This is a genomic window from Polyangiaceae bacterium (assembly GCA_016715885.1).
Taxonomy (GTDB): domain Bacteria; phylum Myxococcota_A; class Polyangia; order Polyangiales; family Polyangiaceae; genus Polyangium.
The window spans coordinates 1-57,671 of the sequence record JADJXL010000010.1; the positions used below are offsets into that span (position 1 = coordinate 1).

General features: G+C 60.2%; 39 protein-coding genes, 3 pseudogenes and 1 CRISPR repeat array (1 of these 43 running past the window's edge). Of the genes and pseudogenes, 14 read left to right on the top strand and 28 right to left on the bottom strand.

What is annotated here, in order from left to right:
- Positions 1 to 626: 626 nt before the first annotated feature.
- From IPM54_12300 to IPM54_12325, 6 genes and pseudogenes are all read left to right on the top strand, one after another.
- Complete coding sequence (locus IPM54_12300; GenBank protein ID MBK9260591.1) at positions 627 to 770, top strand: hypothetical protein; 144 nt, start codon at positions 627 to 629, stop codon at positions 768 to 770.
- Positions 771 to 941: 171 nt separating this feature from the next.
- Complete coding sequence (locus tag IPM54_12305; GenBank protein ID MBK9260592.1) at positions 942 to 2,312, top strand: hypothetical protein; 1,371 nt, start codon at positions 942 to 944, stop codon at positions 2,310 to 2,312.
- A 39-nt stretch (positions 2,313 to 2,351) separates the two neighbouring features.
- Positions 2,352 to 3,844, top strand: a pseudogene (locus tag IPM54_12310) (N-6 DNA methylase).
- A complete protein-coding gene (locus tag IPM54_12315; protein MBK9260593.1) occupies positions 3,844 to 5,109 on the top strand; it encodes a restriction endonuclease subunit S in 1,266 nt (421 codons plus the stop codon). The pseudogene IPM54_12310 and the gene IPM54_12315 overlap by 1 nt, the downstream one beginning before the upstream one ends.
- Before the next feature lie 237 nt (positions 5,110 to 5,346).
- Positions 5,347 to 6,501, top strand: coding sequence for a hypothetical protein (locus tag IPM54_12320; protein ID MBK9260594.1), 1,155 nt, complete (start codon positions 5,347 to 5,349; stop codon positions 6,499 to 6,501).
- A gap of 11 nt (positions 6,502 to 6,512) precedes the next feature.
- A complete protein-coding gene (locus IPM54_12325; GenBank protein MBK9260595.1) occupies positions 6,513 to 6,740 on the top strand; it encodes a hypothetical protein in 228 nt (75 codons plus the stop codon).
- Here the strand turns inward: IPM54_12325 and IPM54_12330 are convergent.
- From IPM54_12330 to IPM54_12405, 16 genes are all read right to left on the bottom strand, one after another.
- The gene (locus IPM54_12330; protein MBK9260596.1) at positions 6,719 to 7,084 is read right to left on the bottom strand and encodes a hypothetical protein; all 366 of its coding nucleotides are present in this window, start codon (positions 7,082 to 7,084) and stop codon (positions 6,719 to 6,721) included. The genes IPM54_12325 and IPM54_12330 overlap by 22 nt on opposite strands.
- 76 nt (positions 7,085 to 7,160) lie before the next feature.
- Positions 7,161 to 7,499 (bottom strand): hypothetical protein, encoded by a 339-nt coding sequence (locus tag IPM54_12335; protein ID MBK9260597.1) that lies wholly within the window; start codon positions 7,497 to 7,499, stop codon positions 7,161 to 7,163.
- A 279-nt stretch (positions 7,500 to 7,778) separates the two neighbouring features.
- Positions 7,779 to 8,264, bottom strand: a complete 486-nt coding sequence (locus tag IPM54_12340) for a hypothetical protein (GenBank protein MBK9260598.1) — start codon at positions 8,262 to 8,264, stop codon at positions 7,779 to 7,781.
- Positions 8,257 to 8,673 (bottom strand): hypothetical protein, encoded by a 417-nt coding sequence (locus IPM54_12345; GenBank protein ID MBK9260599.1) that lies wholly within the window; start codon positions 8,671 to 8,673, stop codon positions 8,257 to 8,259. Before IPM54_12345 ends, IPM54_12340 begins: the two co-directional genes overlap by 8 nt.
- A gap of 33 nt (positions 8,674 to 8,706) precedes the next feature.
- Positions 8,707 to 9,885, bottom strand: coding sequence for a hypothetical protein (locus IPM54_12350; protein ID MBK9260600.1), 1,179 nt, complete (start codon positions 9,883 to 9,885; stop codon positions 8,707 to 8,709).
- A gap of 178 nt (positions 9,886 to 10,063) precedes the next feature.
- Positions 10,064 to 10,378, bottom strand: a complete 315-nt coding sequence (locus IPM54_12355) for a hypothetical protein (GenBank protein ID MBK9260601.1) — start codon at positions 10,376 to 10,378, stop codon at positions 10,064 to 10,066.
- A 70-nt stretch (positions 10,379 to 10,448) separates the two neighbouring features.
- Positions 10,449 to 11,345 (bottom strand): hypothetical protein, encoded by an 897-nt coding sequence (locus IPM54_12360; protein ID MBK9260602.1) that lies wholly within the window; start codon positions 11,343 to 11,345, stop codon positions 10,449 to 10,451.
- A gap of 28 nt (positions 11,346 to 11,373) precedes the next feature.
- The gene (locus tag IPM54_12365; protein ID MBK9260603.1) at positions 11,374 to 12,420 is read right to left on the bottom strand and encodes a hypothetical protein; all 1,047 of its coding nucleotides are present in this window, start codon (positions 12,418 to 12,420) and stop codon (positions 11,374 to 11,376) included.
- Between the two features lie 76 nt (positions 12,421 to 12,496).
- Complete coding sequence (locus tag IPM54_12370) at positions 12,497 to 13,054, bottom strand: hypothetical protein (GenBank protein MBK9260604.1); 558 nt, start codon at positions 13,052 to 13,054, stop codon at positions 12,497 to 12,499.
- A gap of 70 nt (positions 13,055 to 13,124) precedes the next feature.
- Positions 13,125 to 13,736 (bottom strand): hypothetical protein, encoded by a 612-nt coding sequence (locus tag IPM54_12375; protein ID MBK9260605.1) that lies wholly within the window; start codon positions 13,734 to 13,736, stop codon positions 13,125 to 13,127.
- A 2-nt stretch (positions 13,737 to 13,738) separates the two neighbouring features.
- Positions 13,739 to 14,044 carry a hypothetical protein gene (locus IPM54_12380; protein MBK9260606.1) on the bottom strand — a complete coding sequence of 102 codons (306 nt, stop codon included), beginning with the start codon at positions 14,042 to 14,044 and terminating at the stop codon, positions 13,739 to 13,741.
- On the bottom strand, positions 14,041 to 14,979 hold the full coding sequence (locus IPM54_12385) for a hypothetical protein (protein MBK9260607.1): 939 nt from the start codon (positions 14,977 to 14,979) through the stop codon (positions 14,041 to 14,043). Before IPM54_12385 ends, IPM54_12380 begins: the two co-directional genes overlap by 4 nt.
- A gap of 19 nt (positions 14,980 to 14,998) precedes the next feature.
- A complete protein-coding gene (locus tag IPM54_12390) occupies positions 14,999 to 16,645 on the bottom strand; it encodes a hypothetical protein (protein ID MBK9260608.1) in 1,647 nt (548 codons plus the stop codon).
- Positions 16,646 to 16,723: 78 nt separating this feature from the next.
- Positions 16,724 to 17,675: a CRISPR direct-repeat array (repeat unit 37 nt; unit sequence GTTTCAATGCCCTTTGAGCGGGCGACCCCGTTGCGGG).
- A gap of 667 nt (positions 17,676 to 18,342) precedes the next feature.
- The gene (locus IPM54_12395) at positions 18,343 to 18,732 is read right to left on the bottom strand and encodes a hypothetical protein (protein ID MBK9260609.1); all 390 of its coding nucleotides are present in this window, start codon (positions 18,730 to 18,732) and stop codon (positions 18,343 to 18,345) included.
- A gap of 337 nt (positions 18,733 to 19,069) precedes the next feature.
- A complete protein-coding gene (locus tag IPM54_12400) occupies positions 19,070 to 20,395 on the bottom strand; it encodes a hypothetical protein (protein ID MBK9260610.1) in 1,326 nt (441 codons plus the stop codon).
- Positions 20,392 to 20,823, bottom strand: coding sequence for a sigma-70 family RNA polymerase sigma factor (locus IPM54_12405; GenBank protein ID MBK9260611.1), 432 nt, complete (start codon positions 20,821 to 20,823; stop codon positions 20,392 to 20,394). Before IPM54_12405 ends, IPM54_12400 begins: the two co-directional genes overlap by 4 nt.
- Before the next feature lie 636 nt (positions 20,824 to 21,459).
- On the opposite strand from IPM54_12405, the gene IPM54_12410 reads away from it, so the two are divergent.
- The gene (locus IPM54_12410) at positions 21,460 to 21,618 is read left to right on the top strand and encodes a hypothetical protein (protein ID MBK9260612.1); all 159 of its coding nucleotides are present in this window, start codon (positions 21,460 to 21,462) and stop codon (positions 21,616 to 21,618) included.
- Positions 21,619 to 21,834: 216 nt separating this feature from the next.
- On the opposite strand, the gene IPM54_12415 is transcribed toward IPM54_12410, so the two are convergent.
- The 3 genes and pseudogenes from IPM54_12415 to IPM54_12425 all read right to left on the bottom strand — a co-directional run bounded on the left by IPM54_12415 (position 21,835) and on the right by IPM54_12425 (position 25,022).
- Positions 21,835 to 22,563, bottom strand: coding sequence for an alpha/beta hydrolase (locus tag IPM54_12415; protein ID MBK9260613.1), 729 nt, complete (start codon positions 22,561 to 22,563; stop codon positions 21,835 to 21,837).
- A 196-nt stretch (positions 22,564 to 22,759) separates the two neighbouring features.
- Positions 22,760 to 22,897: pseudogene (locus IPM54_12420) on the bottom strand (response regulator transcription factor).
- A gap of 670 nt (positions 22,898 to 23,567) precedes the next feature.
- Positions 23,568 to 25,022, bottom strand: a complete 1,455-nt coding sequence (locus tag IPM54_12425) for a hypothetical protein (protein ID MBK9260614.1) — start codon at positions 25,020 to 25,022, stop codon at positions 23,568 to 23,570.
- A 195-nt stretch (positions 25,023 to 25,217) separates the two neighbouring features.
- Here IPM54_12425 and IPM54_12430 point away from each other — a divergent pair, with 195 nt between their 5' ends.
- A complete protein-coding gene (locus IPM54_12430; GenBank protein ID MBK9260615.1) occupies positions 25,218 to 25,736 on the top strand; it encodes an N-acetyltransferase in 519 nt (172 codons plus the stop codon).
- A 131-nt stretch (positions 25,737 to 25,867) separates the two neighbouring features.
- Here the strand turns inward: IPM54_12430 and IPM54_12435 are convergent, their stop codons facing one another.
- From IPM54_12435 to IPM54_12450, 4 genes are all read right to left on the bottom strand, one after another.
- Complete coding sequence (locus tag IPM54_12435; GenBank protein MBK9260616.1) at positions 25,868 to 27,196, bottom strand: restriction endonuclease; 1,329 nt, start codon at positions 27,194 to 27,196, stop codon at positions 25,868 to 25,870.
- Positions 27,193 to 29,469: an AAA family ATPase gene (locus IPM54_12440; protein ID MBK9260617.1), complete on the bottom strand. Its 2,277-nt coding sequence runs from the start codon at positions 29,467 to 29,469 to the stop codon at positions 27,193 to 27,195. The genes IPM54_12435 and IPM54_12440 overlap by 4 nt, the downstream gene beginning before the upstream one ends.
- A 103-nt stretch (positions 29,470 to 29,572) precedes the next feature.
- Positions 29,573 to 30,541, bottom strand: a complete 969-nt coding sequence (locus IPM54_12445) for a nucleotidyltransferase (protein MBK9260618.1) — start codon at positions 30,539 to 30,541, stop codon at positions 29,573 to 29,575.
- Positions 30,542 to 30,566: 25 nt separating this feature from the next.
- Entirely contained in the window at positions 30,567 to 32,369 is a 1,803-nt protein-coding gene (locus tag IPM54_12450) for an SAVED domain-containing protein (GenBank protein ID MBK9260619.1), read from the bottom strand.
- A 511-nt stretch (positions 32,370 to 32,880) separates the two neighbouring features.
- On the opposite strand from IPM54_12450, the gene IPM54_12455 reads away from it, so the two are divergent.
- Together IPM54_12455 and IPM54_12460 are read left to right on the top strand one after the other, a co-directional pair.
- Positions 32,881 to 33,138 carry a hypothetical protein gene (locus IPM54_12455; GenBank protein ID MBK9260620.1) on the top strand — a complete coding sequence of 86 codons (258 nt, stop codon included), beginning with the start codon at positions 32,881 to 32,883 and terminating at the stop codon, positions 33,136 to 33,138.
- A 210-nt stretch (positions 33,139 to 33,348) separates the two neighbouring features.
- Positions 33,349 to 37,246: pseudogene (locus IPM54_12460) on the top strand (protein kinase).
- A gap of 15 nt (positions 37,247 to 37,261) precedes the next feature.
- Here the strand turns inward: IPM54_12460 and IPM54_12465 are convergent.
- The gene (locus tag IPM54_12465) at positions 37,262 to 43,012 is read right to left on the bottom strand and encodes a hypothetical protein (GenBank protein MBK9260621.1); all 5,751 of its coding nucleotides are present in this window, start codon (positions 43,010 to 43,012) and stop codon (positions 37,262 to 37,264) included.
- Between the two features lie 156 nt (positions 43,013 to 43,168).
- Between IPM54_12465 and IPM54_12470 the strand changes: the two genes are divergently transcribed.
- The gene (locus tag IPM54_12470) at positions 43,169 to 45,157 is read left to right on the top strand and encodes a protein kinase (GenBank protein ID MBK9260622.1); all 1,989 of its coding nucleotides are present in this window, start codon (positions 43,169 to 43,171) and stop codon (positions 45,155 to 45,157) included.
- A 14-nt stretch (positions 45,158 to 45,171) separates the two neighbouring features.
- On the opposite strand, the gene IPM54_12475 is transcribed toward IPM54_12470, so the two are convergent.
- Positions 45,172 to 46,842: a sigma-54-dependent Fis family transcriptional regulator gene (locus tag IPM54_12475; protein ID MBK9260623.1), complete on the bottom strand. Its 1,671-nt coding sequence runs from the start codon at positions 46,840 to 46,842 to the stop codon at positions 45,172 to 45,174.
- 191 nt (positions 46,843 to 47,033) lie between these two features.
- On the opposite strand from IPM54_12475, the gene IPM54_12480 reads away from it, so the two are divergent.
- Complete coding sequence (locus tag IPM54_12480) at positions 47,034 to 51,671, top strand: PD40 domain-containing protein (GenBank protein MBK9260624.1); 4,638 nt, start codon at positions 47,034 to 47,036, stop codon at positions 51,669 to 51,671.
- A gap of 1 nt (position 51,672) precedes the next feature.
- On the opposite strand, the gene IPM54_12485 is transcribed toward IPM54_12480, so the two are convergent.
- The 3 genes from IPM54_12485 to IPM54_12495 form a co-directional block, all read right to left on the bottom strand.
- Positions 51,673 to 52,800 carry a hypothetical protein gene (locus IPM54_12485; protein MBK9260625.1) on the bottom strand — a complete coding sequence of 376 codons (1,128 nt, stop codon included), beginning with the start codon at positions 52,798 to 52,800 and terminating at the stop codon, positions 51,673 to 51,675.
- A gap of 17 nt (positions 52,801 to 52,817) precedes the next feature.
- Entirely contained in the window at positions 52,818 to 53,672 is an 855-nt protein-coding gene (locus IPM54_12490) for a hypothetical protein (GenBank protein ID MBK9260626.1), read from the bottom strand.
- Positions 53,673 to 54,182: 510 nt separating this feature from the next.
- Positions 54,183 to 54,830 (bottom strand): hypothetical protein, encoded by a 648-nt coding sequence (locus IPM54_12495; GenBank protein MBK9260627.1) that lies wholly within the window; start codon positions 54,828 to 54,830, stop codon positions 54,183 to 54,185.
- A gap of 118 nt (positions 54,831 to 54,948) precedes the next feature.
- On the opposite strand from IPM54_12495, the gene IPM54_12500 reads away from it, so the two are divergent.
- Both IPM54_12500 and IPM54_12505 read left to right on the top strand, forming a co-directional pair.
- Entirely contained in the window at positions 54,949 to 55,881 is a 933-nt protein-coding gene (locus IPM54_12500; GenBank protein MBK9260628.1) for an ADP-ribosylglycohydrolase family protein, read from the top strand.
- Between the two features lie 113 nt (positions 55,882 to 55,994).
- A protein-coding gene (locus IPM54_12505) for an AHH domain-containing protein (protein MBK9260629.1) crosses the window boundary here: on the top strand, positions 55,995 to 57,671 show its 5' portion. Its footprint extends 96 nt past the window's final position; 1,677 of the gene's 1,773 nt are visible here — the first part of the coding sequence; the start codon lies at positions 55,995 to 55,997; the stop codon falls past the right edge of the window.

Below are 57,671 nucleotides of genomic sequence, written 5' to 3' on the forward strand. Positions count from 1 at the left end.
TCCCGCCCAAGTTGACCATCGCCGGACGAATGTACCGACTCGAAGCCATCCGACGCGTCCGGCGGGCACTTGAAAACGGCTTCCGCCGCGCCCTCTTGGTGCAAGCCACCGGCTACCAAGGAAAACCCGCGTCACCAACTTTCTTGTGCGGGCTACTCTGCGCGGCAGGGCCAAACGCATTCTCTTCTTGTGCGATCGCCGCGGGTGCGCAAACAAGCCGACAACACCTTCAAGCGCTTCCACCCGGCGAACCCCGCGTCGTCATCGACGGCGAAGCGTCCCTCCGCCCGCGACAAGCGCATCACTTGGCCACCTATCCCGCCGTGGTGAAATGCTTACGCAGCTTCGATATCGGCTCCTCCGACCTGATCATCGCCGACGGATCCCACCGCAACATTTGCCCGCGATCTCCGCGGGCTCTTCCTCTGTTTCGACGCCCTCAAGTAGGCCCCCACCGCGACGCCAGTCAAGTTCATCAATCAACGACACCTACAAGCTCTTCCAATGCGAGCACAACGTTCCGACGGCCGAACTACGGCTACACAAAAAGGCATCGAATCGACGCCCCCCTACTTGGTGCCCTTCCGCGTGCGCGAGTTTCAATCAAAGGATTCCGCAAAGAAGGCTTGAAGTATTCGCAAAAGACCGCCGATCAGCGCGAACAGCTCGAAGACCAAGACGAAAACGCCGCCGCCGTCGATTACGATCCCAACGACCTCGATCGCGACGTCTTCAACAAGACACGACCCGCAACGTTTGGCGCAGCTTGATGAACGGAGGCATCCGCGACGCCACCGGATCGCCGCATCGGCCAAAACCTTAGTCTTCGCGAAGTCACCTGCACGCCTTGCACGTTTGTTCAAGATCTTCAGAAAATTTACCCCAAGCTCGGCAGGACGTTCTGCCGCGTCATCGACAACCAAGTCGCCTATGCCGATCAATTGATCGACGACTTCAAGCAAAAAGACCGCGAGCCCGTCATCGCCATTTCCGTCGACATGCTCGATACCGGCATCAACGTCCCCGAAGTCATCAACCTCGTCTTTACCAAGGCCGTCAAGTCATTCGTCAAGTTCTGGCAAATAGTTGGTCGAGGCACACGCTTGTGCCGGGATATCTTCCCGGTCCCGACAAGGATAAAACCGAATTTTGATATTAGATCACGAGGGCGCAATTTTTGGTTCTTCGAGGAGGTCTACAAGGAAAAGCAAGAAAGCGCGCAAAAGTCGCTCCTGCAGCGCCTCTTCGAAGCTCGAGTGGCCGTCGCGGAGGCCGCGATCGAGAAAATGAACGATCCCGTCTTTCAAGCGACCGTCGATTTGCTCGCGGCGGACATTCGCGACGTCATTGCCTCGAAAGCCATCGACGTGCGCGACAACCTCAAAGCCCTCGAGCTGCTCTCGGATCGTGATCGCCTTGCGCCATTCGATGCGGCCGTGAAGGCCGATTTGCGCTCGATCGCCGGGCCGCTCATGATGTGGCGCGACATTCGCGGCGAAGAAGACGCCTACCGATTCGATGTACTCGTCCGCACCTCGAAAAGCCGTCCTGAAGCAATCGCCGGGAAGATCGATTTGAAGGCGGCCGTGGAAGCCGAAGTCGCGCGGCTCATGAAAAACCAAATCCCGTCAAAGCCAAAGCCGCTTCCATTTTGGCCGTCGAGAGCAAAGAATTTTGGAAGCACGTCACGGTCCCCGAGCTCGGAGATTCGCCTGGATCCGCGCGGCATCATGAAGTTTCAGGCGCCCACGCGCACGACGCGCGTCGCGCCGCGCGTGTACGACGTCACCGATGGCGATACCGCCGGCGTCGATTACACGACGAAGCTCGAAGGTTTGGATTTGATCGAATATCGCCAGCGCGTCGAAAAGGTCATTCGCGAGCATTTCGCGACCGATCCCGTTCTCCAGCGCATTCGCGCGGGAAAACGCGTCCCCGACGACGAGCTCGAGACGCTCGCCGCGCTCGTTTTGCGCGTGGACGACAAAGCCAACGTGAAACGATTGGTGCAGCCCGATCAAAAGCAATCGCTGCTCGATGTCCTGCGGGGCCTCGTGGGGCTCGATGCCGACGCCGTGGACGCGGCGTTCACGGATTTCGTGCACAAGTATCCGCACATGTCGGCGCAGCAGCTTCGTTTCTCTTTGCAGGTCCTGAAAAACCACATCGCTCCAAATTGCGGCATCGACATCGGACGACTCGAACAGCCGCCCTTCACCAGCATTCACGCCGAGAGCATCTACGGCGTCTTCACGGAAGCACAGCAAGTCGACGGAAGTACTTGGCATCTTGGCGGCGTTCGAGGTACGTAGGGCGCCACCGAGCAACCCGCCGCCGGCGCTACAGGCATCATGATCACCGGAAAACTCCGCAGCGACATCGACACTTTGGGAAGAATTCTGGACCGGTGGGATCACGAACCCGCTCACCGTCATCGAACAGATTTCTTTTTGATGTTCTCCCGGCTGCTCGATGTGGCCGAAACCCGCAAGAAAAGCAAGCCGAGCGCACGAAAAAACCGTTCAAGCGCACGTTCGACGGCCCAGGACGACCCTCGGCGCTGGAAAAACTTCGCCAGAAAAAGCCGAAGACATGTTGTCCACCGTCAACGAGAAGGTGTTCAAACACTTTCGCGAGCTCAATGGCGGCACCACGTTCGGCGAATACATGGCCGATGCGCAGCTCTTGATTCAAAAGCCGAATCTTTTGGTATCGGCCGTGAACAAGATCGACGCGCTGCCCATTACCGAGGGCGATTCGAAGGGCGATCTTTACGAATACCTCTTGAGCAAGCTGACGACGGCGGGCATCAATGGGCAATTTCGCACGCCGCGGCACATCATTCGCTTCATGGTGGACATGCTCGAACCGAAGCCCACGGAGACGATAGGCGATCCTGCGTGCGGCACGGCGGGGTTTCTCGTGGGTGTGATGCAATATTTGCTGGAAACGTATTCGTCACCGGCGGGGATATTGAAGGGTGAGGGCGGCGAGAAGGTGTACACGGGCGACAAGCTCGAGCCGTATCGGCAGCACATTCAGAACGACATGTTCCACGGATTCGATTTCGACAGCACGATGTTGCGCATCGCATCGATGAACTTGATGCTGCACGGGGTGGACAATCCGGACATTCATTATCAGGACACGCTGTCCAATTCATTTCCGGAGAAGTTCGCGAAGCAAGCGCGGGACCATTTCGATGTGATTCTGGCGAATCCTCCGTTCAAGGGAGCCTGGATGCGGAGGACGTGCATCCGACGCTCACGCAGAAGGTGAAGACGAAGAAGACGGAGCTTTTGTTCGTGGCGCTGATCCGCGCATGTTGAAGAAGGCGGTCGGAGCGCGACGATCGTGCCGGATGGTGTTTTGTTTGGTTCGTCGAAGGGGCACGTGGCCTTGCGGCAATTGCTGGTGGAAGACAATCAGCTCGAGGCGGTGATATCGTTGCCGTCGGGTGTGTTCAAGCCGTACGCGGGGGTATCGACGGCGATCTTGGTGTTTACGAAGGGTGGGAAAACGGATCACGTCTTCTTTTACGACGTGGAGGCGGATGGGTATTCGCTGGACGACAAGCGTGACCCGGTGAAAGACAATGATTTGCCTGCGGCGCTCGAGGCGGTGGAGGAAGCGATGCGAGCAGGACAAGGATCGCACGGCGAAGCATTTCATGGTGCCGGTTGGGGAGATACGGGAGAAGAATTTTGATTTGTCGATCAATCGGTACAAGGAGGCGGTGCACGAGGAGGTGAAGTACGATCCGCCGAAAGAGATATTGAAGCGGTTGCGTGCGCTGGAGAAGGAGATCGCGAAGGATTTGGGGGAATTGGAGGGGATGCTTTAATGAAGCGTTGGCCTTCGCGACCGCTTGCACAATGCGGTCGTTTGCTTTCCGGCGGCACGCCGAGCAAGAGTAATCCCGACTTTTGGGGTGGATCGCTTCCGTGGTTCAGCTCAAAGGAAATCAGGAGTTTCGAGTTATCTGAAGCGGAACTCAACGTGACGGAGCTGGGCGCGCAAAACGGGACGAATTTGATTCCGCCTGGCACTGTGCTCTTCGTTGTTCGCGGCATGAGTCTCGCGAAGGAATTTCGCGTAGGCGTTACGACCGTGCCTGCCACATTCAATCAAGATGTCAAGGCAATCGTCCCTTCAGCAGATGTCGATTCGCGTTATCTCACACGGTGCCTGATGTGGCTCGAGCCGATGGTCTTATCGCAAGCCGAAGAGTCCTCACACGGCACGAAACGGCTGCCATCGCATATCTTCGAGGAATTACCCATTCCCCTCCCTCCCCTCCCCGAACAACGCCGCATTGCCGACATCCTCGACAAGGCCGACGCCATTCGTCGCAAGCGCAAGGAGGCGATCACGCTGACCGAGGATCTGCTGCGCTCGGCGTTTTTGGAGATGGTTGGGCCACGAGCGCCAGGCTACAACGAGTGGCCGGAGTATCGGCTCGAGCAACTCGCAGCGTCCATTCCGAACGCGATGAGAACCGGACCTTTCGGGAGCGATCTTCGACATTCTGAATTCGTGGATAGCGGTATTGCTGTACTCGGGATTGACAACGCGGTCAAAAATCGGTTTACTTGGGGTGAACGTCGTTATATTACGCCCCAAAAGTACGAATCGCTAAAACGGTACACGGTGCGACCAAACGACGTAATCGTGACCATTATGGGAACGACAGGCCGGTCTGCGGTCGTACCCGAAGATATTCCGACGGCCATTACGTCGAAGCACCTCGCGACGCTGTCACTTAATCGTGACTTGGTAGAGCCAGAATTCATTGCGCAAGCTTTGCATGAACATCCCGGCGTCGTTGCGCAAATCGAACAGGCAAACAGAGGTGCGATAATGAGCGGCTTGAACCTCGGAATCATCAGAGCGCTTACGGTACGACTTCCCCCGCTCGACGTGCAGCGTCGCTTTGCAATGTTTACTGCGAAGACTCGCAAGCTAGCTCAAGACAATGACTGTGGGCTCGTCGTATCAGACCACCTCTTCTCCTCCCTCGTCGACCGAGCCTTTCGTGGCGAGCTCACCGCGCCCAGCGCTTCCAAGAAGAAGCAGCTCGACATGTTCGATGCCCTCGGCGGCGAGTGAAAACGCCACCTCGGCCGCCCAGACGCCCTTCGTACGCCTGCTCGAGGCCACCTGGCCCGCCAGACGCCCTTCGTACGCCTGCTCGAGGCCTCCTCGGCCGCCCAGACGCCCTTCGTACGACTGCTCGAGGCCACCTCGGCCCCCAAGTCCAGCTTCAGCGGAACTGCGAAGCGCTCCTGGGCTGCCGAGTGCAGCTTCAGCGGAACTGCGAAGCCCTCCTGGGCGGCCAAGATGGTCATGCGCAACGCGGCGGAGGGCTCCTCGGCGACGTGGAGGCTCAACGCGAGCTGCGGAGGCGGCATCGAGGGTGCCGCCGAGGTTCGCGCATCTCCTGACTTGCCTGCGGTCGTCCGAGCCGTCAGCCCCGCACGCCGGAACGAGTTCACCGACGCCCGAGCCGCGACTCCGGCATTGCAAATGCCGACCGAGCTTTGGGCGTGGGGTGCAGTCGTCGCATCTCAGCCCTTGACGATCTGGCCCATGCAATGTTGGAATGGCTTGGTGAACCCTTTCCTCTATCGGCTCATCGCTCGTGCTGGCTTGCTCCGCATGCCCTGCGCGACCGCGGTCTGCATGCTCGTCGCCGCGGTGATCTTTAGCTGCGGCGCTGGTCCTGCTGATGACCCGACCACCTGCTATACAGAGGTCCTCGTAAGGCCCGATTGGAAACCCATCGACGGCGACAAGCCGACCATGGCCAAGCTTGGCCATGAGGCGATGGAGGCGATTGGATACGAGGAAATCATCAATCGCGCGGAGGACGCGGGCTGGGTAAAAACGGTACGTATTGATCAAGCTCAAACGCCAGCCCGCAAAGTGCTCATTGCCGACGGCACCGCGGTAGCTGCAGACCAGTTGATCAAGGTATTCACGAGATATGCGTTCGCCGCGGGCGTGACGTCGCAAGCGGACTCCCCCGTCCCCGGCCCAGCGGATGCGGTGGCAGTGGGAATTTTGGTAATCGGGCTCATCCATGTGGGTATTCTGAAAACCGAGGAGATCCTTGCCGCCCAGCAAGCTCAGGCCACCACCGCGGCCGGCGCCACTGTGGGCGCCGCTGCTGCTGCTGCCACTCCGACCGCCAAACCCACCACGACGACGACGGCCCCGCCGTTGCCACTTGGCCAGACGCGAGAAAGTTGTCCGCCATGCAAAACTGTCAGCGGTCGAATCGTGCCGGTTGGCACGATGAGCTATCGGCCTTTGGATACACCGGCCAAGCCCCAACATGGCGTCATAGGACCACATTACAACATCTACAGAGCGAACCAAGCGCCGAGTACCTCACCGCTGCCATGCAGATGCTTCTGGCAGCCGATAGGCGCTGTATCGCCTGCGGACTTGTCAATCGATGCTATCCCGATAGAACCGTTCGCGAACCCTGGGGGTTGAGTGAGGACTGAATGAAATACCCCGACGGACAAGAAGTCAAGTTAGGTGATAGAGTCAAACTCGGTCAGGATGACGGAGGTGTCGTCCTCTGTTCAATCGATACTGGCGAATACAGCGACGAACATTCGGAAGCTCAATGGGGCTATCTAAAAAAAGGCGTGATGATTGATTTTCCGAAATACGGACTGATCCATTTCGAAGAACCAGATCCGGATCTTCAACTGATTGCGCGCAAGTAGTAACGCCGCGCCCGAGCGTCATCGAGAGCCGTGGCTTCCCACCCCGCTGTGAAGATTTGCGCCCGCGAGTACGGCAGGATCGTTCCAGCGTCCCGAAGCGACATCGCCATGGCCATGCCGTACGACTCGACAATCTCCCCCTGCAGTGCCTTGTCCAGTTGGGCTTTTGTAGGATCTTTTGGCAGCTCTTCCGCGATTTCCCTTGACAAGACCTTCGGATCCAAGATGCCGGCTACTTTCTTCTGGCTGAGCGCCCTCGTGACCGTCTCGATGAACTCCTTACCCGACTTGAACGGGATCCCGATGATCGCGAACGTACCCGCGGCCGCCTGAAGGAGTAACAAATCCGGCCCACCAGCGTTTTTCCCTGGCGGTATCCCGAAGCGCGAGCCGTTCGGATCCTCGAGCGAACCCGACGTGTCACCCGGTCTCGACGCCTCGAGTGTATTCAGATTTGCTGGGTGTCCACTGCTTTTTTCTTTTGTCGTCCAAAATGTACGCCCATTCGGTGACCTGTACGAGACGCCCCTGGGCGTCGATATAAGGCTTGGGAACCTGTGGAGGGCGCACGCACACGTGCACGCGTACCGGCTCCTTCTTTTTGCCTTGCGCCGGTGCCGCGAAGAACCGCGGATCGCCACGACCAACCGATTGCTCGGCAACCGTGACGTCACGTAGCTCGATCCCGTGAAAAAACTCCGCTGCATCCGCCAAGAACCGCACGGGTTTCGCGCAGGTCAAACCGTACTCCGGCGGCATTCTCGATATGCTCGATCGGGGTGCGTCGGGGTCGTATTACGCCCATAGATTCACGCCCTCGGGACATCGAGCGGTTTGTCGCAAATATGCACGACGTCCGCGCGGGGATTGCTCCATTGGAGGTCGCCCATTGTGAGGGCAACCGGCGCTGCATAGCAGCAGCAATGCGCACATGAATTGCAAGAACGGTGGCAGGTGGTGCTTCGGCATACGGCGAGGACAACAGCATGCGTCTGGCGGGTCAAGGCATTCGTTGCGAGGTGCTGGTCCAGGCCGTCGTCACCGCTCGATGGTCACCGGCGTCCATTCGAACGTTTTCACGCCGGCTTCGCGGAAAATGTTCATCACTTTGGGCGTGACGAGGACGTAGGGCGACGGACGCTTCTCGCCAAATCCTTTTTCCTTGTTTTCGGGCCAAAACTCGCCAAACCATTCCCACGTCAGGTTGAAGTCTTGCATGCCGACCAGATCCTCTTCGCGGTAGGCCTGCTTGGGGAAAATCATGCGCCCTCCCCGCCGACAAACCTTGCAAAGATACTGCTCGTCTTCCGCCGTGAGCTCCCCGCGCGTGGGTGGCATCGTGTGTTCGATGAGGATTTGGTCGCGGGCCACGCTGGTCCATTTGTCGTTTTTCAATCGTGCCCGAACGTCGCCAAACGAGATTCCCGTGATGCGGGCGTCTTTCAGCTTCTTGACCATGCCGCCGTCGACGAGGATGTGGCCCTGCCAGCTACCGATCGCCCGATGCTTCCGGATCCTACTCAAATAGTCGCCATCGACGTACAGTACCGATGGTTTGTACCGCTCCCGCGCCGCAGTTGGCGCACGCTGCGCTCATATCATACTTGGTACCGCCTCGCAGGGACACGTGAAAGCTATTCTTGATATCCGCCGACATCAACAATAGTCGCGCACTTTGGCGGTCTTCCTCGGAGTATTCGATGAACGAGCACATGTCGAACTGCTCGCCGTAATGCTGGAGCAGCGCGATCACCTTGGCGATACGAGGGTCTCTGTCATCCAGTTCAAGCCGTACGGTAACGCGCCGATAATTCAGGACCGTGTAGTCATGTATGTTCGCAACTTCCGCGCCGCAACCTGCAGGACCAAGGATCGCCGAGGCATCGCCCGGAAGGCGTTCGGCATCGAAACTGATCTGGATTTTCTTCTTCATGGCTTTTCCGTGTTCTGCAACGTACCGTCCGAGTCATGGGAAGTAAGACTCAATCGCCTTGAGCCATGAGGGGTATGGAGCGTACACCTTTTGGTAGATCGCCCACAACTGTTGCTGGTCCGGGTACTTTTTGCCGGTTCCTGCCAGGACCGTTGCTCGAGCTTCCTCCAGCGCCTTCGTAACCGCCTTGTGCTCCGCTTCCGAGAGGACGATGGCCGGGACATCGTCGATCGCTTTCCCCAGTTTGAAGACCTTGTCCCCCATGTCAACTTCCAGGATATGATGCGCCTGGAACTTCCCTTCCCATCCCCTCGTGAAGATCTTGGCCCGCGAATACGGCAGAATCACAGCCGCATCCCGAAGCGATGGCGCCATGGCTTTGCCAAATGACTCGAGGGCTTCGAAGGGCTTCGTGTTGCCCTGCTTCAGCGCCGCGATGGCTTTGTCTATTACGGCTTGCTCGGGCTCGTGCGCCAACTGCTCCGCGATTTCCCTTGACAAGACCTTCGGATCCAAGATGCCGGCTACTTTCTTCTGGCTGAGCGCCCTCGTGACCGTGTCGATGAACTCCTTACCCGACTTGAACGGGATCCCGATGACCGCGAACGTACCCGCGGCCGCCTGAAGGAGCAACAAATCCGGCCCGCCAGCGTTTTTCCCGGACGGTATCCCGTACCGCGAGCCGTTCGGATCCTTCAGCGAACCCGATGTGTCGCCCGAGGCCAACGCGCCGGCGATGGCCAAGTTGCGCGAGAGCACTTGCAAGAAGTTCAGTGGCGGCCCGTTGCCGTCCGGGCCCGATGTCGACGTGGTTTGCCCGTCGCCTTTCTTGGGACTTGCCGGGTTTGCCGCAGTCGTCGACGTCGTTTGGCCGTTGCCCGTGCCCGTCGACGTCGTTTGGCCGTTGCCTTGCTTGGAGTCGCCCTGCGCCGCTTCCCTGGCCGCAGTGACCTCGGCCAGGTTTCCCGTACCCGCGACCCGGTCGTACGGCTTGGGGGCCGGTTTCTTCGGACAGCGCAATCTTGTGTTTTTGCCGAAATAGTACACAGACTCTGGAGGCGCACTTGCATCGAAGACGAAGATGATGTCAGCGTTTGCGGCTTCTTGCGCGAAAGCCGATTCTTGTTCGCGCGGGAATAATGTCTTTTTATCCTTGTCTCCCCAGAAATTTGCCCACTGACCGACCTTGTTCGAAACCCCCGGCTGACGCACGCATACGTGCACGCGCGGGGGCGCCGTCTTCTTGCGGGGCTTGCTGCCTTGCGCCGGTGCCGCGAAGAACCGCGGATCGCCACGACCACCCGACTCCTCGGCGACCGTGACCTCAGGTGGCTCGATCCCGTGAAAAACTCCGCTGGATCCGCCAAGAACCGCACCGGTTTCGCGCAGGTCAAACCGTACTCCGGCGGCATTCTCGATATGCTCGATCGGGGTGCGTCGGGGTCGTATTCAAAAACACATCCGCACGGTGCGCAAACCACCTCAATTCAGCGGGATCCTCGCCCGTGACGAGCTGTCCCGTCTCCGAATTGAATGCCCACAGATTCACGTCCTCGGGGACATCGAGCGGTTTGTCGCAAATATGCACGACGTCCGCGCGGGGATTGCTCCATTGGAGGTCGCCCATTGTGAGGCAACCGGCGCCGCATAGCAGCAGCAATGCGCACACGAATTGCAAGAACGGTGGCAGGTGGTGCTTCGGCATACGGCGAGCACAACAACATGCGTCAGGCGGGTCAAGGCATTCGTTGGCGAGGTGCTGGTCCAGGCCGTCGTCACCGCTCGATGGTCACCGGCGTCCATTCGAACGTTTTCACGCGGGCTTCGCGGAAGATGTTCATGACTTTGGGCGTGACGAGGACGTAGGGCGACGGACGCTTCTCGCCAAATCCTTTTTCCTTGTTTTCGGGCCAAAACTCGCCAAACCATTCCCACGTCAGGTTGAAGTCCTGCATCCCGACCAGATCCTCTTCGCGGTAGGGCTGCTTGGGGAAATTCATGCGACCTCCCCGCCGACAAACCTTGCAAAGATACTCCTCATCCTTTGCTGTAAGCTCCCCGCGCATAGGGGGCATCGTATGTTCGATGAGGATTTGGTCGCGGGCCACGCTGGTCCATTTGTCGTTTCTCAATCGCGCTCGAACGTCGCCAAACGAGATTCCGGTGACGCCGGCGTCTTTGAGCTTCTTGACCATGCCGCCGTCGACGATGATCACCCCATCGAAGCTACCGATGGCGCGATGTTTTCGGATCCGACTCAGCTTGTCGCCGTCGACGTAGAGCACCGAGGCTTGTCGTGCACCTGTGCCGCAGTTCGCGCATGCTTCGGACATGTCGTACTTGGTACCGTATAGTAAGGCCGGGCCAAGGCTGTCCTTGAAATTATCTGGACGCATCAGGAGCAACCGCGCATTTTGGCGGTCTTCGTTGGAGTATTCGATGTACGTGTACGTATCGACTTCGACGCCGTGTTGTTGCAGTAACGCGAATACCTTGGGAACGCGTTCGTCACTTTCGTCGAGGTCGATGTACACGGAGACGTTGCGTATGTTCATGATGGAGCCAGCCAATACTTCCGCAACGTCCGGCCCGCAGGCCGTGGGGATCAGAATCGCGTCTGCTTCGCCGGGAATGTTTTCTGCCCGAAATTTAATAGATATTTTCGTTTTCATTGATCTCCGCCCTCGTCACGAGAAGCCGTCATTTCTTGAAGTATCCCTCGATGGCCGTAAGCCAAGAGGGATAATCCTTGTAGACCTTTTGGTACATTTGCCACACGTCAGCGGGCTCTAATTTTTTCTCCGTCTTCTTGAGGGTATCCAGCAGCTCGTTATGCGCCTTCGTCAAGCGCCCCGTAATCAACTCATGCTGCTCCTTGGATAGAATGATCGCAGGGATATCATCGATCGCTTGCTTCCCCATGCCGAAGACATCTTCCGCCACGTCCACCTCCAGAACATGATGCGCCTGGAACTTCCCTTCCCATCCCCTCGTGAAGATCTTGGCCCGCGAATACGGCAGAATCACAGCCGCATCCCGAAGCGATGGCGCCATGGCTTTGCCAAATGACTCGAGGGCTTCGAAGGGCTTCGTGTTGCCCTGCTTCAGCGCCGCGATGGCTTTGTCTATTACGGCTTGCTCGGGCTCGTGCGCCAACTGCTCCGCGATTTCCCTTGACAAGACCTTCGGATCCAAGATGCCGGCTACTTTCTTTTGGCTGAGCGCCCTCGTGACCGTCTCGATGAACTCCTTACCCGACTTGAACGGGATCCCGATGACCGCGAACGTACCCGCGGCCGCTTGAAGGAGCAACAAATCCGGCCCGCCAGCGTTTTTCCCGGACGGGATCCCGTACCGCGAGCCGTTCGGATCCTCGAGCGAACCCGATGTGTCGCCCGAGGCCAACGCGCCGGCGATTGCCAAGTTGCGCGAGAGCACTTGCAAGAAGTTCAGTGGCGGCCCGTTGCCGTCCGGGCCCGATGTCGACGTGGTTTGCCCGTCGCCTTTCTTGGGACTTGCCGGGTTTGCCGCAGTCGTCGACGTCGTTTGGCCGTTGCCCGTGCCCGTCGACGTCGTTTGGCCGTTGCCTTGCTTGGAGTCGCCCTGCGCCGCTTCCCTGGCCGCAGTGACCTCGGCCAGGTTTCCCGTACCCGCGACCCGGTCGTACGGCAGGGGCCGGTTTCTTCGGACAGCGCAATCTTGTGTTTTTGCCGAAATAGTACACAGACTCTGGAGGCGCACTTGCATCGAAGACGAAGATGATGTCAGCGTTTGCGGCTTCTTGCGCGAAAGCCGATTCTTGTTCGCGCGGGAATAATGTCTTTTATCCTTGTCTCCCCAGAAGTGCCCACTGACCGACCTTGTTCGAAACCCCCGGCTGACGCACGCATACGTGCACGCGCGGGGGCGCCGTCTTCTTGCGGGGCTTGCTGCCTTGCGCCGGTGCCGCGAAGAACCGCGGATCGCCACGACCACCCGACTCCTCGGCGACCGTGACCTCAGGTGGCTCGATCCCGTGAAAAAACTCCGCTGGATCCGCCAAGAACCGCACCGGTTTCGCGCAGGTCAAACCGTACTCCGGCGGCATTCTCGATATGCTCGATCGGGGTGCGTCGGGGTCGTATTCGAAAAACACATCCGCACGGTGCGCAAACCACCTCAATTCAGCGGGATCCTCGCCCGTGACGAGCTGTCCCGTCTCCGAATTGAATGCCCACAGATTCACGTCCTCGGGGACATCGAGCGGTTTGTCGCAAATATGCACGACGTCCGCGCGGGGATTGCTCCATTGGAGGTCGCCCATTGTGAGGCAACCGGCGCTGCATAGCAGCAGCAATGCGCACATGAATTGCAAGAACGGTGGCAGGTGGTGCTTCGGCATACGGCGAGCACAACAGCATGCGTCAGGCGGGTCAAGGCATTCGTTGGCGAGGTGCTGGTCCAGGCCGTCGTCAGCCCTCGATGCTCACCGGCGTCCATTCGAACGTTTTCACGCGGGCTTCGCGGAAAAGGTTCATGACTTTGGGTGTGACGAGGATGTGCGGACTCGAAAATTTGGATCTGCGCGCGTTGCCGTCGAAGCTGTAGTAACCAAACCATTCCCAGGTCAAATTAAAATCCTTCATGCCGATCAGGTCTTCTTCATGATGGCGCTTGCTCGAGCAGAAGGGATGACCGCCGCGCCGACAAACTTTGCAGAGGCCCTGTGCCTCGTCCGCTGTAAGTTCCCCTCGCATCGGGGGCAGTGTGGATTCGATGAGGATTTGGTCTCGGTCGATGGGGTTCCAGTCCCCGATGTCGTCACGCGCGTGCACTTCGGCGAATGAAATGCCGGTGATCCCTGCGCTTTCCAGCATTTTGCGCATGGCTTCATCGACGAGGATGTGGTCATTGCGCGTCATGATGGCGCGATGTTTCCGCAGTCTTGGTAAGTCCTTGCGTTTTACGCGTTCATACCAGACTTGCTTGGCGCCCGTTCCGCAATGCGGACAGGCATGTTTCAGGTCGTATTTCGTGCCGAGCTCCGAATCGATGGATTGCAGGTAATCGCTACCGGCCGACATCTTCAACAGGCGGGCCGTTTGGAGGTCTTCTTCGAGTATTCGACGGATTTCTTCGTCGAGACATCGGCAAGGATCCCATGCGTCGCGAGCAGCTCGCACAATTTCGGGATTCGCTCGTCGCCTTCGTTGAACGTGACGTCGACGAAGAGACCCGGATACATTTCGTTCGTGGTCGTGTCGAAAAGGTGGATGCCCGCGATGGCATGGACTTCCTCTTGCGTACAGCCTATCGAACCTAGGATTTCTTCTGCCTTTTCGTGAGCTTTCCCGACCTCGAACGATATGGTTACCGTGACCGTTGTTTTCATCTGATTGCCCTGGTTGATTGCAGGTTGTGCTGGCGTGGTTTCATTGCTCGATGGCCACCGGCGTCCAGTCGAGTGATTTCACGCCAGCGTCGCGGAATATGTTCATGACTTTGGGCGTGACGAGGACGCTTGGATTCGGGCGCTTTTTCTGAGCGTCGCTTTTCCTTGTCTTCGGCCCAAAACTCGCCGAACCATTCCCAGGTCAGGTTGAAGTCTTTCATACCAACCAGATCCTCTTCACGGTAGGGCTTGTCCGGGGACGACATGCGACCTCCCCGCCGACAAACTTTGCAGAGATACTCCTCATCCTTTGCCGAAAGCTCCCCGCGCATGGGAGGCATCGAGTGTTCGATGAGGATTTGGTCGCGCGCCACCATGCTCCATTTCCCGTTTTCGTGGCGCGCTCGAACATCGCCAAAGCTGATTCCGGTGATGCCTGCGTCGACCAGCTTCTTGCGCATGCCCCCATCGACGAGAACCTCGCGGGTCCACGCCTGAACGGCACGGTGCTTTCGAATCGTCGCGATCTCGTCGTTGTCCACGTAGAGCACCGATGTTTGCTTCGCGCCCGCATGACAATTTGGGCATGCGTTCGTGAGGTCGTATTCGGTACCATAATTGAAGCCGGCGCAAATTTCGACGTCGTTGGCCGGTCTCATCCACAAAAGCCGCGCGTTTTGACGGTCTTCGTCGGAGTATTCGGTGTACTCACCGCCCCATGGTTCGACTCCGTGTTTTTTCAGGTATTCGCGAACTTTCATGACTAACGGGTCTTCGGCATCGAATTTGAGCCAAACAATCACCTGGTGCACGTTCAGAACCGTAAAATCCTCGATATCCGTCACGCGCAGTTTGCACCCTGTGGCTTCAAATAACCCAGTCGCTCCTTCGGGGAGATCATGGGCGCGGATCCTCATGCTGATGACCTGCTTCATCGCTATCCTCCGTCGCTCGTCATTTTTTGAAATATCCCTCGATGGCCTTGAGCCAGTTGGGATAATCTTTGTAGACTTCTTGGTACATCGCCCACACCTCGGCTTTGTGTGGCATTTCCTCTTTGCCCCTTTTCTTGACTGTATCCATGAGCGCGTTTTTTGCCCTCCGTAGGTTGTTCGTGATCACCTCATGCTCCGTCTTCGAGAGGATGACAGCCGGAGCATCAGCGATGGCCTGCTTGTCAAATATCTCCATCCACTTGACTTCGTAGATGTGATGTGCCTGGTACTTGGCTTCCCACCCCGCCGTGAAGATCTGCGCCCGCGAGTACGGCAGGATCGTTCCAGCGTCCCGAAGCGACATCGCCATGGCCATGCCGTACGACTCGACAATCTCCCCTTTCAGGGCCTTGTCCAGTTGGGCTTTTGTAGGTTCTTTTGCCAGCTCTTCCGCGATCTCCTTTGACAAAACCTTCGGGTCCAAGATGACCGCCACCTTCTTTTCGCTGCGCGCCGTGATGAGCCTTTCGATGAACGCCTTGCCCGACTTGAACGGGATCCCGATGATCGCGAACGTACCCGCGGCCGCTTGAAGGAGCAACAAATCCGGCCCGCCAGCGTTTTTCCCGGACGGGATCCCGTAGCGCGAACCGTTCGGATCCTTCAGCGAGCCCGACGTGTCGCCCGAGGCCAACGCGCCGGCGATCGCCAGGTTGCGCGCGAGCACCTCCAAAAAATTCAGCGGCCGCCCGTTGCCATCCGCGCTCGATGTCGACGTGGTTTGACCGTCGCCTTTCTTGGGATTTGCCGCGTTCGTCGACGTTGATGTCGTTTGCCCGTTGTTCGTCGATGCCGTTTGCCCGTTGCCAATCTTGGGAGCCGCTGTCGTTGGCGCCATCGTCGAGGTCGCATGGGCCATCATCTTCAGCGTTTGCGAACGCACGGCCTGGTCGTATGTCATCCGCGGTTTATTCGGACAACTCAGCTTCTTCGGGTCCGTGACGAACCAGTACACGGACTCTGGAGGTGCAGTCGCATCGTAAACGAAAACGGCGTCCGCGTTGGCAGCCGCCTCGGCAAATTCCCTTGCGTTGCCCGTCAGCCGATTTTCTTTGACATCACCGACCATGGCCCATTCGTCGACATCGGCCTTGACCCACGACGGACGTACGCACACGTGCACGCGTGGAGGATCCTTCCTCTTGCCAGGCTTTTTCCCTTGCGCCGGTGCAGCGAAAAAACGCGGATCGCCACGACCAACCGACTCCTCGGCGACCGTGACCTCAGGTGGCTCGATCCCGCGAAAAAATTCCGCAGGATCCGCCAAGAACCGCACCGGTTTCGCGCAGGTCAAACCGTACTCCGGCGGCATTCTCGAGGCGCTCGATCGGGGCGCATCGGGGTCGTATTCAAAGAACACATCCGCACGGTGCGCAAAAAACCTCAATTCAGCGGGATCGTCGCCCGTGACGAGCTGTCCCGTCGCGCTGTTCCACGCCCATAGATTCACGTTATGAGGGACATCGAGCGGTTTGTCGCAGATATGCACGACCTCCGCGCGGGGATTGCTCCATTGGAGGTCCGCCATTGTGAGGCAACCGGCGCTGCATAGCAGCAGCAATGCGCACACGAATTGCAAGAACGGTGGCAAGTAGTGCTTCGGCATACCGCGAGCACAACAGCATGCGTCAAGCGAGTCAAGGCATTCATCGCGCAGTCGTCGAGGCGTTGCCGGCCGGGAAACGTTTCAATGCCCTTTGAGCGGGCGACCCCGTTGCGGGGAATTTCAAGGGGTCTCGGTACGAGGCCTCGATCGCATTGTTTCAATGCCCTTTGAGCGGGCGACCCCGTTGCGGGACCATGAAATTCGCCATCGCCGCCATCGCCGCCATCGCCGCGTTTCAATGCCCTTTGAGCGGGCGACCCCGTTGCGGGAAGGTGGTGGTTCCGCGAAAGCCGGGGCACTATCTCTATTTGTTTCAATGCCCTTTGAGCGGGCGACCCCGTTGCGGGCACAAAATAAACTACCACCCGTACAACGGGTGTTACTGTTTCAATGCCCTTTGAGCGGGCGACCCCGTTGCGGGAAAGTGGTGTGATGAGGAGCCGTTGGCCGCGGATTGTCCTTGTTTCAATGCCCTTTGAGCGGGCGACCCCGTTGCGGGACGATCAATGCGCCGCTCTCGCCCTCGTTCTCGTCAGCGTTTCAATGCCCTTTGAGCGGGCGACCCCGTTGCGGGGCGTCGAACTGCAGTGCGACAGCACTGCATGCGTTTTTGTTTCAATGCCCTTTGAGCGGGCGACCCCGTTGCGGGCTGAATTACCTTCAAGCAGAAGGTGGTAACGTTTTTGTTTCAATGCCCTTTGAGCGGGCGACCCCGTTGCGGGACGCAATCGTTCGACACGATTCCAAGTCCTGCAAAACCTGTTTCAATGCCCTTTGAGCGGGCGACCCCGTTGCGGGGTGCTTCATGCGACCTCATTTCGCTTGGATCACTACACAACTGTTTCAATGCCCTTTGAGCGGGCGACCCCGTTGCGGGCCTTGGGATTTGCCGTCGCGCCCGTCGAGGCCAACGTCGCGTTTCAATGCCCTTTGAGCGGGCGACCCCGTTGCGGGGTTCCCCCTTTCTATTGTATAGTTTTTATTATTATAGCTGTTTCAATGCCCTTTGAGCGGGCGACCCCGTTGCGGGTGACCCCCCTCGGGACCCCTCGCAACTGCCTTGTTTGTAAGCTCCCCAAATCTGGAATCGCTGACCTCACCCCTACAGCGAGCTCAACAACTCCGATCACCACCCCGCAACAGGTGACCTTTCGTGCCTTTCCCCTGCAATCTCGCAAGGTTGACACCAAGCGCTAACCCCCCCGGGTTTTGTGGCCCGGACGCGGTTAGCCTTTCCAGCTTTTCACAGACCAACTCGGACGGCTCCCTACCGCCCACTCCCACTCTCGCCCACAACTTCCTCCCTGTAAAGAAAATTCATCACCCGCCTCCACCCACACGCCAACCGGCACCCCCAAACGCGTCTACCCGGTGTCGATTCGCGCATCAGGCCCCCGGATGCACCGCTCGAACATCTCGAAACCCTGCACCCCACCCCCTGATGCGCCTTCTCGAAACGTCGAACCCGTGCACCCCACCCCCTGATGCGCCTTCCCGAAATGTCGAACCCCTGCACCCCACCCCCGAGTGCACCCTCTCGAAACGTCGAAAGCGCGTACCCCACCCCCCATGCACCGAATCGACGCGGACGCGTTTCCGTTGGCGAGGTGCTGGTCCTGGTGCATTCTTCACGCGCGGACGGCGCACCGCCATCGACGTCGTCAAAGCGATTCTTACTCAATCCATATGGGACGCAATCACGGCGTCGCGCCCATTGCGACGAGCCGCCCCTCGCACCGCTTCCCTTCCGCGGCCAAGACCCCGTGCTTCTTCGCGTTGTCGCGGCATGATCTATACGCCGCCACGGCCTGCTTCCGCTGCGGTTCGGTCGCCTCGATGAGCTTTTTCCTGAACTCCGTCCGAAGCTCCTCATACGAGAGATCCGTGCCCGGCACCGTCCCCGTCCCGTTCCATTCCGAAGGTATTGGCGCCAAGCTTTGGAACTCGTAAACGAACGCCGACCAGATGTCGCCAGCCCGCCCCGCTGCGAGGACAGCCCATGCAGGCGGCGGCGCCGGCTGCAGCTCGAGGATCTCGGCATAAGCTTGGTCCGACGCTTCCACCATGGGCCGCTTCTTTTGATCCATTCCATGACCTCGGTCTGGATATGCTCGAGCACATCGTCTTTATCGCCAGTTCCGCGATAGATGGGATACTGAATGGCGTCGGCCGCCTTCCGTGTTTGCTCGGCCTTGTAAAAAAGCGCTTCGCCTTGGGCGGGCAGCAAGCGCGCCTTCAGCTTCGTCTCGGTATCCCCGCCCAACGCAACGATTGCGTCTATTTTCGCGGCCGCGCTCTTTGCGATTTCCAGGACTTTTGTATATGCAGTCCCGGCGCACGTATCGTCACCCTTGCGGTCGCAGGCCCGGCCAAGAAGCGCATGGCCTATCATGCGCGCCTCGAAATCGCCATTGGGGAGCGCCTTCACGGCAATCGACAAGAATTGAGCTGCACCAGCCCAATCGCCCTTTTGAATGCGCCGCGCTCCTTCTTCGAGCGACGCGTGAACGGGCACCGCGGCAAGATCCCAGTTCTTCTCAATCGATAGCGGAAGGATAGGTGCAGGAGGGGCATTGGCGCGGAAGGCACTGACGCATTTTCTTTTGGCGGATCCGCGGATTCGGGCTCTCCCGGCTCGACGCCCTCCGCGAGCTGAACCGCTCCCATTAGATCGGCCTCGCGCGCAAAGAATGAAGTGCCATCCGGCGCATCGACGCCCCCGCCGATTTGAATCACGCGATAGCCTGGAGGTCCTGGAGCAATGAAAATCTCGGCGCCCGTTGCCGCATTCGCGATCACCGGCGCGGCATCGGTCGCCTCGATACGAAGGGGAATGGGCCGGGTCACCTGATGCGTGACGTCCGGGCCCGAGAGGAGGCCAATGAAACCCCATTCCGGGGGCGGGAAAAATGCGCCCTTCGCGCGGATCCATCCCCTGAAATGAAATTCACCATAACCCTCGACATGGAGCCACCCTGGCTTCTTTTCGACGAGCCACACAGTGCGGTCGAGCGTGGGCCCCTGGATCGCAGCGATTTCACGTCCGCCTGCCGATTCGTGGATCGAAATGCGCTCAGCTCGGAGATCGACGGTATCGCCCATAGGAGTTGGTCCGTTGAAATAAGTCCCTTGCCGGAAGGAGAGATCAGCGCACGAAAACCACGTAACAAGGGACGGCGGCATCGTTCCGTCGAGGAACCTCAATGAGATCCTCGCAGTGTCGCCGAATAGGAAAGAGGCGTGCACGACCCTCCCCGGGTCGAGCCAAACGTGCCCCGGGACGACATCGACACGCTCGTCGATCTGCACGACGTGTTCGTTTTCGTCAATGTACGCCTCCATGTGGATCGGGTAGCCCACAACCACTCTTGCCCGCCCGTCGGGGGTGCTCGGTAGCTCGAGACGATCGATCTGCACCGCCCCACGCTCGTCGAGCTGCGCAATGGCCTGCCCTCCGGCAGCTTGCGCATAAAGCAGCGCCACGGTGCGCAGGCTACCGCTGAAGATGCAGGGTTCTAATTGTGTCGTCGCCATGAGCGCACGCTCGCGCGCCTTGACAGGCCGCCGCGCGCTCGGGATTTCGTCGGAAGCGGTCGGCGCGAGCGTCGTCACCTTCGTCTCCGCTGCGGCCTTTGGAGGTTGCGCTGGCGCCATCGGCGCATCCATCGTTTTGGTCGCGCATCCGCTCAGCGCGAGGAGCGCGGATAACGCGGGCGACAGGGCCACGCGCGCATGGCTGAGCTTCGTCATGGGGCGATGCTAGCCTCGGCCGCGCGAGTCGAAAAGGAAATTTTGAGCATGCACGCCGCTTGTGTCGCATGCGGAAGTAGATGCGACACGTGCCGTGCCAAACGAGCACCTTGAGCACGAGCGTTTTTCGTGACGAGCGCGGCGATGGCGACGACGATCGATTGCATGGCGACGCGAAGCAGGCGCAGCACGCGGTCGAGGCGCGATTTGGCCGTCGACCAGGGCAGGTTCCGTTCGTTGGCGATCTGCTGGATGGTCTTCTCATCGACGTAGTGCGCCTCGAGCAGCGCTTCGTCTTCCGGATCGAGCTGCAAACGCGCCTTTTGCAACAGTTCGAGGGCCAGAAAGTCCTTCATTGGTTCCGACGTGCCGAGTCCTTCAGCACACGTGTCGTCGGAAGGCTCGTCGCACTCGCGTCGGCGCTGCATCGATTCGTGTCGACGGGTTTGTGCTCGTGCCTTTGGGGGAACGCACGTTTGGTTCGGAATTGGCGACGCGCGATGCGCAAGACGCGTTGATGGCGGGCACTTCGCGCATGCTTTTTCGACTCCGAACCCGCTCGGAGCGCCCACCCCCATTGCGCTTGCAGCCCGCGCGCCTGCACGGAAGTCCCTCCCCCAATGGGATCCCGCACTTCAAGCACGACCACCGATGCCCAACCCCGATGGGCTCCCGCAACTTGGTCGTGCACGAACGCTCCAGCCCCAATGGGATCCCGCACGTCAAGCACGACCACCGATGCCCAACCCCGATGGGCTCCCGCAACTTGGTCGTTCGCGAACGCTCCAGTCCCAATGGGATCGCGCCATCCGAGCGTGTACGACGACCTAGAACTGCAATAGGTACGAGCGATTCTGGCGCTGTGCGAGACAACGACGACCGTCTGGTCGCGATCACCTCCACCACGCGCCCACCTGATCGCGATCACCTCGACCCCCCCATCGCATCGCTCGATTCCAGCCAAGTTCCAGCATTTCGACCTTTGGCGCGCAAGCTGCAATGAGCCCACACACCGAGCTTGGCTTGTAGCTTGATCCAAAGCAAAACCCGAAAAGGAGAATCTCATGAGCGCAGGAAACAATGATGGCAAAGGCGGCAGCAGCGGCGGTTCCAGCAGTGGAGGAGCCGCCCAACAAGGAGGTGGCGGAGGCAAAGCGGGCGGGCCGAGCACGACGGGCAATCCATCCGGCGGCGGTCGCGACAACAACCCCCCGAAGAAGTGAACTGTAAACGCGCGCGGTGGGGGTGACTCGGCCCCGCATGGGTAGAGGCCCCCACCGCGGCCGCGTTTGCATGCACGACGAATGGTTACCCCTTCTGCTCACCCTGGACGGCAATCCATCAGAAGGAACCGACCGGAGACCCCACCTATGTCCGACAGTGCGTGTACAATTGGGCGCCCGAAGAAAAACCAATAAGTTTCGGATAACCTGCACGGTTCAGCGATGATCACGCGCAATGCCATCGAGCCACGAAAACGCCTCGCCAAAGACGCGGTCGCCGTCCTCGATGTGGCCGTGGGTGCAGCGGGGCATTTCGAGGTACATCGACGCAATGCCCGCAGCGGTGAGCCGTTTCGAGGCGCCTTTCATGCGGCCAGGGACGTCCTGCGAGCATGACATCGTGACGACGGCGCGGGCGCCCTGCAAGCGATCGAGGCGCGGGTCGCGCGGTGAGCCGATGAGAATGACGCGTGGATAACGCTCGGGGCTTTTTTTGACGAGGTTTTCAATGAGGGTCGCCCCAAGCGAATACCCCACGAGAATGACTTCATGGTTTTGGGGATCCGCGACGCCAGCCGCACGGAGCGCCGCGTAAAAACGCGGCTCTTCATGGTCCGGGTCCGACGTGATGCTGGAAAAGTCGCGCAAGTTTCCGCACGGGCGGTCGCCATCAATGGCAATGGCGCCGCCATGAGCACGCGCGGCTTCGGCGAATCCATAAAGATACGCCCCGCCATTCGAACAAATCCCAGGGAAAAAGACGAGTCGCGGAGGTCGTCCGTCGGCGCTCTTCACGATCGACGCGGGGCGATCGCCCGGGACTTCGAATCGTTCGACAACCGCAGGACCAGGCTCGATGGCAGGTACAGCCGCGACGGGGGCGCTCGCGGACGGAGCGCTCGCGGACGGAGCGCTCGCAGATGGAACCGGGGGAGCGGGTGCCATTGTGGTCGAGGTGATTGGGTGGGGCGAGGTTTCGCGCCGCGAGGGCTCTTTCCGGTTTGCGTCACACCCAGCCACGAGCGCTATCATGACGATCCAACGTATCATCGGCTGGTCATCGTGCGGGGCGATGATTGTGTGACAGGCGCAAGGCAGATTTGGGGACGAATGCTGGGCATCAACGATGGAATGATCGAGGTTACGACGGTTTGACCAGCCCCTTTCGAACGGCGATGAGCGTCAACTCGACGGCGCTCTTGCAGCCCAGCTTCTGGTATATGCGCACCCGATGAGATTCGACGGTCTTCGGACTTATCGTGAGCTGCGCGGCCGTCTTCTCGCGGCCACGGGGTGCATTGAAGAGGCTGTCTCAAAACTCGAGCCGTAGTGTGTCACCGAACGCCCGCGCGGGATTGAAATCCCGCGCTACACATTCAAAAGTCCCTCACTACCGTTCGGGACTGGCCTTGTGGAATTTCGGATCGTCATCGAGAATCCTCAACGACTTCGCATCGATTGCAGGCCTCGCCATGCAGCCATGACGTCAGTCCGAGCGCGGTAGCGCGAGGACTTCTTGTCGTGTAGCGCGGGGTTTCAACCCCGCGCGGGGCTGGGCGAGGCTACGCGTTCCGAGTTTTGAGACAGCCTCTTCAATCCACCCCGGGGCCGAGAGGACTGACTACGCATCTGCATCCTCGGAGCGGGTCAAACCCTGAGCATTCACGACTCACCCCCACCCATCGCTCATGCCCCGTCAATGGCCCTTCGACCAACCCCAGACCTGCTCCAAGCCCCATCGACGTGCCTTCAGGTAACCCCGGACCTGCCCCAAGCCCCATCGACGTGCCTTGCGTGTAGCCCCGGACCTGCTCCAAGCCCCATCGACGTGCCTTCAGGTAACCCCGGGGCTGCCCGAAGCCCCATCGACGTGCCTTCAGGTAACCCCGGGGCTACCCGAAGCCCCCTCTTTGGGTGTGTGCTCTTACCTCGCGCTGTGCTCGCCCCCGCTACTTCGTCACCTCGCAATCGAGATGCTCGCTGACCAGCTCCGTCTTGCCTTCCTTGTCGCGGATGTAAACAACCACCAGCTTGCCGCCAGGTAGCGAAATGAGACGCGCCTCGGATGCGTGCGCGTCGCCCGTGGTGACCGCAAACGTTCGGCCATTCGGCTGGAGATCAATGCCGAGCGGCGTGATGCGCAAATGACCCTTCTCGCGCGGACCCTCGGTGTAGACGAGCCACCGCCTACCCTTGTCGTCATGCGTGAGCTCGGGCGCGGAAAACGACGCCTCGTCCGCGTCATCGCCCATCGGATCGAGCTTGATCGGCGTGTAATCCGAGGGCAGCTCGGGGTTTTCTTTGGAAACGGTGAGCGCCTTGAGGCTACGCTCTTTTCCAACACCAATGCCCGTCGTCAATACGAGATTGTCCTCGTCGGTCGTGGCAATGTCGGGCATCGTCGCGAAACCCCGATATGTCTTGAACTTGCCCTGAAGCTTGCGCTCCTTGTCGAGCAGCCCGACGAGCAGATTGCCACCGAAACGCGACGCAATGAGCCAGCCCTTGCCCCTGATCCGACGCGAAATGGGAATTTCGTAGGCGGCGGGCGCCTTGGGAGGATCCCCCTTGAGCGACGATTCTTGCAGGACGATCTCTTCGTCATTGCGGCCGAAATCGACCAAAAATACCATCTTCCATTCGTTCGTCCCGTCGGGCTTTTCAATGCCGCGGAGGACCGAACCGAGCGCCCAGACTTCCTTGTCGCGACGGGAAACGAAGGTGCGGCAATCACGAAGCTCGACATAACCGCCCTCCTTTTTCCACGAAAAGAGTTTTTTCTTGTCCTCGCCCGTCGGCTTGGGGTCCATGTCGAGCCACGAGACGCCATTGAACTCCAAAAATTCCTCGTCGGCATCCGCGGGACCGCACCAAATGCGACGGCGCTTGTCCTTTTTGAATTCGTCGCGGTAATCGATGAATGCCCGCGCTTCGCTGCCGCTGATATCAGACGGCGACACACGCATCAAAAAACGCGTGCCTTCCTTCGGGTCCGGGCGCTTGGCCTTTTCGCCCTGCTTGACCTTCATCAACTTGGCGCTGCCGTCCTTGGCGACGACCAAAACGCGAGGATCGTTGCCGAACGCGAAACCGACGGCAATCTTGCCATCGAACCCCTTCGTCGTCAGGCCGGTCAGCTTGTTGGCCCCCGTGCCCCATACCTTTTCGCCGCTGCGCTGACATACGGGCGGGCCCTCGGGCACGGCGGCCGACGCCGTGCTCGCAGCCATGACGCTTGCGGTCGGCGTTGGCGCCACAGCGGACGGCGCGGGGGCGGCGGCTGCGGTGGCCGACTCCGCCGTGGGTGGTTGGCCCGAATTGTCCTTGGAACAGGCGGCGAGCGGACATGCGGCGAGCGCTAGGATGGACAGCGGCAAGAGGTTCGAATGCGCAGAAGGTCTCATGAGGCGCGGATGGTATGGCGGTCCGTTGCAGAAGTCATCACGAAGTTGCAGGAAGTTGCGACGTGAGAATGACCACGGATCTCCTCCACCAACCTGGTCGAGAGGCGCAAGCTATGCATGCATACGCACGATGCATTGGCGATTGGCGCCTGGGAGTGCTACTGCGTCGCATCGACGAGCATGAGCAGGATTCCAATGAACGACGACATCTTTGTGCGGCCCGAGGATGCTCGCGACATTGCTGCCATTCGCGAGGTGAACGAGCGCGCATTCGAACGCGCTGACGAAGCGAGGCTGGTCGACGCGCTTCGAAAGGCCAATGCGATGACCGCGTCGCTCGTTGCGGAGGTCGACGGGCGCATTGTCGGGCACGTTCTCTTTTCGCCGGTCCACATCGACCGAGGCGGCGAGCGCGATATGGCGGTGGGACTCGGGCCCATGGCGGTCGTTCCGGAAGCGCAACGGCGCGGAATCGGCACGGCGCTCGTGCACGCGGGCATCGAGCGAATGCGCGAAGCTGGGCACGGGGCGATCGTGGTGCTTGGTCACCCGAGCTATTATCCGCGGCTTGGTTTTGCACCTGCGAGGCATTTCGGGTTGCGCTGGGAAGTGCCGGGGCACGATGACGCATTCTTCGCGATGGAGCTGCGCGCGGGGTTTTTGGGCGCGCGCGTGGGGGTCGTGCGTTACCGGGCGGAATTCATGCAGGTGTGAATGCAGCACGAATCAGGCGGTGGATGAAGCATCAGGCTGGCTCGTGCGCTTGCGAAGGCAGGGAAGCGTAGCGTGTTGTGCACGAGTGAGCGAATGAGTGGCAGATGGGCGAATGAGCGACGCGAAATCGCTCAACGAATCGCCGAATCCCCTCCCATCGGGAAAAACATCCTTCGCGCCAACTCTTGTCGTTCCCGCGCCGTCGCGCGATCCCCGGCGATGGCCCGATCGAGCTCCGTGAGGTGCACCGGTTGCAGCACGATCGATGCACGATCCCATCCGCTCAAGGGCTCACTGATCTCGATCCGCGCCGGCCGCGCTTCATCCACCATCGTCGGATACAGAATCGTCGCAACTGCGCCGCGCGGCTGACTCAACGCGTACATTGCCAACTGGTACAACATTTCTCGCGGCAGACTCCGCGCCCACAAATCGCGATACTTGGCATCGAAAAGAAGCCGCTTTCCTTCCGCCGTTTTGATCGCAAAATCTGGCCTTGGTCTTGGCGCACGACGGTTCCTCGGATTCTGCCCGGGCGCATAACGGAGCAGGTCCTTCAACGATTCCTCCTCGACAACTTGGGCATCCTCGAGGTTTTCACGAAGAAATCGCCCGAGAAGTCGCTGAAAAAAACGATTCATGTCCAGCAAAAATCCCGGCAACCGAATGGGTTGCTCCGAGTCGTCGAGCGCTGGCGATTCGCCATCAAGGAGCAGTAAAATGATCGTCAGCGCCGGAGCATAGGCCGCAGCCATTCGATCCAAATTCCGCACCGCTTGGGCAACAAGATGCCGATGCAATGGCCGCGGTCTAATCGAAACAGCGAGAACATCGGCGAGCTTGCGCAAAGCGATTTTCAACGGGGAACTCTGTGCACAACCAGCGGCCAAAAGAAGCCCTCCAACCAGCACTTGGTTCAGCAAACAATCGGAGAGGCGCATATGGTGTCTGCACGGAAGGCTCCCGCGAACGATTCCGCCTTCGCGAGCAATGCGATTCATATCGATGCGGCCCCGAGGGCTCGACAGCGGTTCTTCGACGGCGACGTATCGTCGATCGAGCCCCCGAGCGAGCAATTCTTCGGCCTCGGCGAGCAGTTGCGCCGGAAGCAGGTCCTCGAACAGGCTCCCTCCCGCTGAAAAAGGCGCAGTCGGCATCAGCGAGAGGTCGCGGAGACCATACGCGTACCGAAAAAGCCGCACGAATGACTCCTGACCAAGCTTGGGCGTAATCGCGGCGCTGAATGCATCAAACCGGATTTTGCCGACAAACGAATTTGTCGTTATCTCGATGCCCTTGCGTAGCTCGCGGACCTCGAGCATGCCCGTGCTCGAGAGCGTTTCGATGAGCGCTCGGTCTGCTGCGCTCGAAATGTCGATCCCAGCAAGCGGATCATCGGGAGCGACGCCAATTACGCGCTGCTCCCATTCCTCGAGGTGCACGTTGACCAAAGCATTCACGATTCCGCGCCGTCCGCTGATTCGTCGTCCCCCTCGTCGTCGGCTTCTGGCTCCTCGACCGCAGTCGTTGCCGCAAGGGTGGTTTCCAGTTCAGGAGACGGTGCAAGCAATGCCTTGATGAGGTCGTCCTCGCGGCCCGGCCGAAACAATGAATCGTCGATCCGACGCTTGTCGCGCTGCACGAGGCTCGAACCGAGAATCTTTTCCAATGCGTCGTAGTCTTCGTAGCAATACTCTTCGAGCAGCGGAACCAAATCATCGCGGACGGCTTGGACCAACCGACGCAAATCCGAAATGGCACTGTCTCTGTACATTAGATAGGTATGCCCGATTTGCAAATTGCGCGCATCTCGCTTGACGTGTTGCATGATGCGGCCATTTAATGCGATCAGCCATTGCCCGAGCGGCAAGCCTTTGACGACCGCATTGCCAAGCACGCTGGTATCCGGCATGAGCTCGATGAATCCAAATCGACGGCGGAGCGCTGCATCGAGCAGCGCGATTGAGCGATCGGCGGTGTTCATCGTGCCGATGACGAAAATATTTTTCGGGACGGAGAAGGGTTTGCCAGAAAGCGGCAGCGTGACTTCCATGCCGCGTTTGGTATCTTCGAGCAGCGTGAGCAATTCACCGAAGATGCGTGGAATGTCACCTCGATTGATTTCGTCGATGATCAGATAATGGTTTTTGTTGGTCGCTCGTGCGTCATCGCAGAGCTTCTTGAAAACGCCGTCGCGCCGTTCGAATCCAAGGGCGCCTTGGCGTTCGACTGGACGAAACCCTTCAAGAAAATCCTCGTAGCCGTACGCAGGATGAAACGTGCACGTCACAATGGCGGCGTCGAGCGACTTTACTTGCACATCGGACAAATCGTGATACTTCTTGCCATACCACGACCGCGCCGCAAGTTCGCGCGCGGTTCGCGCCGCCCAGTAGGTTTTTCCCGTGCCGGGTGGTCCATAGAGAATCACTTGTCCTTTGCGCAGTAGAGCTTCCTCGATGCGTGCAGAAATTCCGTCAAGAGGGGGCGGTGGCGTCATGGTTCGCTCACCGCTGCTCTCATCTTCACGAATGGTTGGGGGCTTGGTTTTACCATGCAATCGTCGCTCTACTTCGGAAAGCAAACTTGGTTTTTGGAGCGAATGAACGGTCGTCTGCAACCCTTCGGGATCGGGCATTTTCCACTGTTCGAGAGACAACCAATCCACCGGGCGGAGATGCGGAAAACCAAGTCCTGGCGAATACTGATAGTCCCCTTTGACTCTTCCGATTCCGAGAACAGTGGCTCCATCTGCAGCTAGCACGATATCGCCGACCTCCATCGACTTCGCGAACTTGAAGATCTGCGTCGTGAATTTACCCACAATGCGAGGGTCGTTGGGGTAATGCTTATTCAGCAGCGCTTTGATTTGGTTTTTGCCCGCCTGGCTGTGCTCGATTACGGCCAGGTCCGTGAGCTTCGGCCAGCCAATTGCCACATAATTTCCATCGCGCATTGGGAGCCATTGATCTCGTGGCGTCTTCTCTGAAGTGCCCACCCGGTAATACTGATGCGGTGAGCCATGTCTTTCGTTCAACAGCCGTGTCAGGTGATTTATTGGAATACCCAATTCACGAGCGATGACGATGAATGGTTTGGCCATCGCATACCGGCCAAAGGAAACGAAACGTATTTGACCGAGCTTAATCAAATGAAATCGTTGGTAAATCCTCGAATGATAATCGTCGAGCAGGTCTGGAAAAAGCAAGCTCAAGTATTTATGCCCCCACGCAACGTCTGCCACATCGGGCGCTACTTTGAGAATGTCCTTTTGAAGCACATCGTAATTGTATCCGTCGCGCAATCTGAACTGCTCCAACACCTCGGCGGCTGCAATGAGCTGGTCGCGATTTCGGCGCGCCATTGCAATGGCGTCGTCTTGCGACAATTCTTCCTGCTCGGCCGCGCTGCCGGTCATCCACTTGCCGGTCTCCTTGCGCCGATACAGGCCAAACTTCAGGGCACTCCCTCCCGCGATGCTCCCAAATACCGCCGGCATCTCGTCGTCATTCTTGAATTCGAGCCAATAGACGAGGCTGTCCTTGTTGCTTGTCAGGTGGAGTCCCTCGAGGAGCTCGATGCCGTCCAATCGCCGCAGGGCGGCAGGGCCGAACTTCGCCGCGAACGTTTCGTAGCAGCGTCGGAGCGCGGGCTCGGGAGGAAGCGAACCATCTTGAAGGCGGCGCGCGTGCTCGCGTTTCAATTCACTGGCGATGGTCGGGTCGAGAAGCATGCCGGGAGGCTAACATGAAGCCGGCGTCGGAGGGAAGCGGTTTTGCAGGCTGTGCTCGTCATGCGTTGAGGCGAAAAGAGGGCCGTCACGAACGACAACGAGCTCACCGCTCCGAAAACTCGTCGCCGAATGCCTTTCGTAGCGTCACCGGCGTGCGTGTTCGTCGCGCTTCATCGAGCCATCCGGAAAGCTCCTCCAAGCGCTGGTACAATTGCTGATGCTGTTCGTCCGACATCTGCAGCATGACGTCGTCGTGCGGGGCGTACCGAAATGGGAGCTTCAATCGATGCACATGTCGCTGCGTTCGTGCATCCCATCGCCGATGAAAGTTGGCTCGAATGGACTCCACGAGCGACCGCAAGGCTTCGAGATCGTCATAGTCGACGTTCGGGTACCAGCCGCTTTTTGCTGGGCGAAACCATTGCGATGCCGCCACTGTCAATGCGAGTCCCGACGGTGCCCACACGCCTTCCGGGGGGAATTGCACGTCCTTCCAGCGCTTCAAATATCGTATCACTCTCCGGAATTGCTCGCCGTCCGTTCCTGCGAATTGACGATCGAGCGCATCGACGAACGACCGCCGGTCATCGGGCTCCCACTTTTGATCCTGCGGCGCCGCATTGGCTTTGCCTCGAGCCAAACGGAAGCCATTGCCATACCGATCCTTGGCCATGATGGCCAAGTCGACATGGTACTTGGGCTCGTTTCCCAATTGATGGAACACGGTGATGCAGGGCTCGCGCCAGCGCACTTCAGACTGCAACTTCCCGGTGGATTTCAGGCTCTTCAATGCATCGACGACCCAGCCTTTGACCACCACGGGCGGATGATCCTCCCAGCAGACGTTGAATTCGATACCGATGTCGATATCGTAATCGCCATTAATTGGCTGCACCCCCGTGCCCATGACATAACTGCCCTGCCAAAATGGTTGGAAGGTGTGTTTGACGCCAAGGTTATTTCGTACGTGGTCGAGGATGATTTGTCCGCGGCGCGTGAGCTCCTTGTTTTCTTGATATCGGTGCAGTTTGATCGTGTCGTCGAATTTGCGGAACAGGCTTTGAATGTCCATACTCGTCTCCTCTTTCGTGGTTTGCTCAGGATCGAACCGTTTGCTCGAAAGCTGCGCGCAAGACGTCGAGAATCGCGTTTCCGTCGCGATTTCGCACGCCGCGTAACAATGTGGCGATTGGAAAGTCAACTCTCGTGCCGTGCCGATGAAGCCGACCGTCGTGATAGATCGCAAGCTCGGGGACGTAATCGCGCCCGGCATCGAGGTCGAAAAAGCTCCGCTCTGCGTTCGTCATGACGGGTGGCCCGGCCAATTCCAGAATGGGTTTGTCCGCAAGGATGGCGAGAGTCCGCTCGAGTGTCATGGATTCTCCGCCGTTGGCTGCTTGCTCCAAACGAAGGTATTGCCAATACCAGATCAGGTATCGATTGAGCCTCCGAATTTGAATTCGGTGCAAATCCGACCCATCGTCGTCGAATGCCCACATGGTTTCGGTCGCCAAACGAACCAATTGCCGGAAAAATTGTTCGGGCTTGTCGACCGAGGATGTCGATATGATCTCGGTCAACGCGTACTCGTAAAGCATCGCCCAAACATCGGCGTGGTAATCGATTTCCTCCAGCACCTTTGGAAAGCGCCCAATCTCTTGGCTCGACGTTCGCGTGAGTGTTTGACGGCCTCGATGAACCGCTTCGTGCAGCACGAGCTGCCGGAGGGCTCGACGGCGTTCGTCGTCCGCGGGGATTCGCTTCGCGAGCCGAGCGAGCCAGTGATCGTCGATTTGCCAAGCATTTTCAGGATTCAAACGAAAACTGTCGTCGATGCACCGCATAGAGACGTCGACCGTCGTTTTGGGTAGGGGCGTCTTGTGCATCGGCGGCAAATGCAACCACGTTGCACCGAACGCCGTGTGTCCCTCAGGCAGCGATAGAGCATCGGCGACCCAATTTTTCGGTACAGTGCGCTGAGCACGCAGCGCAAAGCTCGTCATTCGCTTCACGTCCTCGCGCAAATGTTCCCTGTCACGGTGCGCGCGAGCGACATCTTCATCCGTGAGCTGGGGCGGAGGAGGTCGATTCGGCCCATTGACCAAAATGGCGGGCATATGATAGGGCCCCTCTTCTGCATGCCGCCCATATCGGTATGTTTGCACGGGTGGATGCATGGAACTGCTGATTTGCGCGCCGAGCAGCAGCGCCATACCGGGCTGCACGGATGCGAACAAGTGCACGCATCGAACTCCCGGAAAGTCGTCGCCAAGGATATCCAGCGCTTTGCGGAAGGCATGAGCAACCTCGTGCATCTCGGCCAAACACGTGAACGCATCCTCTTCCGGATGTTCGAGGCTAATATCGATCTCCACGAGCGGCTCGGGAACGGCACGCAATGTCACCTGTCGATCCACGGCATGCGAGGTCGATACGCGAATGATTGCGTCGCCATTCGTTCGGTCGCGATACTTGGGCCACTTCACCTCGGCAAGGCGCGCCGAAACCTTACCATCGGTCGCCCATCCCCACGTACGCCGCGCATGATGATGCGGTACAATCTCGATTTGTTGCCACGTGGCGAGCAAGAAACCGAGCTGAATGGTGAGTGGAATCGACGCCGACCCGAAATAGACGATACGATAATCAGGGTATCGTTCTCGCACCGGATCGAGACGTTCGCGAACGCTTTGCACGAGCGCGCATTGTGCAGCCCCAACGTCGTAAGGAGAAGGCGCGCGACGCGTCAGAGCCGTAACGTCGATTTCGACATGCTCCCTGGGCAAACCCGAATACTCGGCGGGCAAGGCCCCCAACATGTCGTCGTGGCTCAGACGAAGGTGCTCGGGCTGGGAAAGCAGAATGATGCCGCGGGGGAGATTCTTGCTCAGGGTATTCATCGTGACCTCGGCGTTTCGTGAAGGGAACGGCAAATGGAAAGATGCCGCTCGCAGCGGAAACCGTCTCGGCGACGTCATTTTTCTTAGATCGCGCCGACCATCGCCGCAAAGACGACTTGGAGCATCGAACGTGCCCGGCCGAACGCAGCGAAAAACGCAATCATTTCGCGCAACGGTGGGTGATCGCGATCAGTCGCGAACGACGAATGGGTGATCGCGGTCGGCACCGAGTCGCAACATCGATCAGCGGGCATCATCCATTGACGAGCCCGCCAGCTTCCCGTACGCTATCCGTACCATCCATCGAGAGGAGTACGTGCACATGGAGCGCAGAACGGCTTTGCTTGGACTCATCGCACTCTTGGGAGCAGGCGCGGAAGGCTGCGTCGTGCATGATCGTTCCGTTGTGCGGCAGCGACGGCGCGTTCGACGGCGGACCCGGCGACGCACACGGCGACGAGTTCGCAGGCGCGCTGCGGTCCGCTCGATCCACGGACGCAACGTGCTCGTCGTGCCCGTCGACATGAGCGCCGGCTGGGAGCTCGCGGTGGCGTCGCGTGTGGTCGTGGTGCACGAAGTTCGACCGACGTCGATCATCGTGTCGGATGCGTCGGGCGGCGGTCAGGAAGAAATCGAAATCGTCCGCGAAGATACGGCTGAAAACTTGGTCGAGGAACAAGGGACCGCAATCGCTGAAAATGATACGACGACGCCTTATCGCGAAGTCGAAGAAGAAGTCGACGAGGTCGACGACGAAGCCAGCGCGTAACGCGTGGCTCTTCGATTCCGCGATCCGTCGTTGCAAGCGGCCAGTTCCGAACGTTTTGGCGCCGCACCCAAGCCCCGGCAACATTCCCCGGCGAGTCCGATGATCCCGCTTGTCGCAAGGGACGAATTCATGCGATAAGACGTGCCACCGTGGTGCAAGCATGCCGCCGGATCGAATCGAACGGGCGCGTCGAGGAGCGTCGGTAACTCCATGACGACCTCAGGGACTCAGCCGGGCCACGTGGTTCGAGGCCGCTTCCGCATTGAACATCGCGTTGCGGCCGGCGGAATGGGGCAGATCTTTCAAGCAACGGATCTGACGTCCGGCGAGCCGGTCGCCCTGAAAATGATGCTCGATGGCCAATCGGAGCAAACCCTTCGGTTCGCGCGTGAGGCTTCTGTGCTCTCCGAGCTTCGACACCCCGGAATCGTCCGGTACATCGCCGATGGGACGACCGACGCGGGCAAACCATTTCTGGTCATGGAATGGCTCGACGGCGAAGACCTCGCCTGCCGCCTCGAACGCGGGCCGCTCGAAATGCACGATGCATTGACGCTGACCTTCCAAGCCGCGAATGCACTCGCGGTGGCGCATGAACGCGGGATCATCCACCGGGATCTCAAACCGAGCAATTTGTTTTTGGTGAATGGGCGCATCGACCAAGTGAAGTTGCTCGACTTTGGAATCGCTCGCATTGCCAACGCTTCGGCGCTGACCCACGCCGGCATGATGCTCGGCACACCCGCCTACATGGCTCCAGAGCAGGCGCGAAACGAGCAAATCATCGATACGACCGTCGATGTATTCGCACTCGGCTGCGTGCTGATGGAGTGTTTGACGGGAATGCCCGTTTTCATGGGCGAACATGTCATGGCGGTGCTGGCAAAAGTGCTTCTTCAGGAACCACCGCGCCTTCGCGATATCCGGCCGGACCTTCCGCGAGAGCTCGACACGCTAATTGCCCACATGATGGCAAAAGAACCGAGCGCACGGCTACGGAATGGTGCAGCGGTCGCCGCTGTGCTCGCGACGGTGGATACGTGGGCGACGTTGGAGGACGACGGGGCGGTGTCTTTGCCTGCGAGCCTCACGGGCGAGGAGCAACGGGTGCTGTCCTTGGTACTCATCGGCAAAGATGCAGCGTTCAATCGAGGTGCCGCGACGGTGGGCCGCTCGACGGTGATGGTCGCCCAGGATGACCTTCGCCGAACGGCCGAGGCGCTCGGAGCCGCGTTGACGCCGTTGCTCGACGGCTCGGCGCTCGTGACGTTTTCAGGCGGGGACATGGGCAGGGGCGATACGGACTTGGCCGCGCAAGCCGCGCGATGTGCGCTCGCGCTGAGGCCCATCGCGCCGGATCGACCGATTGCGCTTGCGACGGGTCGAGCCGTGGTGCGGGGCAAGGTGCCCGTGGGCGCCGTCATCGACCGCGCAGCGAGCATGCTCGCCGAATGCAATGCGCAACGGCACGCAGTGCAGCCCGTGGTCATCGACGAGACGTCGGCCCATCTCCTCGAAGGTCGGTTCGATGTCCGCAGCGTCGGTGGCCAATTTCATTTATGCGGCGTGCGCGACGGCGGAATGCGCACGTTGCTCGGAAAACCCACGTCTTTCGTCGGGCGCGACGTGGAGGTTCGCATCGTGCAAGAGCATTGGCGCTGCTGCTTGGAGGACTCGACGCCGTCGGCCATTTTGATTGTCGGCGGCGCCGGTTTGGGCAAGTCCCGCTTGCTTCACGAGTTTTTGCGCATCGCTCGGCAGATGACGCCGCAATTGGATATCTGGACGGGTCGAGGCGACGCATTGGCTGCAGGTTCGGCGCTGGGGCTTCTCGGCAATGCCCTCCGAAATGCGTGCGGTCTTCAGGAGGGTGGACCGCTCGAGGAGCGACACGAAAAAAATCAAGGAGCGTGTCGCGCGACACGTGGGGGGCCATGACGCTGCACGGGTTGCCGAATTCCTGGGCGAGCTGGTTGGTGCGCCATTTCCTGCCGAGTTTGGTTCGCCGCTCCAGGCCGCGCGCCAGGATGCGCGCCTGATGGGCGAACAGCTTTTGCGCGCCTTCGAGGATTTCCTCGATGCGGAGAGCGCGGCCCACCCGGTGCTCCTCGTGCTCGAAGATCTGCACTGGGGCGATCTGCCCACGGTTCGCTTCGTGGATTCGGCGCTGCGCAACCTCCAAAACCGTCCACTTCTCGTGCTCGCGCTGGCACGTCCCGAGGTGGAGGAGCGCTTCCCGAAGCTTTGGAACGAGCGCGCGATGCAGAAGGTTCGTCTCCGGCCGCTTTCGCCCAAGGCGAGCGAACGGCTCGTGGCGCAGGTGCTGGGCGAGACTGTGAGCGTCGAGCTGAAGAAGCGGATCGTGGCCCTGGCCGATGGGAATGCGTTTTACCTGGAAGAGCTGGTTCGTGCTGCTGCCGACGCGCAAACGGGTGTGGCGGAGCTGCCCGAAACGGTGCTCGCGATGGTCCACGCGAGGCTCGAAGCGCTACCTGTGGAGGCGCGACGGTATTTGCGCGCGGCGAGCGTATTCGGCGACGTCTTTTTTCGTGGCGGCCTGATGGCGCTTCTCGGCAGAGCTGCCGATTCGCCGGCATTCGACGCGGTGCTCGACGATCTCGTGACGCGCGAGCTGATACAAAGGCAAAGCCGGTGCCGTTTTGCTGGAGATGTCGAGTTCATGTTTCGGCATGCGCTCATTCGAGAAGGTGCGTACGCGATGCTTACGGAATCCAATCGCAAGCTTGGCCATCGACTTGCCGGCAATTGGCTCGAAGAGCACGGTGAACCGGACGCCGTGCTACTCGCGCAACATTTCGAGCGAGGGGAAGATGGGTCGAGGGCGGCCAGCGCTTATCGTCGCGCCGCGGTGCTCGCGCTCGAGGCCGACGATCTGGATGCGGCCATCGAGCGGGCCGAGCGTGGAATTGGCTGCGGTGCAACGAACGAGGAGCTCGGGGCGCTTCGCCTGGTCCAAGCGGAGGCGCACAATTGGCGCGGTGAGCTTTCGCTTTCGGAGCAGCGTGCGACGGAGGCCATTGAGCGATTGACGCCGGGGACGACGGCGTGGTTCCGCGCCTTCCAGCAGGCCGCCGATGCCGCGGGCAAGCTTGGTGCACTCGACCGAGTCGAGGGCCTGGCGAGTCCGGTGATTGGGGCGCGACCCGCCCCCGATGCGATGAGCGCAAGAACCACGTGTCTCAGCATATGCGCAAACCATTTGAGCTTCGGCGGGCGGTATGCCGCGGCCGATACGGTGATTGCGGCGCTGGGCGATACCGCCGAGCTGCCCACGCAGAGCCCCCAAGCCGTTGGCATGCATCATCAGATGCTTGGGATTCGTGCCTTGACATTGGGCGATCCTTGTGGATTCCGCGACGCTCACGAGATGGCGCTGCCATTTTTCGAGCAAGCGGGCGATCGCCGCAATGCTTGCTTGATGCGCCAGAACCTTGGCTTCGCCTTCGCGGAGCTGGGCGACTACGAGGGTGCCGAGCTGGTCTTGCGGGCAGCGCTGACGGTTGCCGAGCGGATGGGGCTGCACGAAGTCATGGCCTATACCCTTCAGAACCTTGGTCGTGTTCTCGCATGCCGGGGCGTTTTCGAGGAGGGGCGAAGCATTCAAAAACAGGCCATCCAGGCGTTCCAAAAGCAGGAACAACCCCGCGGCATGGGCCTTTCGCAGGCGTATCTTGCCGAGCTCGAGCTCTTGGCAGGCAATCTCGAGGCGGCAGAACGGGAAGCACGCGCCGCCATCGAGTCGCTCACCGAGGTACCACCTTTGCGAGCGGGTGCGCTGGCGGTGCTGTCGCGCGCCCTCTTGGCTCGCGGGCAAGCGTGCGAGGCGCTCGCGGTGGCGCGCGAGGCATTCGCATTGCTGGAATCGCTCGGCACCATTGAAGAGGGTGAGACGATGGTGCGCTTGGTCCATGCGGAGGCGCTTTCGGCGAATGGGCTCGATGAGGAATTCGAGACGGCCATAGCTTCGGCCCGCGAACACCTGCTCGCGAAGGCCGAGCGGATTGGCGATCCTGCAGGGCGAGCGCGATTTCTCGCGGGTATTGCCGACAATGCACGGACGTTGGAATTGGCTGCGCAGGTTCGGTGAAGGACGTGTGGGGAACTACCAGGTGGCTTCCAGGTAATACGGGCTGGTTGCCGAATAGGCGCCGCTGACGCCGGATACCTTGATGTTGACGGTCACGCTCTTGTTGGTCGAGTTGGTGTACGTGACGTTTTCGGTTTGTCCGGCGCCCAGCGTGCCGCTCGCAACGAGCGAAATACCCTTGTAAAGTCGGACATCGTAGTTCAGGCCTTCGGGCGGGCGCATGTTCACGGTCAACGTCTTGCCGGCGCCGAGGCTGAGCTTGAACCAGTCAACATCGGTCGAAGTCGACAAGTACGGCGCGTAGACCGTGCCCGTGGCCACGCTGTCGCCCGTCGAGCTGGTGTTGTTCGATTCCGTTTCAGCGCCGCAAGCGCCGCAATCGAGGCTACCGCTGCAACCGTCGGCGACGGTGCCGCACACGAGCCCGAATGCATCGCATGTGCTCGGGGTGCAGACGCATTGCGATGTGGCAGCGTCGCAGGTCGATCCCGCGTCGCACGTTCCGCACGACCCACCACAACCATCGCTGCCGCACTGCTTGCCGTCGCAGTTCGGAATGCACACGCATTGGAAGCTGGCGTCGCATACGCTTCCCACGCCGCACGTCCCGCACGACCCGCCGCAACCATCGTCGCCGCACTGCTTGCCGTCGCAGTTCGGCGCGCACACGCATTGGAAGTTGGGGTCGCAGAAGGTTCCCGCGCCACATGTTCCGCACGACCCGCCGCAACCATCGCCGCCGCATTGCTTGCCATCGCAAGTAGGTGTGCACACGCAATCGGTGTCACATTCCCAGGATGCAAGCCACGGCATGGTGGAGCACTCGAGGAACGGGTCGCAGATTTCATCGCCGATGGTGGGTGAGCAATCGGCCACGCACGTCGCACTGTCTCGTTCGCCAATGCTGCACACGCCATCGCCACACCACGGAACCTGGGTCGGATACGGTGACGCATCGATTTGCGGGTCGGTGCCAGCTTGACCATATTCGATGCCGCCCCAGCACCAGAGCCTGCCGTCGGTCGTGCGCGCGCAACTGTAACCATTGCCGAGAGCAAACTCGACCACGGCGTCGCCGAGCATGGTTGGTCCTGCTTGCACGGGCGTCGGCGTCTTGGTCGCCGCGGTGAAATCGCCCAATTGCCCGTAGAGGTTGGATCCCCAGCACCAAAGCGTTCCGTCGGTCTTGTGAGCACAGGTATGATCCATGCCTGCTGCGATTTCAGCGAGTGACGTACCAAGTGAGCTCGGCCCCTGCACGGGGGTGGATTTGTTCGCGTAGGTGCCGTCGCCGAGTTGGCCGTACAGATTGTATCCCCAGCACCAGAGCGTTCCATCGGTTTTACGCGCGCAACCGTGATGGGAACCAATCGCAATTTCCAGTGTGGCGTTGTCGAGCGTCGTCACGCCCGTCTGCACCGGGCTTGCCTTGTTCACGGTGGTTCCGTCGCCGAGCTGGCCATAGTTGTTGAATCCCCAGCACCAGAGCGTTCCATCTGTCTTGCGCGCGCAACTGTGATTGCCGCCGAGCGCCAGCGCGGCTGCGGCATTGCCGATATTCGCGCCCACCTGCACCGGCGTATGCTTGTGCACCGTGGTGCCGTCGCCAAGCTGGCCGTATGTATTGAATCCCCAGCACCAAAGCGTTCCATCGGTCTTGCGCGCACAACTGTGGCTGAAGCCAAGCGAAACCTCGGCCACTTCGTTCCCAAGCGTACTCACGCCCACCTGTACCGGTTCCGCCCTGTCCTCGGTGGTGCCGTCACCAAGCTGACCGTATGTATTGTCTCCCCAACACCAAAGCGTACCGTCGTTTTTGAGCGCGCAACTGTGACTGCCGCCAATCGCAACTTCGGCGGCGGCACTGCCCAATGTGGCGGGACCCGTTTGCACCGGCGTGGTCGTGCTCGTAATGGTTTCGTTGAGGAAATCTTCGCTGGAGCGCTCGCCCCAGCACCACAAGGTACCATCCGTCTTGCGTGCGCACGCGCGACGGCTATGGCCGAGCGCAATGGTTGCTACCAATTGGCAATCGGATGGACAGCTCTGCGTCGTTTCGTCAGGATCACACTTGGAGTCACCGCAGCTCGAGCTACGGCAATCGGCGGGGCTCGTCGCCGGCGTCTCGTTGATGCCGCAAATGGCATCGTTTTTATCGCAATGCAGCCCGGAAACGCGTACCGGCACGAGCTGCGGAGCTTGATCTCCATAAGAGAGCTGACCTTTGGTATTGTAACCCCAGCACCAGAGCGAGCCGCCGGCCGTCCGCGCGCAACTGTAATCTTGACCGAGCGCAATCGCAGCCACCGCACCGTCGAACCTGCCAGCTCCGACTTGCACCGGCAACGTCTGAAGCTGCTCGGTGAACCCATAGAGCGTATAGCTGCTGTTGTACGCGCCATCGTTGCCAATTTGGCCCCGCGTATTTCTGCCCCAACACCAAAGAGTACCGTCCGTTTTCCTCGCACAAGTATGGTAACCTCCAAGTGCGATCTGTTCGACGGCGTTGCCAAGCGTACCTGCGCCCACTTGAATCGGCGTTGGCTGGCCAGTGATGCTGCCAATGCCAAGCTGACCAGAATAGTTATTTCCCCAACACCACAGGGTATTGTCCGTCTTGCGGGCACACGAATGTGACCCGCCGAGCGCGACATCGATAACGTCGTTTCCAAGCGTGCTGCTTCCAGCCTGCACAGGCGTCGTCCTGTTGTAGCCTTGTGTGCCATCGCCAACTTGACCGGAGGAATTGTTCCCCCAGCACCACAGGCTACCGTCGGTCTTTCGTGCGCACGTGTGATTATCGCCGACCGCAAGTTCGCTCACCACGTCACCGAGCGTGCTTGCTCCAGCTTGCACGGGCACTGTCCTTTGTGTCATCGTGCCGTCGCCCAGTTGGCCACTTCCGTTGTAACCCCAGCACCATACCGTACCGTCGGTCTTGCGGGCACAACTGTGGTCGGCGCCGAGTGCGATGTCGGCTACGCCCGACAGTCCGAGCACGAGCTCAGCGCGTGCCCGAGACGTCAGGGTGTCGTCACCAAGTTGCCCATATTTGTTTGATCCCCAACAGTAAACGGTGCCGGCGGAGGTACGGCCGCACGCGTGGGTGTTGCCGGTGGCCACTCCAAGCACGCCGGTGAGCGGGCTGCCATCGCTCTTCATCACGGGGCGCGCCGCCATGGAGCCCGCGGGCTGGTCCCCGAGTTGACCTTTTCCGTTGGATCCCCAGCACCATACCGTGCCGTCGGTTTTGGTCGCGCAGGCGAATTCGGCGCCTGTATCGAAGTGACCCATGCAGCAGAATTGCCCGGACTGACAAGTAACGTACGTCGGGCAGCGTCGCGGCACGTCATCGCCGAGATTGACCCCCACCACCGTGTCGGTACCTACTGCAAACGTATTGCACGTGCTCGATAACGGCTCGAGCTCGGGCAAATTCCAATCCGACGCCCAGTCGCAATTGTCCCCATACCAAGGTGATGCCTGCATATCGATCAATACGTCGTTCTGGAACGTTCCGCGCGACGCGAGATCCGGCACGTCGTACCCAGGCTCGCATTGGTTCAGCTCATTCGTGTCGAATGGCTTGCCGCCCGTCTTGTCCGCGTTGTTGTAGACGCTGATGGCCACACCCGATCGGTCCGTGGAGGTCTTGAGCCCCAGCGCCGCGACGTAGTCTATTTCTTTCAGCGTGCCATCCGCGTGAAAGTCGAGTGGATTGAGGTTCCAGGCGTTGTTCGACGTAAAGCCCGTTGGCACCTGGCCTGGCTCGGCCTGTTCGAGGATCGCGCCGATGTGATTGTTCACGAATTCAAAATGCGTGGACCATGTATTCGGGCCCCAAACGAGCTGGCGGGCATAAAACGAGCGTCGCGAAAGGCTCGCGATGGTGTCTCCGTTGGGATGCGCCGGGTCCGCGATCCGCTTGACCGCATAACCAACGACGCCTCCTGCAAGACGACCCTTCCCACAAAGCCATTTCGATCCCGCGGGAGCCGTCGTGTCGTACGCCTTGACGCAATAATAGCGGAAGTACGTGCTGAACAGCGGTGCTGACCCATCGGGATATGCCGCACGCGCCTCGGGGCCCGTCACGGGATGCAAAAGGATCGGCCGAACGACCTTGTCTGCGCACGCAATCGCGTAGCTCGTGAAAAGCTCGTAGGTGACGTTCGTCTCGGCCGCGCCATTGCCATCGAAGTCCTCGGCGACATGGACGGTCGCCACGGGACACGTCGTCGGGTCCGCATTGCCGCAGCTCTGGTAGAGCGGCTCGTGAATGCCGTTCATCGTGATGAGCTTGGGCAGCACCAAGTTGACGTCGACTCCGCCGCTCAACGTGTCGCGAATGGTCGTCGCTGGACATAGCACGTCCATTTGGTCGAGCGAGTACTGCGAAAAATCCGTAATGGACGTGCTGGGAATGAGCTTATTTTCGTCTTCGATCACGAGCGTCCCGCCAGCCGGGCCGGACCACAGGCTGTCGAAAGCGCTGTTGTAGCTGCCATCGAACGAGCCATTGTAGGTACCGTCGTAGGTCCCCACGAGGCTTCCCTTGTACGTACCAAGAAAAGTACCATTCACATGGCCATCAAAAGTTCCCTTTACGCTGCCAACAAAGGTGCCATCGAGCGATCCGAAGAAGGTCCCATTGAGGGTCCCGACGTATGCAGGATCGTTGATGAGCGCGCCATTCAGCACGCCATTGACGCTGCCGTTCATGGCCCCGTTCATCGCCCCATTCATCGCCCCGTTCATCGCCCCATTCATGGCCCCGTTCATCGCCCCATTCATGGCTCCGTTCATCGCGCCATTCATGGCCCCATTCATCGCGCCATTCATGGCCCCATTCATGGCCCCGTTCATCGCCCCATTGTAGCTGCCATTCATGGCCCCGTTGTACGTCGCGTCGTTGATTGGCGCGCCGTTCATCGTACCATTGAGGCTGCCATTGAACGTGCCATTCATGGTGCCATTGCACCCGTTCATGGCCCCGTTCATCGCACCGTTCATCGCCCCGTTCATCGCACCGTTGAACGAGCCATTCATGGCCCCGTTGAACGAGCCATTCATGGCCCCGTTCATGGCCCCATTCATCGCCCCATTGTAGCTCCCATTCATCGCCCCATTATAGGCCGAATCGTTGATTGGACTCCCATTGAGCGTGCCATTGAGGCTGCCGTTGAAAGAACCATTCACCGTGCCGTTGAACGAGCCATTCATGGCCCCATTCATCGCCCCATTCATCGCCCCATTGTAGCTACCATTCATGGCCCCGTTGAACGAGCTGTTCATGGCGCCGTTCATCGTCCCGTTCATGGCGCCATTGTAGCTACCGTTGAGGCTGCCATTGTACGTCGGATCGCTGATCGGCGTCCCGTTGAGCGTCCCGTTCATGGCGCCGTTGAAGCTACCATTGATGGCGCCATTGACCGCGCTGTTCATCGCTCCGTTGATACCGTTGTAAGTACCATTGAACGAACCGTTCAGCGCATTGAACGTTCCATTGAGCGTACCATTGAGCGTGCCATTGATACCATTGAGCGTGCCATTGAGCGAACCATTGAAACTGCCATTCAAAGAACCATTGTACGATCCATTGGCCGTGCCATTGATGCTCGAATTCGACGTCGCCGCCTGCTCGACCGTGCCAACGCCCTGGTCGTCCTCATCCTCCACCGTCTCGAGCTGGCACGCCGAAAAGCCCATGGCGAGCAGCGAAGCCGACCACAAACACGACCGCCGCCACATCCACATCCTGTTCATACATCCTCCACGCCCAACTCGAAGCATACCAATGACCCACCAACCCAAAGCAATTCGAGTGCCATCACAACGACGCCCCCCATCCTATGCTGTACAAAAAGCCACAATCGTCGCAAATGCTTTGAACAACCAGGGCACGATGGCATCCTACCGCGCGTGGAAGTTGGTACAATCGTCGCCCATCGATTCGTCATCGAGGCGCTCGCTGGCGAAGGCGGCATGGGAAAAGTTTATCGTGCCCTCGATCGCGAGCTGGGGCAGCACGTCGCGCTCAAACTCCTCGCCGAAAGCGCTGCCGTTCATGCCACCCGCTTCGCCGAAGAAGCTCGAATCCTCGCGGAGCTCGATCATCCGAATATCGTACGATGGATCGGGCACGGCGAGGACGCGGAGGGGCAACGCTGGCTCGCGCTCGAATGGCTCGACGGCGAAGATCTCGCCATGCGGCTCGCTCACGGGCCACTCAGCGTGGAAGACAGCCTTGCCATCGGTATCGCTGCGGCCGATGCGCTGGCAGCGGCGCACGAACATGGGGTGATCCACCGCGACATCAAACCCTCGAACCTCTTCCTCGTCGGTAAGGACCCTCGTCACACCAAACTGCTCGACTTCGGGGTAGCTCGTCGCAATAGCGCAACACGTGTGGTCACTCGCAGCGGGGTGGTCGTGGGTACCGCTGGATACATACCACCCGAGCACATCCGTGGTGAGCCGACCGATGCGCGTGCGGATGTCTTCAGCCTTGGAGCAGTGCTTTTCGAGTGTCTTACTGGGCAGCCCGCTTTTGCGGGAGGCTCCATGGCGGCCGTCCTTCGACGGTTGCTCGTGGACGAACCGGCGCCGCTGCGCCATGTGCGGCACGACGTACCACCAGAGCTCGATGCACTCATTGCGTCCATGCTCGCGAAAGAGCCCTCGAGGCGGCCGGTGGATGCCGCCGCAGTGGCCGATACGCTCCGCAACGCGTGCCAAGAGAATTTTCCACGGCGTACGAATGATTCGGCGGGCGACATTGCGTTCGGCGACGGCGCACAGTACGCATTACCCGTAGAAAACGCCGACTCGCCGCTTGGCATCGAATACGAAACGACGGTGGGCGGTAAAGCGCGCCGTTCGCCAAGCCTTTTCGTGGGCCGCGACCGCGAGCTCAATACGCTGCTCGCGCTCTTCGAGGAATGCGCCGACGAGGGCGTGGCCCGCGCGGTGCTGGTCACGGGGCAAGCGGGCATTGGGAAATCGCGGTTGTGCGACGAAGCGTTGCAGCGCATTGGAGCATTGCTGCGGGAGACGCAAGTCTGGACGGCCCGTGGCGAGGTCGCCCGCGGCAGCTCGCCACGTAGCCTACTCGGTGCCCTCGTGCGCGAAAAAGGAATCGACGAAGGCGAAATCGCGCCTGCATTTTTGTACCTTGCAAGGGCCGCCCTCGAAAAAGGACCGCTGATCCTGGTCCTCGATGACTTTCAATGGGCGGACGCATCGTCGATAGTGGCGGTGGATCAAGCGCTGGACGAGTTTCGCAATCGGCCCCTGTTCGTCCTGGCGCTCGCGCGGCCCGATGCGCAGTCGCGATTTTCACGCATTTGGGCCGAACGCGACGCGCTGGAAATGCAGCTCGGCGGTCTTGCAGCACGCGCCGCGACGCGAATGGTGCAGCACGCGCTTGGCAATGGCGCAGAAGAAGCGAAGATCGCGGCGCTCGTGGATCGTGCCGGGGGGCATCCATTCTACTTGGAAGAGCTGATCCGCGCGGCCATCGCGGGGCGTGGCAATGCGCTGCCTGCCGCGGTGCTGGCGATGGTTCGAGCGCGCCTTGCAGCGCTCACGCCGGAAGAGCGGCGTTTTCTGCGCGCGGCGAGCATTTTCGGAGACGTGTTCTGGGTACGCGGCGTGCTTCATCTGCTCGGCGGCGGTTCGCCCACCGCTGCTCGAACGCTCGTTGATCGCAACTTCTTGACACGCCGCCCGACGAGCCGATGGCCGGGGGAGGACGAGTTGTCGTTCCGCGAACCGCTCGTATGCGAGGCGGTATTTGCGACGGTGAGCGCCGCCGACCGTGAGCGTGGACACGCACTTGCCACAGCCTGGCTCGCGTCGATCGAAGCGACCCGCGCGTCACGAACTGACGAGCCGCGCGTCACAAAGTGACGCACGCAGCATGCTCACCGCCCGCGAGGGTCGGAGGGCTCGTCGATTTCTTTCAATACGGCTGCAAGGTTTGAATCCGGTGGTTCGCCGAGGGTGCTCACGAGCCTGCGCACGCGGGCGAGCTCGCGGCGCAGAAATCGCTGGTGATTGCGGTTTTTGAGGAGATGTTCCAGCCCAAACATCGCAAATGCGTCCTCCCGACTGCCAAGGCGACCAATCGCCGCTGCCAACACCAGTCCGCAGAAGGCGTCGGTCGTGTCGAGCGAGAGCGACGTCCCCTCGAGCTCGCGGCGTTCCGCCTCCTGCACGAATGCATGCGCTGCTTGCCATAATTGTGCGAGCGTGCCGTCGGCGCCCGCGGGTGCCTCGTGCGCAAGTGCGCGCTCGGCATGTCGCCGTTCAATGACGAGGTTTCTCCCAAGACCCGCCTGCTCGGCAAGAGCCAACGCGTAGGCGCGGCGGATGATGTTGTCGAGCTGCCGCAAATTGCCCGGCCATTGCGCATCGAGGAGTCGGCGCACTGCCTCGGGGGCAAGCTGCGCGTCCCCGTCGCCGCCATTTTCACGATGGCGTCGAGTCACCATGTATTGGGCCCACAGCGGCAATTCGTCGAGCCTATCCGACAGGGCCGGCAGCCGCACTGGCAGGATGTTGATGCGAAAGAACAGGTCTTCACGAAAGCGCCCCGCGCGCACCGCTCCGTGAAGATCCGCGTTCGTGCCGACGATGAATCGTACGTCCGCGTGCCGCTCGGAAGCATCGTCGCCGAGTGGTCGATAACGACGTTCCTCGAGCACGTGGAGCAGGCCCGCTTGAGCTTTGAGCGAGAGTTTGTCGATCTCGTCGATGAAGAGCGTTCCTTGCGCGGCGCGCGCGATGGCGCCTTGTTTGTCTTTGATCGCGCCCGTGAATGCCCCCCGCTTCCATCCAAAAAGCTCGGCCATCTGAAGCTCCTCGGGGATGCTCAGCAAATCCAGCGTTTCGAAGCCGTGCGCCTTGCGCCGTGAATGCTCGTGACACCACCGCGCGAGCCTCGATTTGCCGCTGCCCGTAGGGCCACTTATCAAAATGGTCTCCTCTTGACCGGCGAAGATGCGAAGCATATCGACGAGCGCCGCCGTCGACGCCCCGACGACGGGCAAAAGCTCGTCCGTGCACCTCATTCGTGGCAATCGAGGACGCAATCCACTGAGGTACGGCGCGCTCACGTGGGCCATTCTCGCAAGGTCCTCGTGGCATTCTTGCCAAACGAAATCCCGTCCAATGGCAGCTTGGCACTGGGCTTCGAGCGTAATCATTCCATCGACCGTTCCTCCGAGCGCACGTAATGGCACCACGTACACATGCGTCGTATTGCGGCCGAGCATGTGCTCACGCGTCTCCTGTCCCGGCAATCCCGCGGCATCCAGCGCAGCATCGCGCCGCACGTGTCCTTCGGCCGTCCACGCTCGAAGCATTCCCAGCGGTAAATCGATGGAGACGGAACAACCATGCTGCACCAGCCATCGCCAGACGTTGGCTGACGTGAGGCAGACCGATTCATCTGCAGGAATGCCGCCATGGTGGTCGATGCTGAAGATGCGTTGGTAGCTATCACCGGGGCGGAGGTGCACCACACCGCGCAAGAGGCGCCCGCGCGTGGCGTATGGGCTTTGCGCGAGCGCGGTTTCAACGCAGTCGAGCATGGTTTGCAGGACCAAGGTGGCGGCGTCCTCGAAAGACGCGGCGGCAATGAGTCGGGTGACAAGGTGGGCAAGTAAGTCATCGCGTTGCACGGGTGCAGATTACGATACTCCAAAGCAGAATGTGACGAAGTTCGTCGTGCCCGCATATTTTCCTTTTCGTAACGTCGCGGAACCGAGTAATCTGTGTCGTTATGTCGGACCCACCTGCGCCGGCTCCAAATTACGACGAACCCACGAAAACCGAAGCTGGACGTGCTCCTCCAGCGCGTCCGTCGCTCGTGGGACCACGGTTTGCCCCGGGAACCACGATCGGCCACTACGAGCTCATTCGGCAGCTTGGACAAGGCGGAATGGGCGAGGTGTACCTGGCGCGGGATACGCGTCTTGGTCGTCGTGTGGCGCTCAAGTTTTTGCTGAAGGTCGATCGCAAGCATAGTGCTCGATTTTTGGTGGAAGCGCGCGCCACCGCACAATTGGCACACGAAAATATCGTCGGCTTGTACGACATCGCCGAGCACGATGGGCTACCGTACATGGTTCTCGAATACGTGCAGGGAACTACGTTATCGGCGTGGCTGCGCAATCGACGCGAAAGCCACTCGACACGTGGCGTTCCGCCGACGCGCGCTGCGGAGCTGATGCTTCCCGTCGCGCGAGCGCTGCAATGTGCGCACGAAGCGGGCATCGTGCATCGGGACTTGAAGCCTGGCAATATCATGCTGACCGACAGCGGCACGGTGAAAGTGCTCGATTTTGGTGTTGCCAAACTGATGGGAGACGCAGCGTCACTTGAAGGCGGAGACATCGACGAAGCGCCGGTGAATGGGCCCGAAGCGTGGGCGCAAAGCGTGCAATTGCCAGGCGAATTGACGGACGCGGGCGTGATCGTGGGGACGCGTTGGTACATGGCGCCCGAGCAATGGTGGGGTGAGAGCGTCGACGGGCGCACCGATATCTGGGCGGTGGGCATGATATTGTATCAAATGGTGAGCGGCGATCATCCGCTCGCGGCGCAGTCGCCAGAATTGCTTCAATGGGTGGCCGTGCGCGAAGAGCCCATGCCGAGCATTCGCGATCAATTCCCCGATATCGGCCGAATTGGCACCGTCATCGATCGGTGTTTGATCAAGTACAAGGAAGATCGGCTGGAATCGGCGCGTGAATTGGTCGAGCAGCTCGAGGCCATCGTGCGCCCGCATTCGTCGTCGGCCGAGGACGGGGCCGAGGAAGCCAATCCGTACGCGGGGCTCGCGGCATTTCAAGAGCGCGACGCGACGAGGTTTTTTGGTCGCGAAACCATGGTCGAGCAAATCGTGTCGCGGCTCGTCGAGCAACCATTGCTAGCGCTCGTTGGAGCTTCCGGGGCCGGTAAATCATCGCTGGTTCGTGCGGGTGTCATTGCAGCTTTGATGCGCGGTGGCGACGCGTGGGAATCGTTCATCATGCGCCCCGGTCCAAGGCCACTGGCAGCTTTTGCGGACATGCTGCTTCAGCATTCGTGGCAGCGGTCGAGCCATACTGGAGATTCGCCGAGCAGTCGCAGCGACGTGGCCGAAATGGACGCCATGCTCACGCGGCTTCGCAATGAACCGGGCTACGTTGGTGTGCAGGTGCGAAGTCGAGCGCGACGGCGGCGCGAGCGAGCGCTTGTGTTCGTCGACCAATTCGAGGAAGTGTATACGTTGGCTCCGGAGGACGAGCGCGAAGCGTTTCTTCGATGTTTGGAGGGTGTCGCGGATGATCCCAGCTCGCCGGTGCGCGTGATCGTATCCATGCGTCACGATTTTCTCGATCGCGTTGCGCTTGGTTCGCCCGTGTTGGCCGAATTGATCAGCCGAGGCACCGTGCTCGTGGGGCCCTTGGATCGGCGCGGGCTCGAGCGAGCTTTGGTGGCGCCGGCGGAAGCATTGTCGTATCGTTTCGAATCGGAAGCGCTCGTCGTCGAAATGCTGGATACGCTCGAACGCACCGCGGGGGCATTGCCGTTGTTGCAATTCACGGCATCCATGTTGTGGGCCGGGCGCGATGCAAAAAGGCGCATGCTGACGGAATCCAGTTATCGCAGCTTCGGGGGCGTCGAAGGAGCGCTCACGACGCACGCGGACAACGTGATTGCGGGCATGACCGAAGCGGAGAAGAATTGGGCGCGGGTGCTCATTTTGCGGCTCGTCACGCCCGAGCGTACGCGGGCCATAACGACGCGGCGAGAATTGTCGGAAATCGGGGGCGCCGAGGGTTCCCATGTGGAACGGGTGCTCGGGAAGCTCGTCGACGCGCGATTGCTGGTCGTGGAGAGCGTGCGTGGTGGTGAAAGTACGGTCGAATTGGTGCACGAATCGCTCATCGAAAGGTGGCCGCGATTGGGGATGTGGCTCGACGAAGCGGATGATTATGCGCAATTTCGTGGACGCTTGCGCAATGCTGCCAAAGAATGGGAGGCGAGCGGTCGGTCGGAGGGGCTCGTATGGCGTGGGGATGCCGCGGAGGAAGCGCGTCGATTTTGGAAGGCGCATGGCGAGCGAAGCTCGACCGAATTGAATGCGCGCGAAACGGCGTATGTCATGGCGGTGCTCGACGTGCAGGATCGCGAACGACGCTTTCGCGGACGGATGATGGCTGCGGCTTTCGTTTCGCTGGTCGTCATCGTGCTCGTGGTATCCAGTTTGGCCGTGCAATCGAATCGGGAAGCGAAACGAGCGCTGGCGGGGGAAATGGAGGCGCAGGCGCAAAGAAACGAGGCGCGAGCGCAAAAGGCCAAAGCCGAACGCAGTGCGGCTCGGGCGCGCAACGTCACCCGCATGGCGGCTGCGCGGCAGCTTCAAAACGATCCCTTGTTGATGCTCGCGCTTCTGCGTGAAATCGAGCCTGGAACGAATCCGAACGGCTGGCAAGAGCTGGCCACGCAAGCCGTCGCCGCCACCGACCTGGCCTCTATGGTGATCGCCCACAACGACGTTCGAACGGCCGCTTGGAGCCCCGATGGTAAGCGTATCGCGTCGGGGTCCGACGACAAAACCGTACGCGTGTGGAACGTCGACGGGTCCGGCGAGCCCATCGTGTATCGGGGGCACAATCAATTCATTTTCTCGATCGCTTGGAGTCCTGACGGCAATCGAATCGCGTCGGCGTCGAGCGATCACACCGTTCACGTGTGGAACGCCGATGGCACGGGTGAACCCGTGGTATTCCGTGGCCACCGCGGGCCCGTTCGTCTTGTCGCATGGCACCCCGATGGCAAGCGGCTCTTCACGGGATCGGCGGACAAGACGATGGGCATGTGGAACGTCGATGGGACGGGAAAGACCGTGCCCATCGACCCGCGCTACGGCCAGATCTACCTCGCAGCATGGAGTCCCGACGGCGCACGCGTGGCAACGGGTGCGCATGATGGAAAGGTCCGCGTATGGAAGGTGGACCTCGAGGCTGAGCCGACCATTTTGGGCGCGCATGACAGCACGGTTTTGGTCGTCGCGTGGAGCCCGGATGGGCGGCGCATCGTCTCGGCTGCCGCCGATGGAACCGTGCGAATATGGCACGCCGACGGGTCGGGAGAGCCCGCCATGTTGACGGGATATCCTGCCAGAAAAATCGCGCTGTCCATAAGTCCCGACGGCCGCCAGGTTGCGTTCACGGGCGACACGAAGGCTTTTAAAGTGGCGAACATGGATGGATCAGGACATCCGATTGAAGTTCGAGTTGGTAATGACATTTGGGAGCTTGCGTATAGCCCCGATGGAAAGCACATCGCTTCTGTCGAGCGTAATGGCACGCTGCATGTGTGGAACCTCGAGCGCAGCATGAAAACGGCTGTGCTTCGCGGGCATACGGAAGGCGTGTATGGCGCGGTGTGGAGCCCCGATGGCAAACGCATTGCCTCGGTGGCGCATGACAACACGCTGCGCATATGGAATGCAAACGATGGGAGCGCGCCACCCACCATTTTCCAATATTCGGCCGCCCTCTGGGGCGTTGCGTGGAGCCCCGATGGAACGCGTATCGCCACGGCTTCGCAGGATCGAACCCTTGGCATTTGGAATGCCGACGGTTCGGGACAGCCATTGATTTTACGTGGACACGAGCTATTGGTGCATGGAGTTGCCTGGAGTCCGGACGGGACCACGGTCGCATCCTGCGCCTCGGACCATACCGTACGAATATGGAAGGCCGACGGCTCTGGAACGCCCCTTGTATTGCGACATTCCGGGTTCGTGTATACCGTTGCTTTCAGTCCAGACGGGAAGCGTATCGTATCGTCATCAAAGGACAGCACGGCCCGCGTATGGAATGTAGACGGCTCGGGAGAACCCATCGTGCTTCCGCATGAAACCGGCTTGTACGGCGCTGCGTTCAGCCCCGATGGGAAATACGTCGTCACGGGCGCGCCGGATCGGATCATGCGGCTGTGGAATGCCGATGGTTCGGGAAAGCCGCTGGAATTCAAGGGACATACCAATGTCGTCGGCATTCGGGGCGATCGGGTCTTCAGCCCCGATGGCAAGCGTATCGTGTCGTCGTCCGACGATGGCACGGCGGGCATTTGGAATGCGGATGGCACGGGCGAGCCGCTCTTTTTGCGCTCGTCGACCGATGCGGTGAACATGGCGGCATGGAGCCCCGATGGAAAGCGAATCGTCACCGCTTCGGACGACGGGAACGTGACCATTTGGGATGACCTCACGCCGCTTACGGGGCCCGAGGATCCGCGGCTGTGGAAGCCGAGCCGTTATTGCATGCCGCTCGAATTGCGCCGCAAGTTGCTCGACTTCCCCGATGAGCAATCACGTGCGGACTTGGCGCGGTGCCAAGAGCGCGTGCGTGAAGTGCCGTAGCCTATTGGCAACGTCGCGGAAATCCCGAGCAATTATTGCTCTTGCATTGCTCGTTGACCATGCAGTAGTTGCCAGCAGCCATGCCGCAAACTCCGTTCGGTGAGCACGGACCACCCTCGACGCATTGAGCCGCCATGCTGCATTGAGCAGTGCATGTGCCATTCGAACAATTGCGGCTCACGCATTCATGATGGCCATTGCATGTCTCCCCCGCAGGAAGGGCGCACAGGAATTGGACGACGGTCCCCATGACGCACTCTTCGTTCGTTTGCGCAGGTTGACCCAGACCAACCTGGCACCTTCCGGACGCCATGATGCATCCCATCCCAGCGGGACATGTGCCGGCATCCGCACCCGTGCACGATTTGCATGTCTTCGTCACCGGATCGCAGAGGTTCGTGTCGCACTCCAGGTCCTCCGAGCACGGTTCTCCCACGACCGATTGGCAATACTCACGCCGGCACAACCCGCTCTGGCACTGCATCGAAGTCGTGCACAATGCGCCGAGCGCCGCCTTGGTCTGCATCATGCACGTGCCGTCGCTGCCGCAAAGCATGTTTCCAGTGCAGCCGGGCACTTGCAACCCATTCGGCGCTCGCGTGCACGAACCGGCAAGCCCCGGTTTGTCGCATGCCTGACAAGGCCCCGGACACGCGGCATTGCAACATGTCGATTGCTCGCAATTGCCGCTCTTGCAATCGCCGGGAGCACCACAAGAAAGCCCATTGCATCGATCCACGCACGCGGCATCGTCACAAGCAAGGCAATCGACGCATTCACCTTTGTCGTCGCAGCGCCCCGCTGGACATTCGGCAGCGAATGCGATGGTATGACACGCCGCAGGGTCGCCATTCGGACAGCTCCCAGCAACGTCGTTCGTGCAAACGTTGTTGTCGTCGGTGCAGACACAACTTCCACCAGCTCCGCCTGCGCCTCCACCGCCGACGCCCATGCCGCCAGCGCCCGCCATGCCCCCGCCGCTGCTCGATACCGAACCCGAGCTGCTGCTCGAGGCTTCCGTCGAAGGTTTGGCCTGGTCAGGAGGCGAAAGCGGATTGACTTCGCATCCATTGATGGCCGTGCCCAAAATGATTGCGGCCATCGTGGCCATGAACAACTTCTGTTTCATATTTGCCGTGCCTCCGCTCAAAAGCGACCGTGAAAAACGACGCCCCCCGGTGTCGGCGTCACGCTCCACGAAACCCGCTCCGCAGTCTTCTGGTCGCTACGCGCATACAAAAACGTCAGCGTCCCCGCAGCCACGGCGCCAATCCCCGTAATCATCGACGTCAGCGTCAACGCTTGAAGCGTCGGCCCGCGTCGTGCAACCTCGGCGTCGCAGTCACTGCACCCTTGGCGATTGTACACATCGACGAATTCCGTGTACGACACGCCAGCACCAATCCCCGTCACGATGGCAACGGCTCCAAGCGCCCCTGATACCCCAATGCCCACTTTGACCAGCGGCTTGAGCGGCGGGGACGGAGGTTCTTCGGGTGGCGCGATGGGAGGAATGACCTCGTCCTTCGGCGCCGGCACGGCAGCCATCTCGATGGTCACCGGATACTGCTTGGCCGAGCCTTGTTCGACGTCTTGCGGAATGGTGAGCGGTTGATATCCGGGCGCCGTGACGCGGATCTCGCGTTTTCCGGGGTTGACTCGAATGGGTTTGTCGAGCTGTTCTGGAAGCAACGTGCGCTCGTCGACCTTCACCCGCACGACGTCTTTCGACGGCTGCTTGATCAGAAGCTGAATCGTCGGCACGCGCGTCGACAACGACGTCACGGCGTCCTTGACTTTTTTCCGCGCATCGGCATCGGCTGGACTTTCCTTCGGTGCCGCGGGCATCGCGCTCAGTTTTTCTCCAAGCGTCAGCGCTTCGACGAGCTTGCCTACGCCTTCGTAGGCGCGCATCAGCTCGTAACCCGACTCGAGACTGAGCAAGATTCCATGCGCTTCCTCGAGCACGCCGAGGGCCTTTGTCAGCCTCGCGAGCGTCAACGAGCTTGCGTCCCGCGACGAGAAGTGCTGCGGCCTTGTCCTTCGGCGTTTGCGCATCCGCTGGTTGCGTCGCTGGAGGTTGCGCCGCCGCTTGAGGTTGCTTTGCTGGAGCTGGCGTTGCTGCGGCGGGCTTTGCTGGAGCTGGCGTTGCTGCGGCGGGCTTGGCTGGAGCTGGCGTCGCTGCGGCAGGCTTTGCTGGAGCTGGCGTCGCTGCGGCGGGCTTTGCTGGAGCTGGCGTCGCTGCAGCGGGCTTTGCCGGGGCGGGCTTGGCTGGCGTTGGGGCCGCATCGGCACGAGCCGACGACGCGGCGAGAGATAACGCCGCAAAAAGGATCCCGCTCAACGGAAATAGCTTCCGGAAACGCGCATGCCAAACCTCTTTGCCGCACCCTACACGAACGGCGCCCGATGCTGCAAGACGTTCGTGACGAACTGTCTGCACATACGCTTCGCGTCTCAGAGGCCGCGCGTACTTTTACATACATACTCCGGATTCGTGCGGCTGACGCATCACCGTTCGTCATTCACAACGGCCGTACCCTTTACCGAGGAACAGGTCGTCGTGACACGTCTTGCCAGACCGGCAGTTCGAGGGGTCAGCAGAATCGGGGTATGGAATTGATAATTGGGGATGTCACATTCCTTCAGGCATTCGATCCCCGTGTACAATGCCACGTTTAGGTTGTAGCTTCCGCAGCACACGGTGCCTTTGGGGCAATCTTCAGGGCCGTTGCATGCAACGACGATATCAGGGCATTCGCCTGCCAGTCGGCACGTGCGGGCGGGCGGCGTGCCCGGCTCGATGCAGCATATATTGGGCGACAAACACTCGGCCACGTCGCAGTTCACGGCCACCTCGCCCGAACTACTGCTGCTGCTGCTGGATGCCGCGGTGCCCCCCTGCCCACTGCTCGAGCTACCACTGTTGCTGCCACCCATGCCCCCCTGCCCACTGCTCGTGCTGCTTCCGGTTTCCCCGCGGCCGCCCATGCCCCCCTGCCCGCTGCTCGTCGCGCTGCTGCTTCCGGCTTCTCCGCTGCCGCCTTGGCCGTTGCCGCCAGCGTCGTTCGATCCCGCAGGAGGCACGTAGTCACACGCGACGGTTATGACGGTTGAAGCGAGCAAACTCGAAAAAGCAATCTGCGCTTTGGTCATCATGGAAGCACGATCGCACGAATGCGTGGCAATTGGAAGCTTCGTTCGACGCTTGGCCACCCTGCAAAAGCCTGCACGTCAGCGTGATTGCTTTCCCCGGCGTCTCGACTATCCTCGACGAATGCCACGGTCCCTAGAGCATTCCGAACGTCTACGTCGCGCCCTTTTGTCACTGGATGGCCTCTCCATTGGCGACGCCTTTGGCGAAAGGTTCTTCGGCTACCCCAAGCTCGTGCTCGAGCGCATCGAACAGCGAGCCCTTCCCGCAGCGCCCTGGAAGTACACCGACGACACCGAAATGGCCCTTGCCATCGTCGAGGTCCTCGACAACCACGAGCGCATTGATCAGAACGCATTGGCTGTCGTCTTTGGTCGCCGCTATGCGGCCGATCCGACGCGTGGATATGGCGGAACCGCCCACGACATTTTGCAGGCGTTTTCTCGCGGAGCATCGTGGCGTGACATTTCGCCGCGCGTATTCGGTGGCCAAGGCTCCATGGGCAATGGCAGCGCCATGCGCGTGGCCCCTGTCGGCGCGTACTTTGCCGATGATTGGTCACGCGTCATCGAAGAAGCGCGCGCATCGGCCGAAGTCACGCACACCCATCCCGAAGGGCTCGCGGGTGGCGTCGTCACAGCGCTCGCCGCTGCATGCGCCGTCGATATGCACCGCGGCCGATTGCCTCGCGAGCCCAGCGCCTTTTTCAAGGCGCTACGCGACGCTGCACCCGATAGCATGACGCGACGTTATGTCGAAGCAGCGGCCAACATGCCCTTGGAAACGCGCCCTGCCGATGCAGCCGAGCGTCTTGGTTCGGGGCAGCAAGTCCTGACGGTGGACACCGTTCCCTTCTGTCTTTGGTGCGCCGCTCGGCACCTCGACGATTACCAAGCTGCCTTGTGGACCACCGTCGCGGGCCTTGGCGATCGCGACACGACATGCGCCATCGTGGGTGGAATCGTCGCGCTGTCGGCGGGCGAAGCGAGCATTCCGGCGGCATTTCAGGAGGCGCGCGAACCGCTCGCCATTGAATTGCCTGTAGCAACCCCGTAATCCGCTCCTTCGCGACCGCCCTCGCCTCCAAGCGTGCAGCGTCTTGTCGCTTCGTTGTAGATCCAAGAAACCGATATCTCGAACCCTTCGATGCTTTGGCGAAAGGATCCAATATGCGAACAATACTGCTGTTCTTGCGCGGCTTTGTTCTTTGGTGTGCTGCTCGACGCACGCACCTGGGCTTGTTGATTCTCGGTATCTTCTTGGCAATATCGACGCCCGCGTGTTCCTCGACGCTGCCTCGAGAACCTCCCGTCAATACCTGCGACACGAGCGGTGGCAAATCCGGCCAACCGCATTGTTTACCGCCGCCGGGTTTCTTTTGCGAACGCAATCAAGCGCCACCTGCAACCCCTCGGAGCGGACGAGGGCACAAGGCATATTTGGGGCAGTTTGAGCTATTCCCCTCGAAACAGGGTTTGGGCATCAATCAACCGACATGCCCGCAGAATGCGACGCGCTTGTTGCAAGATCAGGAATGGAAAATCGCACACCGCATTGCCAAAGATTTTGGCCACCGCGTCGGATTCGTATTGGCGACGTGCGAGAGGATCACCGAGGAGCTTGCGCGTCAGCCGGTGAATGCCCTTGCGGGCTGGAATGATATCGATCCCGAAACGCTCGAAGCGGAGTTCATGAGATGCGCCAAGGACCTCGACAAACTCGAAGCGCCACCTTTGTACGACGATCCGTGGCTCGCGGGAGCGGCGTGGCGCGGATTCAACACGGGTTATGGCGAGGGGGCCGACGAGGTTTGGCATCGCGTGATGATGATCGAGTTTGCTATCGCCATTGTGGAATCGGCGATCATGGCAGGCCTTCCGCTCCTCGAAGTTGCGGTGACGCGGGGAATTCGGCTTTCGTTGATCGGTCTGCGCCGAATGCCCGTTTTTCTTCCAGGCGCCATCGGTGGACTCGGTGCAGGGGTTTTCCTGAAGGGTGCGCCGCGTGCTGTCGCCAAAGCGGTCGTGACGGGTTCCGCGCGGGCGCTCGGGCGTAACATGAAAATAGCGGGCATGAAGAGACTAGCTGGCGAGTTTGCCCATCACATCGTTGCGCACGGTGCCGACGGGGCGAAGAACGCGCTTGCAATTCTGCGAAAGTTTGGTATCGACGTGGACGACGCGGTCAACGGGGTGTTTCTGCCTGGTCACTCCAAATCACCGAACCCGCTTGGAAAGGCGGTCCACTCGAAGGTGCACACGGACGCGTATTATCTAGCGGTGGAGGGCCTGCTCAAGGGCGCGAAAACGCAGGAGGAAGTCATCCAGAAACTTGCGCTTCATCGCAGGCCAACTCGAGAAGGGAATCATGCCATGACCGCAGTTTTTCATAGACTGGGCGCCAAGGGATACGAGATCATCAATACCGTCAACGGCTACGATGATGACGAGGTGCTTCGCGATCTCCACGGCCCATCTCGAAAGCACGACTGGATACCGATCCTCGTACGACGTTGTCGGCCTTCACGGCAGGAGGCTTTCAGAGCCGCGGACCTGCCTTATGACCATGACGTCCTCATCTTGCGTCCTTCGGCTGTCGATGCTCTTCGCAACATCCTCGAGGCGCACGGAGAAGTGCTTCCCCTTGCTACCGAAGATGGTGTCGAGCTATTCGTGTTCAACCCGCGTTTCAGCATCGATGCATTCGATACGGAGCGATCGACCTACGAACAAGTCCCAGGAACGAATACCCTCTGGATCCGCAAATATGTCTTCATCGAGTCTGCGATCCGCGGCATCGACATCTTTCGGATGCCAATTGCGGGCGCCCATAGCCTCTTCTTCAGC

What these genes read in the sequence shown, in the direction of transcription:
- IPM54_12315 (MBK9260593.1), top strand. Translation starts at nt 3,844, where the DNA reads ATGAAGCGTTGGCCTTCGCGACCGCTTGCACAATGCGGTCGTTTGCTT.
- IPM54_12320 (MBK9260594.1), top strand. Translation starts at nt 5,347, where the DNA reads ATGCGCAACGCGGCGGAGGGCTCCTCGGCGACGTGGAGGCTCAACGCG.
- IPM54_12325 (MBK9260595.1), top strand. Translation starts at nt 6,513, where the DNA reads ATGAAATACCCCGACGGACAAGAAGTCAAGTTAGGTGATAGAGTCAAA.
- IPM54_12335 (MBK9260597.1), bottom strand. Translation starts at nt 7,499, where the DNA reads ATGCCGCCGGAGTACGGTTTGACCTGCGCGAAACCCGTGCGGTTCTTG.
- IPM54_12345 (MBK9260599.1), bottom strand. Translation starts at nt 8,673, where the DNA reads ATGAAGAAGAAAATCCAGATCAGTTTCGATGCCGAACGCCTTCCGGGC.
- IPM54_12355 (MBK9260601.1), bottom strand. Translation starts at nt 10,378, where the DNA reads ATGCCGAAGCACCACCTGCCACCGTTCTTGCAATTCGTGTGCGCATTG.
- IPM54_12360 (MBK9260602.1), bottom strand. Translation starts at nt 11,345, where the DNA reads ATGAAAACGAAAATATCTATTAAATTTCGGGCAGAAAACATTCCCGGC.
- IPM54_12365 (MBK9260603.1), bottom strand. Translation starts at nt 12,420, where the DNA reads ATGCAAGTGCGCCTCCAGAGTCTGTGTACTATTTCGGCAAAAACACAA.
- IPM54_12370 (MBK9260604.1), bottom strand. Translation starts at nt 13,054, where the DNA reads ATGCCGAAGCACCACCTGCCACCGTTCTTGCAATTCATGTGCGCATTG.
- IPM54_12375 (MBK9260605.1), bottom strand. Translation starts at nt 13,736, where the DNA reads ATGTCGGCCGGTAGCGATTACCTGCAATCCATCGATTCGGAGCTCGGC.
- IPM54_12380 (MBK9260606.1), bottom strand. Translation starts at nt 14,044, where the DNA reads ATGAAAACAACGGTCACGGTAACCATATCGTTCGAGGTCGGGAAAGCT.
- IPM54_12385 (MBK9260607.1), bottom strand. Translation starts at nt 14,979, where the DNA reads ATGAAGCAGGTCATCAGCATGAGGATCCGCGCCCATGATCTCCCCGAA.
- IPM54_12390 (MBK9260608.1), bottom strand. Translation starts at nt 16,645, where the DNA reads ATGCCGAAGCACTACTTGCCACCGTTCTTGCAATTCGTGTGCGCATTG.
- IPM54_12395 (MBK9260609.1), bottom strand. Translation starts at nt 18,732, where the DNA reads ATGGATCAAAAGAAGCGGCCCATGGTGGAAGCGTCGGACCAAGCTTAT.
- IPM54_12400 (MBK9260610.1), bottom strand. Translation starts at nt 20,395, where the DNA reads ATGACGAAGCTCAGCCATGCGCGCGTGGCCCTGTCGCCCGCGTTATCC.
- IPM54_12405 (MBK9260611.1), bottom strand. Translation starts at nt 20,823, where the DNA reads ATGCAGCGCCGACGCGAGTGCGACGAGCCTTCCGACGACACGTGTGCT.
- IPM54_12410 (MBK9260612.1), top strand. Translation starts at nt 21,460, where the DNA reads ATGAGCGCAGGAAACAATGATGGCAAAGGCGGCAGCAGCGGCGGTTCC.
- IPM54_12415 (MBK9260613.1), bottom strand. Translation starts at nt 22,563, where the DNA reads ATGGCACCCGCTCCCCCGGTTCCATCTGCGAGCGCTCCGTCCGCGAGC.
- IPM54_12425 (MBK9260614.1), bottom strand. Translation starts at nt 25,022, where the DNA reads ATGAGACCTTCTGCGCATTCGAACCTCTTGCCGCTGTCCATCCTAGCG.
- IPM54_12430 (MBK9260615.1), top strand. Translation starts at nt 25,218, where the DNA reads ATGAACGACGACATCTTTGTGCGGCCCGAGGATGCTCGCGACATTGCT.
- IPM54_12440 (MBK9260617.1), bottom strand. Translation starts at nt 29,469, where the DNA reads ATGCTTCTCGACCCGACCATCGCCAGTGAATTGAAACGCGAGCACGCG.
- IPM54_12445 (MBK9260618.1), bottom strand. Translation starts at nt 30,541, where the DNA reads ATGGACATTCAAAGCCTGTTCCGCAAATTCGACGACACGATCAAACTG.
- IPM54_12450 (MBK9260619.1), bottom strand. Translation starts at nt 32,369, where the DNA reads ATGAATACCCTGAGCAAGAATCTCCCCCGCGGCATCATTCTGCTTTCC.
- IPM54_12465 (MBK9260621.1), bottom strand. Translation starts at nt 43,012, where the DNA reads ATGAACAGGATGTGGATGTGGCGGCGGTCGTGTTTGTGGTCGGCTTCG.
- IPM54_12475 (MBK9260623.1), bottom strand. Translation starts at nt 46,842, where the DNA reads ATGCTCGACTGCGTTGAAACCGCGCTCGCGCAAAGCCCATACGCCACG.
- IPM54_12480 (MBK9260624.1), top strand. Translation starts at nt 47,034, where the DNA reads ATGTCGGACCCACCTGCGCCGGCTCCAAATTACGACGAACCCACGAAA.
- IPM54_12485 (MBK9260625.1), bottom strand. Translation starts at nt 52,800, where the DNA reads ATGAAACAGAAGTTGTTCATGGCCACGATGGCCGCAATCATTTTGGGC.
- IPM54_12495 (MBK9260627.1), bottom strand. Translation starts at nt 54,830, where the DNA reads ATGATGACCAAAGCGCAGATTGCTTTTTCGAGTTTGCTCGCTTCAACC.
- IPM54_12500 (MBK9260628.1), top strand. Translation starts at nt 54,949, where the DNA reads ATGCCACGGTCCCTAGAGCATTCCGAACGTCTACGTCGCGCCCTTTTG.